Source organism: Acinetobacter higginsii (genome assembly GCF_000369845.1).
In the GTDB taxonomy this organism is placed as follows: domain Bacteria; phylum Pseudomonadota; class Gammaproteobacteria; order Pseudomonadales; family Moraxellaceae; genus Acinetobacter; species Acinetobacter higginsii.
Map to the genome: position 1 here is coordinate 540404 of NZ_KB850214.1, position 52507 is coordinate 592910.

Annotated in this window: 46 protein-coding genes and 1 pseudogene (1 of these 47 only partly in view); 21 read left to right on the forward strand and 26 right to left on the reverse strand. The window is 39.3% G+C overall.

Annotation, left to right across the window (positions count from 1 at the left end; translation table 11 throughout):
- The 3 genes in view from F885_RS09835 to F885_RS09825 are tightly spaced (at most 57 nt apart) and all read right to left on the reverse strand, a layout consistent with a single transcriptional unit that may run on beyond the window.
- Nucleotides 1–624 carry the 5' portion of a 3-oxoacid CoA-transferase subunit A gene (locus F885_RS09835; RefSeq protein ID WP_005316637.1) on the reverse strand. Its footprint begins 45 nt before the window's first position, so the window shows 624 of its 669 coding nt (coding positions 1–624); its start codon is at nucleotides 622–624; its stop codon lies off the left edge, out of view.
- A 47-nt stretch (nucleotides 625–671) separates the two neighbouring features.
- Nucleotides 672–1955, reverse strand: a complete 1284-nt coding sequence (locus F885_RS09830) for an MFS transporter (protein ID WP_195805479.1) — start codon at nucleotides 1953–1955, stop codon at nucleotides 672–674.
- Between the two features lie 57 nt (nucleotides 1956–2012).
- Nucleotides 2013–3167, reverse strand: coding sequence for an acyl-CoA dehydrogenase family protein (locus tag F885_RS09825; protein WP_005316641.1), 1155 nt, complete (start codon nucleotides 3165–3167; stop codon nucleotides 2013–2015).
- A gap of 312 nt (nucleotides 3168–3479) precedes the next feature.
- Here F885_RS09825 and F885_RS09820 point away from each other — a divergent pair, with 312 nt between their 5' ends.
- The 5 genes and pseudogenes from F885_RS09820 (at nucleotide 3480) to F885_RS09800 (ending at nucleotide 9408) form a co-directional block, all read left to right on the forward strand.
- Nucleotides 3480–4268: an enoyl-CoA hydratase gene (locus F885_RS09820; protein WP_005316645.1), complete on the forward strand. Its 789-nt coding sequence runs from the start codon at nucleotides 3480–3482 to the stop codon at nucleotides 4266–4268.
- Nucleotides 4269–4440: 172 nt separating this feature from the next.
- Complete coding sequence (locus F885_RS09815; protein WP_005316648.1) at nucleotides 4441–5964, forward strand: 3-hydroxyacyl-CoA dehydrogenase; 1524 nt, start codon at nucleotides 4441–4443, stop codon at nucleotides 5962–5964.
- 14 nt (nucleotides 5965–5978) lie between these two features.
- On the forward strand, nucleotides 5979–7184 hold the full coding sequence (locus F885_RS09810; protein ID WP_005316651.1) for a 3-oxoadipyl-CoA thiolase: 1206 nt from the start codon (nucleotides 5979–5981) through the stop codon (nucleotides 7182–7184).
- A gap of 107 nt (nucleotides 7185–7291) precedes the next feature.
- A complete protein-coding gene (locus F885_RS09805) occupies nucleotides 7292–8134 on the forward strand; it encodes an IclR family transcriptional regulator (RefSeq protein WP_005316660.1) in 843 nt (280 codons plus the stop codon).
- 67 nt (nucleotides 8135–8201) lie between these two features.
- A pseudogene (locus F885_RS09800) lies at nucleotides 8202–9408 on the forward strand (MFS transporter).
- Here F885_RS09800 and F885_RS09795 read toward each other — a convergent pair.
- Together F885_RS09795 and F885_RS09790 are read right to left on the reverse strand one after the other, a co-directional pair.
- Nucleotides 9405–10250, reverse strand: a complete 846-nt coding sequence (locus F885_RS09795) for an IclR family transcriptional regulator (protein ID WP_005316666.1) — start codon at nucleotides 10248–10250, stop codon at nucleotides 9405–9407. The pseudogene F885_RS09800 and the gene F885_RS09795 sit on opposite strands and share 4 nt — an antisense overlap.
- Nucleotides 10251–10414: 164 nt before the next feature.
- Nucleotides 10415–11635 carry a CaiB/BaiF CoA transferase family protein gene (locus F885_RS09790; protein WP_005316669.1) on the reverse strand — a complete coding sequence of 407 codons (1221 nt, stop codon included), beginning with the start codon at nucleotides 11633–11635 and terminating at the stop codon, nucleotides 10415–10417.
- A 462-nt stretch (nucleotides 11636–12097) separates the two neighbouring features.
- Between F885_RS09790 and F885_RS09785 the strand changes: the two genes are divergently transcribed.
- The 3 genes from F885_RS09785 (at nucleotide 12098) to F885_RS09775 (ending at nucleotide 16566) form a co-directional block, all read left to right on the forward strand.
- On the forward strand, nucleotides 12098–13348 hold the full coding sequence (locus F885_RS09785; RefSeq protein ID WP_005316672.1) for an MFS transporter: 1251 nt from the start codon (nucleotides 12098–12100) through the stop codon (nucleotides 13346–13348).
- 151 nt (nucleotides 13349–13499) lie between these two features.
- Nucleotides 13500–15212 carry an electron transfer flavoprotein-ubiquinone oxidoreductase gene (locus F885_RS09780; RefSeq protein ID WP_032859312.1) on the forward strand — a complete coding sequence of 571 codons (1713 nt, stop codon included), beginning with the start codon at nucleotides 13500–13502 and terminating at the stop codon, nucleotides 15210–15212.
- Between the two features lie 163 nt (nucleotides 15213–15375).
- Nucleotides 15376–16566: an acyl-CoA dehydrogenase gene (locus F885_RS09775; protein ID WP_005316679.1), complete on the forward strand. Its 1191-nt coding sequence runs from the start codon at nucleotides 15376–15378 to the stop codon at nucleotides 16564–16566.
- A gap of 53 nt (nucleotides 16567–16619) precedes the next feature.
- On the opposite strand, the gene F885_RS09770 is transcribed toward F885_RS09775, so the two are convergent.
- Both F885_RS09770 and F885_RS09765 read right to left on the reverse strand, forming a co-directional pair.
- Nucleotides 16620–17771 (reverse strand): winged helix-turn-helix domain-containing protein, encoded by a 1152-nt coding sequence (locus F885_RS09770; protein ID WP_032859315.1) that lies wholly within the window; start codon nucleotides 17769–17771, stop codon nucleotides 16620–16622.
- Between the two features lie 99 nt (nucleotides 17772–17870).
- Nucleotides 17871–18647: an AraC family transcriptional regulator gene (locus tag F885_RS09765; protein ID WP_005316685.1), complete on the reverse strand. Its 777-nt coding sequence runs from the start codon at nucleotides 18645–18647 to the stop codon at nucleotides 17871–17873.
- A gap of 150 nt (nucleotides 18648–18797) precedes the next feature.
- Here F885_RS09765 and F885_RS09760 point away from each other — a divergent pair, with 150 nt between their 5' ends.
- The 4 genes from F885_RS09760 to F885_RS09745 all read left to right on the forward strand — a co-directional run bounded on the left by F885_RS09760 (nucleotide 18798) and on the right by F885_RS09745 (nucleotide 22963).
- Entirely contained in the window at nucleotides 18798–20021 is a 1224-nt protein-coding gene (locus F885_RS09760) for an MFS transporter (RefSeq protein ID WP_005316687.1), read from the forward strand.
- A gap of 306 nt (nucleotides 20022–20327) precedes the next feature.
- On the forward strand, nucleotides 20328–21515 hold the full coding sequence (locus F885_RS09755; RefSeq protein ID WP_005316689.1) for a TCR/Tet family MFS transporter: 1188 nt from the start codon (nucleotides 20328–20330) through the stop codon (nucleotides 21513–21515).
- A gap of 118 nt (nucleotides 21516–21633) precedes the next feature.
- Complete coding sequence (locus tag F885_RS09750; RefSeq protein ID WP_005316691.1) at nucleotides 21634–22005, forward strand: copper resistance CopC family protein; 372 nt, start codon at nucleotides 21634–21636, stop codon at nucleotides 22003–22005.
- A gap of 79 nt (nucleotides 22006–22084) precedes the next feature.
- On the forward strand, nucleotides 22085–22963 hold the full coding sequence (locus F885_RS09745) for a copper resistance D family protein (protein WP_005316693.1): 879 nt from the start codon (nucleotides 22085–22087) through the stop codon (nucleotides 22961–22963).
- A 70-nt stretch (nucleotides 22964–23033) separates the two neighbouring features.
- Here the strand turns inward: F885_RS09745 and F885_RS09740 are convergent, their stop codons facing one another.
- On the reverse strand, nucleotides 23034–24257 hold the full coding sequence (locus tag F885_RS09740; RefSeq protein ID WP_005316695.1) for an MFS transporter: 1224 nt from the start codon (nucleotides 24255–24257) through the stop codon (nucleotides 23034–23036).
- 96 nt (nucleotides 24258–24353) lie between these two features.
- On the opposite strand from F885_RS09740, the gene F885_RS09735 reads away from it, so the two are divergent.
- Nucleotides 24354–24803 carry a winged helix-turn-helix transcriptional regulator gene (locus tag F885_RS09735; RefSeq protein ID WP_005316697.1) on the forward strand — a complete coding sequence of 150 codons (450 nt, stop codon included), beginning with the start codon at nucleotides 24354–24356 and terminating at the stop codon, nucleotides 24801–24803.
- Nucleotides 24804–24930: 127 nt separating this feature from the next.
- Nucleotides 24931–25710: a TorF family putative porin gene (locus tag F885_RS09730; protein ID WP_005316700.1), complete on the forward strand. Its 780-nt coding sequence runs from the start codon at nucleotides 24931–24933 to the stop codon at nucleotides 25708–25710.
- Nucleotides 25711–25791: 81 nt separating this feature from the next.
- On the opposite strand, the gene F885_RS09725 is transcribed toward F885_RS09730, so the two are convergent.
- The 13 genes from F885_RS09725 to F885_RS09665 all read right to left on the reverse strand — a co-directional run bounded on the left by F885_RS09725 (nucleotide 25792) and on the right by F885_RS09665 (nucleotide 34443).
- Nucleotides 25792–26238, reverse strand: coding sequence for a VOC family protein (locus tag F885_RS09725; RefSeq protein WP_005316702.1), 447 nt, complete (start codon nucleotides 26236–26238; stop codon nucleotides 25792–25794).
- A gap of 142 nt (nucleotides 26239–26380) precedes the next feature.
- Complete coding sequence (locus F885_RS09720; RefSeq protein WP_005316704.1) at nucleotides 26381–27247, reverse strand: cysteine ABC transporter substrate-binding protein; 867 nt, start codon at nucleotides 27245–27247, stop codon at nucleotides 26381–26383.
- A 35-nt stretch (nucleotides 27248–27282) separates the two neighbouring features.
- On the reverse strand, nucleotides 27283–28182 hold the full coding sequence (locus F885_RS09715; protein WP_005316706.1) for a transporter substrate-binding domain-containing protein: 900 nt from the start codon (nucleotides 28180–28182) through the stop codon (nucleotides 27283–27285).
- Between the two features lie 18 nt (nucleotides 28183–28200).
- Nucleotides 28201–28932 carry an amino acid ABC transporter ATP-binding protein gene (locus F885_RS09710; RefSeq protein ID WP_005316707.1) on the reverse strand — a complete coding sequence of 244 codons (732 nt, stop codon included), beginning with the start codon at nucleotides 28930–28932 and terminating at the stop codon, nucleotides 28201–28203.
- A complete protein-coding gene (locus F885_RS09705; RefSeq protein WP_005316710.1) occupies nucleotides 28929–29600 on the reverse strand; it encodes an amino acid ABC transporter permease in 672 nt (223 codons plus the stop codon). The genes F885_RS09710 and F885_RS09705 overlap by 4 nt, the downstream gene beginning before the upstream one ends.
- Nucleotides 29590–30249 (reverse strand): amino acid ABC transporter permease, encoded by a 660-nt coding sequence (locus F885_RS09700; RefSeq protein ID WP_032858091.1) that lies wholly within the window; start codon nucleotides 30247–30249, stop codon nucleotides 29590–29592. The genes F885_RS09705 and F885_RS09700 overlap by 11 nt, the downstream gene beginning before the upstream one ends.
- Nucleotides 30250–30803: 554 nt before the next feature.
- Nucleotides 30804–31262 (reverse strand): hypothetical protein, encoded by a 459-nt coding sequence (locus tag F885_RS09695; protein ID WP_005316712.1) that lies wholly within the window; start codon nucleotides 31260–31262, stop codon nucleotides 30804–30806.
- A gap of 188 nt (nucleotides 31263–31450) precedes the next feature.
- A complete protein-coding gene (locus F885_RS09690) occupies nucleotides 31451–31909 on the reverse strand; it encodes a hypothetical protein (protein WP_005316714.1) in 459 nt (152 codons plus the stop codon).
- A gap of 209 nt (nucleotides 31910–32118) precedes the next feature.
- Nucleotides 32119–32451, reverse strand: coding sequence for a hypothetical protein (locus F885_RS09685; protein ID WP_005316716.1), 333 nt, complete (start codon nucleotides 32449–32451; stop codon nucleotides 32119–32121).
- Nucleotides 32452–32527: 76 nt separating this feature from the next.
- Nucleotides 32528–32758, reverse strand: a complete 231-nt coding sequence (locus F885_RS09680) for a hypothetical protein (protein ID WP_005316719.1) — start codon at nucleotides 32756–32758, stop codon at nucleotides 32528–32530.
- 131 nt (nucleotides 32759–32889) lie between these two features.
- A complete protein-coding gene (locus F885_RS09675; protein ID WP_005316721.1) occupies nucleotides 32890–33138 on the reverse strand; it encodes a hypothetical protein in 249 nt (82 codons plus the stop codon).
- A 99-nt stretch (nucleotides 33139–33237) separates the two neighbouring features.
- Complete coding sequence (locus F885_RS09670; protein ID WP_225761812.1) at nucleotides 33238–33960, reverse strand: hypothetical protein; 723 nt, start codon at nucleotides 33958–33960, stop codon at nucleotides 33238–33240.
- Nucleotides 33961–34092: 132 nt separating this feature from the next.
- Nucleotides 34093–34443 (reverse strand): hypothetical protein, encoded by a 351-nt coding sequence (locus F885_RS09665; protein ID WP_005316726.1) that lies wholly within the window; start codon nucleotides 34441–34443, stop codon nucleotides 34093–34095.
- Nucleotides 34444–34554: 111 nt separating this feature from the next.
- On the opposite strand from F885_RS09665, the gene F885_RS09660 reads away from it, so the two are divergent.
- From F885_RS09660 to xseB, 3 genes are all read left to right on the forward strand, one after another.
- Complete coding sequence (locus F885_RS09660) at nucleotides 34555–35913, forward strand: amino acid permease (RefSeq protein WP_081401675.1); 1359 nt, start codon at nucleotides 34555–34557, stop codon at nucleotides 35911–35913.
- A 158-nt stretch (nucleotides 35914–36071) separates the two neighbouring features.
- Nucleotides 36072–37340 (forward strand): exodeoxyribonuclease VII large subunit, encoded by a 1269-nt coding sequence (gene xseA, locus F885_RS09655; RefSeq protein WP_005316730.1) that lies wholly within the window; start codon nucleotides 36072–36074, stop codon nucleotides 37338–37340.
- Nucleotides 37333–37530 (forward strand): exodeoxyribonuclease VII small subunit, encoded by a 198-nt coding sequence (xseB, locus tag F885_RS09650; RefSeq protein ID WP_004652856.1) that lies wholly within the window; start codon nucleotides 37333–37335, stop codon nucleotides 37528–37530. The genes xseA and xseB overlap by 8 nt, the downstream gene beginning before the upstream one ends.
- 212 nt (nucleotides 37531–37742) lie before the next feature.
- On the opposite strand, the gene F885_RS09645 is transcribed toward xseB, so the two are convergent.
- From F885_RS09645 to F885_RS09630, 4 genes are all read right to left on the reverse strand, one after another.
- Nucleotides 37743–38363, reverse strand: coding sequence for a thiol:disulfide interchange protein DsbA/DsbL (locus F885_RS09645; protein WP_005316732.1), 621 nt, complete (start codon nucleotides 38361–38363; stop codon nucleotides 37743–37745).
- A gap of 245 nt (nucleotides 38364–38608) precedes the next feature.
- The gene (locus tag F885_RS09640) at nucleotides 38609–40270 is read right to left on the reverse strand and encodes a phosphoethanolamine transferase (RefSeq protein ID WP_005316734.1); all 1662 of its coding nucleotides are present in this window, start codon (nucleotides 40268–40270) and stop codon (nucleotides 38609–38611) included.
- 548 nt (nucleotides 40271–40818) lie between these two features.
- Nucleotides 40819–42696: a potassium transporter Kup gene (locus tag F885_RS09635; protein WP_005316737.1), complete on the reverse strand. Its 1878-nt coding sequence runs from the start codon at nucleotides 42694–42696 to the stop codon at nucleotides 40819–40821.
- Between the two features lie 38 nt (nucleotides 42697–42734).
- Nucleotides 42735–42944 (reverse strand): hypothetical protein, encoded by a 210-nt coding sequence (locus F885_RS09630; protein ID WP_005316741.1) that lies wholly within the window; start codon nucleotides 42942–42944, stop codon nucleotides 42735–42737.
- Nucleotides 42945–43448: 504 nt separating this feature from the next.
- Here F885_RS09630 and F885_RS09625 point away from each other — a divergent pair.
- Together F885_RS09625 and F885_RS09620 are read left to right on the forward strand one after the other, a co-directional pair.
- Entirely contained in the window at nucleotides 43449–44717 is a 1269-nt protein-coding gene (locus tag F885_RS09625) for a tyrosine-type recombinase/integrase (protein WP_005316743.1), read from the forward strand.
- Nucleotides 44718–44765: 48 nt separating this feature from the next.
- Entirely contained in the window at nucleotides 44766–49442 is a 4677-nt protein-coding gene (locus F885_RS09620; protein WP_005316747.1) for an NACHT domain-containing protein, read from the forward strand.
- Nucleotides 49443–49559: 117 nt separating this feature from the next.
- Here the strand turns inward: F885_RS09620 and F885_RS09615 are convergent, their stop codons facing one another.
- Nucleotides 49560–49808 (reverse strand): hypothetical protein, encoded by a 249-nt coding sequence (locus F885_RS09615; protein WP_005316751.1) that lies wholly within the window; start codon nucleotides 49806–49808, stop codon nucleotides 49560–49562.
- Nucleotides 49809–50140: 332 nt separating this feature from the next.
- On the opposite strand from F885_RS09615, the gene F885_RS09610 reads away from it, so the two are divergent.
- On the forward strand, nucleotides 50141–51061 hold the full coding sequence (locus tag F885_RS09610; protein ID WP_005316753.1) for a chromate resistance protein ChrB domain-containing protein: 921 nt from the start codon (nucleotides 50141–50143) through the stop codon (nucleotides 51059–51061).
- A 2-nt stretch (nucleotides 51062–51063) separates the two neighbouring features.
- A complete protein-coding gene (gene chrA, locus F885_RS09605; RefSeq protein WP_005316756.1) occupies nucleotides 51064–52443 on the forward strand; it encodes a chromate efflux transporter in 1380 nt (459 codons plus the stop codon).
- Nucleotides 52444–52507 lie beyond the last annotated feature (64 nt).

Consider the following 52507-nt stretch of genomic DNA (forward strand, 5'->3'; position numbering starts at 1 on the left):
CGTAATAATGCATTCAGGATCAAGTGTTCCAATTTCAACAGTATCGTTGACCTGAACAATGGTTGTTTTTGCTGCTTTGGCCATAATCGGACCAAAGTTTCGTGCAGCCTTCCGATAGGTTAAATTTCCCCAGCGATCAGCTTTGTCGGCATAAATTAGGGCAAAATCAGCTTCGATTGGATATTCAAGTACATAATTTTTACCGTTAATGGTTCGCGTTTCTTTACCTTCAGCAATTTTAGTTCCGTAGCCTGTAGGCGTAAAAATAGCCCCTAAACCAGCGCCTGTGGCTTGAATGCGACAGGCTAGGTTGCCTTGCGGCACCAGTTCTAACTCAATTTTTCCTGCACGGTACAAGTCTTGAAATACAGTTGAGCCTGCCGACTTTGGAAATGAGCTAATCATTTTTTTCACACAACCTGCGATGATCAATTTTGTTAATCCCCGATCACCGGAAGCGGCATTGTTATTCACAATGGTCAGCTCTTTTTTCCCCAGATCAATTAAAGCTTCAATGAGCTCAGCAGGTTGGCCTGTGACCCCAAAGCCACTTGTCATGATAGTTGCACCATCTGGAATTGCTTTTAAAATCGGTTCAATATTCTGGGTGATTTTATTTATCATCTCACGTATCCCTTTTCATCATTCAATTGAAGTAACAGCTCAAGCCATCACTCTGCTTTTTGCGGGTTAAATAGTCGGTCTTTAATAAATAACAATGGAATTACACCGCAGATAAAATAAGCCGCAGCCATCACCAAAAGCCCTAAGCCAATAGAACCGTTCTGTGATAAATAACCAATTGTTAATGGAGAGAAAATAGAAAGCACTTTGCCAATGTTATAAGCGCCGCCCACTGCCGAACCTCGGATAGACGTCGGGAAGCTTTCTGTCATATAGGTGGCATTAATTGCGTATGGAATACCGTAAAGGAAACCGAAGAACAGCATCATCCATAAAATATTGGTTGGTGTATTTAAATAGACAATGACCGGAATAAATAAAGCTGTACCAATGGTTCCGAAAGCAAATACAGCGCGACGTCCTAATTTATCGGCAACAATCCCTGCAATCACTTTGGCAAACATCATAATCAGGAAAGTACCGACCATATACATGGCCATTTCTTTAAATTTGATGCCAAGATCAGACTCTAAATAAGCAGGTAACCAGTTACTTACGCCGTAATAGCCAAACTGCAATGCGCCCGTACTAATAATCCAAAGCACAAACATAGTGCCATGTTTCTTATCTTTTAAAATTTCAAGATATGGGTTTTGACGTTTTTTAGGTTGGCTACTTTGAGCGACTTCTAACGCTTTTAATTGACGAGATTTTTTCCATGATTCAGGTTCAGGTACGCAAAAGTGCATTAAAACTGACAACACCACAGGCGTAATTGCAATCCAATAAAGGAAACGCCAGCCATGTTCAGGAATAATATGCCCTGCCAATAAAGTCGCTAACAAAGAACCTAAGGTATAACCCGTCATGAGAGTAGCCAAAACAGTCGAGCGATGTTTGGTTGGCACCATTTCTGACATTAAAATATTACAAGCAATATAGAGCGCGCCTAAGCCCATCGCTCCAAAAGTTCTTAAAACTGCAAATTGCATATAAGAATCAGTAAAACCCAGTGCGCTGGTTAAAACTGAAGAATAAGCAATAAAGAACACAATAATGCGGACCCGCCCAAAACGGTCACATGCCCAACCACCAATCAGACCACCAATTGCTGAACCTAAAAGTGTTAAACTGCCTAACGTTCCAGCTTGTACACCGGTTAAATGAAATTCTGTTTTAAGACTGGTCAGGCTCAATGCCAAAAAACCTAAGTCTGCCCCATCACACAACAATGTTAAAAAAGCGAATATAAATGCGGTAATCCAAATTTTTTTTGGTGTCTGGATAGCTTCACTGCTAGCCGTATTTTGTGCAACTGTTTCTGTTGTCATGTCCATATCCTCTGAAGGAACATGAGGCATCCAATGCCTCATGGCATTTATTTTTTATTAGGTAGTCGCTTCCCTAATCATGTTCTTGGCAATAATAATTTGTTGAACTTGCGTGGTTCCTTCATATAAACGGAACAAACGTACATCACGATAAAAACGCTCAATGGCATATTCACTGATATAACCTGCACCACCGTGAATCTGTACACAGCGGTCAGCAACGCGTCCACACATTTCAGTTGCAAACATTTTCGCGCAAGATGCTTCTGTGCTAATGTTTTCGCCATTATCACGGCGACGGGCTGCATCTAGGACCATGCATTTAGCCGCATAAATCTCGGCTTTTGAGTCAGCAAGCATCGCTTGAATCAACTGGAAGTTCGCAATGGGCTGACCAAATTGTTTACGCTCAATTGCATAGTGCAATGCGTCATTTAACATACGCTCAGAAACACCCACACTATATGCACCAATGTGCAAGCGCCCTTTATCAAGCACTTTCATGGCCGTTTTAAAACCGACACCTTCTACCCCACCAATCAGTGCAGAAGCAGGCACACGGCAATTTTCAAAAATGACATCACAGGTGTGCGAACCCTTTTGCCCCATTTTTTGGTCAATTTTGCCCAACGTGATGCCTGGTGTATTGGCCTCAACTAAAAAAGCTGAAATGCCACCAGACCCTTTAATTTCAGGATTGGTTCGAGCCATTACAGTAAAAGTTGCAGCATGAGGTGCATTGGTAATAAAACGCTTAGTGCCGTTTAACACATAAAAATCGCCATCTTTTACGGCACTGGTTTTTAAAGAGGCAGCATCAGAACCAGATTCAGGCTCGGTTAAACAAAATGAACCAATAATTTCGCCACTTGCGTAACACGGTAAATATTTTTGCTTTTGCTCTTCTGTGCCATCAATCAAAATCGCACTAGAACCAATACCATTATTAGTGCCAATTAAAGAGCGAAAAGCTGGTGAAGTTTGTCCAAGTTCAAATGCAACTCTAACTTCTTCTTCCATGGTGATGCCTAGGCCACCATATTCTTCTGGAATTGTGAGGCCGAACAAACCAAGCTCACGCATTTGCTGCACAATGTCATCTGGAATTTTGTCTTTCTCTGCCACTTCGTTTTCACGAGGGATCAATTCATTTTTTACAAAATCTCGAATTGTTGAAAGTAACTGCTCCAACATCCCTTCATCACGGATCATCTGTGATCTCCCTTTTATGTGCTTACATCGTATTCCTCAGCCGCTTCCAGCTTTGTTCTGGATACGATGTTTTAAATCTTATGTACTGTGGATGTGTTTCATAGTACGAGAATAAAAACACAAATTTCAAGTTTTTTTGAAAATTAATTTCGTTAAACGAAATTTAAAGCATCATCAATACAAAATATCAATGACTTAAATCGTATTTAGCATTGTAAAATAACATTGCAGACAAAAATCTCTTGAAATAAATTTCAAAATAAGCATGATTAAAGAAATATAGTTTTGATCTGCGAAACAAGGAATTCAAAAATGAGTACACCAACAGGGAATAATTTCATTGAAGTTGACTATTCCATTCATAAAATTGCGATCGTTAAAATTAATCGTCCAGATGCTAAAAATGCGCTGAACACAGAAGTGCGTAAGCAGTTGGCTCAAATCTTTACGGAGCTGAGTTTTAATGAGGAAATTAATGCCATTGTGCTGACTGGCGGTGAGGAGGTCTTTGCTGCGGGTGCGGACTTAAAAGAAATGGCAACAGCCACATCGACTGAAATGCTACTCCGCCATACTGAGCGTTACTGGAATGCAATCGCTCAATGCCCAAAACCCGTTATTGCTGCAGTCAATGGTTTTGCGCTTGGTGGTGGCTGTGAACTGGCGATGCATAGCGATATTATCATTGCGGGCAAAAGTGCTATTTTTGGTCAACCTGAAATCAAAGTTGGTTTAATGCCAGGTGCTGGCGGTACGCAACGTCTGTTCCGAGCGGTGGGTAAATTCCATGCTATGCGAATGATCATGACGGGTGTCATGGTTCAGGCCGAAGAAGCCTACCGCATTGGACTGGTGTCCCAAGTGACAGAAGATGATCAAACGATTACGACTGCCATCCAGATGGCACAAGGTCTGGCAAAAATGCCACCAATTGCCCTACAACAAATCAAGGAGGTTGCTCTACTGAGTGAAGATGTTCCACTCAATGCGGGATTGACCTTAGAGCGTAAATCTTTCCAATTGTTGTTTTCAACTGAAGATAAAGACGAAGGTATTCAAGCTTTTATTGAAAAGCGCAAACCAAGCTATCAAGGCAAATAATGTCAACAGAACACCACTCCCAATCCTAACGGCAAAAAAACGTTTAAATCGCGGCCATTCTATGTCAGGTCACATTTTACCGTTCATCGGTGATAAGTAAGGTTGAAGCTAGAACAGTAATTTTTTCCGTTTTATTTATTTTAAATACAGATCAGCAATCAGGATGATGAATATGACCTTTGAGATTAAAAACATGGCTGTCATTGGTGTCGGTATTATGGGCAGTGGTATTGCCCAAATTGCTGCACAATCAGGCCATACCACTTATTTATATGACACTAAAGCGGGTGCGGCAGAACAGGCAAAACAGAAATTGGCCGCAACTTTTCAAAAGTTGGTCGACAAAAATAAAATCAGTGCCGAACAAGCAACCGTAGCCAACAAGCATTTAATTGTTGCTGATCAACTCGAAGAGTTGAAAGATTGTGACCTGATTGTTGAAGCAATTGTTGAGCGTCTAGACATTAAACAAAGCCTGATGCAACAACTTGAAGCCGTGGTTTCCGATACCGCTATTTTAGCCTCAAATACATCATCACTTTCGATTACCGCGATTGCCGCAAACTGTAAAAACCCGCAACGTGTGGTTGGATTCCATTTTTTTAATCCAGTTCCCCTCATGAAAGTTGTTGAGGTGATTCAAGGCTTAAAAACTGACCCGCTTATTATTGATACATTAAATGAACTGGCTCGTGCCTTTGGTCATCGACCTGTGGTGGCCAAAGATACACCCGGGTTCATTATCAACCATGCTGGTCGAGCTTATGGAACCGAAGCATTAAAAATTTTAAATGAAAATGTCTGTGACATCAGTGAAATTGACCGCATTTTACGCGATGGCGTCGGTTTTCGAATGGGGCCTTTCGAACTCATGGATTTAACGGGGCTGGATGTCTCTCACCCCGTTATGGAGTCCATTTATCATCAATATTATGAGGAAGCACGCTATAAGCCTAATCCCCTTACCAAACAGATGCTGGACGCCAAACAGTTAGGACGTAAGGTTAATCAAGGTTTTTATAATTATGCAACAGGTGAAAAAACAGGTGAACAACCTGCCAAGTTTGTAGAGCGTTTAGCGCAATATCCAAAAGTTTGGGTAGCTGCCGATTTCCATGAAGATAAAAAACTGCTCGAAGACTATTTAACTCAACAAAATATTGCTCTAGACATCAACCCTGAACCACAAACAAATAGTTTATGTTTACTCGCTTGTTATGGTGAAGATACAACCCAAGCGGCTACCCGCTTAGGGATTAACCCTGAATATGCTGTTGCTATAGACATGCTTTATGGCACTGCAAAGCATCGCACCTTGATGCCTTCACTCATTACTAAATCTGAATACCAACAAGCCGCTCACTCTATTTTCAATCTAGATGGAAATCTGGTGAGTATGATTAATGAAAGTATTGGCTTTGTTGCGCAGCGCGTTTTAGCAATGGTGATTAATTTAGGCTGTGATATTGCACAGCAAAATGTTGCTACTGTAGATGACATTAATGCCGCGGTACGTCTTGGCTTAGGCTATCCATTTGGCCCAATTGAATGGGGTGATCAAGTCGGCAGCCAAAAAATCTTACTCATTCTGAACCGTATAACAGCGCTTACGCATGACCCACGTTACCGCCCTAGCCCGTGGTTACAGCGTCGTGTCGCACTACATTTGCCTCTTACTTTTACTCACGAGTCTTGAAAAGGAATTTCTCAATGTTAAATGCATATATTTATGATGGTTTGCGTAGCCCATTTGGCCGTCATGCAGGTGAACTTACCTCAATTCGCCCTGATGATTTAGCCGCAACTGTCATTCAAAAGTTGCTTGAAAAAACTGGTGTGCCGGGCGCTGATATTGAAGATGTGATTTTAGGCGACACCAACCAAGCTGGTGAAGACAGTCGTAATGTGGCTCGCAACGCACTGTTACTTGCGGGATTACCAGTCACTGTGCCGGGCCAAACAGTAAACCGACTATGTGCTAGTGGTCTAGGTGCAGTAATTGACTCAGCACGTGCGATTACTTGTGGTGAAGGCGAACTGTATATTGCAGGTGGTGTAGAAAGTATGTCACGCGCACCCTTTGTAATGGGTAAAGCGGAAAGTGCTTATAGCCGTGATGCAAAAATTTATGACACCACAATTGGCTCTCGCTTTCCAAATAAAAAAATTATTTCTCAGTATGGCGGTCATTCAATGCCTGAAACGGGTGATAACGTTGCAGCCGATTTTGGTATTAGCCGTGAGCAAGCAGATTTATTTGCAGCTCAATCACAAGCCAAATACCAAAAAGCCAAAGAAGAAGGTTTCTTTGCTGGTGAAATCACCACGATTGAAGTATTTCAAGGCAAAAAACTACCTCCTAAAATCGTTTCCGAAGATGAACACCCTCGTCCAAGCTCAACTGTTGAAGCACTCACAAAGTTAAAACCACTCTTCGAAGGTGGCGTGGTCACTGCAGGTAATGCCTCAGGTATTAATGATGGTGCAGCAGCCCTCTTGATTGGTTCAGAAGCAGCAGGTCAAAAATATGGCTTAAAACCAATGGCAAAAATCTTGTCAGCAGCAGCAGCCGGTATTGAGCCACGCATTATGGGTGCAGGCCCTATTGAAGCCATTAAAAAAGCAGTTGCGCGTGCGGGACTTACTTTAGACGACATGGATATTATTGAAATTAATGAAGCCTTTGCTTCACAAGTTTTATCGTGTTTAAAAGGCTTAGATGTTGATTTTAATGATCCCCGTGTCAATCCGAACGGTGGCGCAATTGCAATCGGGCATCCCTTGGGTGCTTCAGGTGCCCGCTTGGCATTGACTGTAGCTCGCGAGTTAATTCGCCGTAACAAGAAATATGCAGTGGTGAGCCTATGTATCGGTGTCGGTCAAGGTCTTGCAATGGTGATTGAAAACGTTTCATAAGCCCTAGACTCGATATCCATTCATCACAACAACACAGTGATGAATGGATTTATTTTGCAGAGCGAAATATAATAACAAGCTATTGCTTTATTATATTTGAGGATCGAATGTCTCAGAATTCAGAAACTGAAAAACCAATAAATTTTGATGAGATACGCTTAGATCCTATTTCGCATATACATCGGGAAAATAACCCGCAATTTATTGCTTCTTTAGCACGGGGATTAGAGCTATTACGTTGTTTTTCTGCCAATAACCAAGTATTGGGCAATCAGGAACTGGCTAAAATGACAGGCTTACCCAAACCCACTATTGCCCGTATTACCAATACATTAGTGTCATTAGGCTATTTGAAACAATTGCCGAACTCAACCAAATACACACTGGATATTGGTGTTTTATCCCTAGGTTATGCAGCCTTGTCCAATATCTCAATCCGTAATATTGCGCATCAATATATGGAAGAAATGAGTCAGTATGTTCAAGCACCTGTAGCCATGGCAACACGTGACCGCTTGAATATGGTTTATATCGATGTCGTCCAAACAGAAACTGCATTGAATATGCGCCGCCCGATTGGCTCAACCTTACCGCTGCATAGTAGTTCTATGGGAAGAGCTTGTTTAGCGGCTACTCCTGAACGTGAGCGTAATTTTTTGCTTGATGCGCTTAAACAAAAGAATCCTGAAAACTGGCCGGCTATCAAACGTTCACTAGAGCGTGCTTTCCGTGATTACCAAGATTACGGCTATTGCTTGTCTTTAGGAGAATGGCATAAAGAAGTGAACTCAGTTGCAGTTCCTTTAGTCAGTTCTAAACATGGTCTTTATGTCTTTAACTGCGGCGCACCCAGTTTTCATTTAAACCCGGAAAAACTCGAAGGTGAAATTGGACCACGTTTAATCCATATGGTGCATAACATTCAAGATGCATTGAATGAAACACACTAACAACCCTTTTAAACCTGAGCAACAAAGGGTTGAGGACTAAAACTCCATTTTCATTGTGAAATGATACATGATGAAAAACGTACTCTATACCCCAACCATTATTTTAATGGCGATTGCAGCAGGCATCTGTACGGGGGGGAATTATTTTAGCCAACCCCTCATTCACTCCATTAGTGTGGATTTGAATTTAGCTGAAACCACTATTGCATGGGTGCCTACTTTAGCCCAAATCACCTATGCTTGTGGTTTACTGTTCTTAATGCCTTTAGGCGATATCCTTGAAAAGCGTAAATTATTATTTATCTTTATGTTACTCGCCTCATTCGGACTAATTATTAGTGGTTTTTCACATAATATTTATCTTTTGATCCTCGGAACAGTAATTACAGGTCTGTTTTCTAGTTCAGCCCAGTTACTTTTACCGCTGGCCGCAAGTTTAGTCCCGATCCAGCATAGTGGGCGTGTAGTAGGCTTTTTACTCAGTGGGTTAATGATGGGCGTTTTACTGGCACGCTCATTATCGGGATTAATGTCTACCTTATTTGCATGGAATGTTATTTATGTGATGAGTGGCTTTCTGTTATTGGTGATCGCCTTCATTTTATATCGTAATATCGGCCGCTTCCCACCTACACAATCTGAAAACTATATAACAACGATTGCATCACTTCCGCAGATTTTTTTGCAAAACTCACGTTTAAGAACACGAACCTATATTGGCGGATTCACATTTGCTTGCGTTAGTCTCACCTTTACCACCATGTCCTTACTCTTAGCACCTGCTCCCTATTTCATGAGCGATTTTACAATTGGCTTATTTGGATTTGTTGGCGTTCTGGGTACTTTTGTGGCAAATTTTTCTGGTAAATTTATTGATCAAGGCTATATTCATAAAATTTCGATTTATTGTGGTATCGGACTAATTGCCAGCTGGTTATTTTTTCTTCTGCTGCCCTATCATTTTATATTTTACATTATCGCCCTACTTCTTCTGTATGCTTCATTATCAGCTGTGCATGTCACCAATCAGAGTATTGTTTTCAAGCTAAATCAAAAATTACGGTCTCGCTTCAATGCCATCTATATGACCGGTTATTTTGCAGGAGGTGCTTTAGGTACAACGACAGGAAGCTATGCTTGGAAACATTTTGGATGGACAGGTGTTTGCATGCTCGGCATAATCTTTGCTGCACTGTGCTTGCTTTGTTGTATTGCTGATGCAAAAAAACCAGCATAATCAGGCTGCTGGTTTTTTTAAACTCAATAAAACTTAACTAATCTCGGTACGGATATTATTCACCATATGCAAAAGGCGAGGTGCAATATCCTCCTCTAGTTTTTCTCGGTTCATAATAAAGCTTGGCCCACCACAGTTAAACACCAGTAAACCATGCTGTTCATGAATTAATGGAACCGCGACTGAATTTACATCTTTATGCCATTCACCCACTGAAAAACAATAGCCAAAATCCTGATAATCTTTAAATGCTTTATCTAAATCGCGATTAATTTTAATCCAGTCTTCTTTATGCTTGCTGCGAATCGCATCCAGTAAAAACTCTCGCTCATCTTCTGGCATTGCAGCTAAACAGGCACGTCCCATCGAACTCAAATGAATGGGTAAATAGGTCCCGACCTGACGGCGCATGGTCATATTTCCTTTGCCCTGGACCACATCCAGATAAATCATATTCAGGCGATCACGTGTGGCCATCGCAACGGCTGCACCTGCATAATCTGCCAGATTTTTCATATAGGGATGCGCAATAGAACGAATAGAGACATTGGAAAGCATGGAGTAGCCGAAAGCGAGTACACCAACAGAAAGCTGGAATTTACTCGAATTAGGGACCTGCTTGATATACCCCAAACGAGATAAGGTATGGGTTAATCGGGTAATCGTCGGCTTAGGCAAACCTGTCATTTGCGCCAATTCCTGATTGCCCAAATGCTGATGTTTCGGTGTAAAACATCGCAAAAGCTCTAAACCACGTGCTAAGGCTGTAATAAATTGACGATCATTTTCATCTTGCATGTCTTCAATCGGATGCAATAACTCATGCCTTAAAGGCGCTAATAGTTTTTCTGTATGTTCTGCATCTACTGCATCATTCATGGTTATACCAATTTAAATATTAATTTCGCACTGCGAAAATTATAATCTATTTTTTCTATAATAAATAGTTAAAAGCACATCCGTTATTACATCAATAAAAACAAAGCTCTATTGAACTTAAATGCCAATGTCAAACTATAACTGTATTTTGACATTGGCTTATTTTATTCGCCAATTACCCCTTTCAGCTTTAATTCATTCAATCTTTCTTGAGAAATGATCCGGCTGAGAATCGTATCCGTATGCTCACCTAATACAGGGGGCGCAGTTTTATATTCAACAGGTGTTCTCGAAAGTTTAATCGGCGAACCAATCACCGTTAACTTTTCACGTTGAGGATGCCGCATGTCAACCAACATATTCCTCGCAATAACCTGTGGTTCTTGAAACGCTTGTTGCAAATTATTGATTACTCCTACAGGGACTTTGGCTGCATAAATTGCCGCAACCCATTCATCAGCTGTTTTCCCAAGAAAATGAGTTGATAAAATATCTATAATTTCATCACGGTGTTGAATACGATCTGCATTATGAATAAATCGAGGATCATTGGCTAAGTCAGACAAACCAATACTTCTACAGAGTTGAATAAACTGGGTATCATTACCACAGGCAATAATAAATTCCCGATCAGAGGCTTTAAACACCTGATATGGCACAATATTGGCGTGTGCATTACCATACCGTTCAGGCACTTTTCCAGAGGACAGATAGTTCATTCCTTGATTGGCCATTGTTGCAATTTGCACATCTAATAAAGCCATATCGATATATTGACCCAAACCCGTCAAATGGCGGTTGAGTAGCGCGGCTTGAATCGCAATCGTAGAATAAAGGCCTGTCGCCAGATCAGAAAATGCCACCCCAACTTTTTGTGGCCCGCCGCCTGGTAACTCATCCTTTTCACCTGTAATGGACATCAGTCCACCCATCCCTTGAATGATAAAATCATAACCGGGTTCTTCTGCACGCGGTCCACTCTGCCCAAAGCCAGTAATCGAACAGTAGACCAGTCCTGGGTTGATTGCTGATAAAGTTTCGTAATCTAAACCATATTTTTTCAAAGAACCTGCTTTGTAGTTTTCAATGACAACATCGCTATCTTGAATTAAAGCTTTAATCAGCTCTTGGCCTTCTTGGGTTGCGATATCAATCGCAACCGAAAGCTTGTTACGATTGGTTGATTGGTAATAGGCAGCCTCTCGAGTGTCTTGTCCTGAATTGTCTTTCATCCAAGGTGGTCCCCAAGAACGGGTATCATCCCCCACCTTTGGCCGTTCCACCTTAATCACTTCCGCACCCAGATCAGCAAGAATCTGTCCACACCACGGTCCAGCAAGTACTCGACTTAAATCAAGTACACGAATTCCATTCAAAGCACCCATGACTATCCTACTCGTTTCGTTCTTAATTTCCTATTGGAAAACTAATTCCAATTAAATTCCGCATAGCGATATATATTTTTAATATACACACAACATATGAAAAATCAAACTTTAATTTTTCATCAAAAATTATGATTTTTATTCAACAAATATAGATGAGATAAATCAAATAATTAACAAATAATAATCAAATACAATATACCGCATTGCGAAATTAATTTTCAAAATATATTGTTTTGCGATACGCCTTTGATTACTATCCCATCAATTGTGATGGTTTTATGAACATCAAATGGCGCTTCACGCCATCTGAATTTGGGATGTGTTGCGTTGGGATAAATCGACCACGCTCAGACTTAAGCCCTAATGAACATTTGAATATGATTCGCGCTGCGTCTTAAACATTTTTTCAGCACTTTCAAACGAATTGAAGTGCTATCAGTCAAATGTAGGTAATGGATTATGGCTACAAATTACAATACACCCTCCTCTGCAATAAAAGCTCATACTTGGAAAATTGCTTTTATTTTTGCATTTCTGGCTTTATTGGTAGATGGCGCAGACTTAATGCTACTGTCTTATAGCTTAAATAGTATTAAGGCAGATTTTGGCTTAAGCTCGGTTCAAGCTGGTATGCTCGGTAGTTTTACTTTGGCGGGTATGGCCATTGGTGGGATTTTTGGTGGTTGGGCATGTGATAAATTCGGGCGTGTCCGCATCGTTGTTATTTCTATTCTCACTTTTTCACTATTAACTTGCGGACTTGGTTTTACTCAAAGTTTTTTTCAATTCGGTATTTTAAGATTTTTTGCTTCACTAGGCTTAGGTTCACTTTATATAGCCTGCAACACCTTGATGGCTGAATATGTACCTACACGGTATCGTACCACAGTGCTCGGAACTTTACAGGCGGGCTGGACCGTCGGATATATTGTAGCAACATTGCTTGCAGGTTGGATTATCCCAGATCATGGTTGGCGTATGTTGTTTTATGTTGCCATTATTCCGGTCATTCTTGCGATCTTCATGCATATTCTAGTTCCTGAGCCACTGGCATGGCAAGAATCCCGTTTACAGCAGCCTAATCTAAGAGAGAACACTGAAAAACCATCGGCTTTGAAGCTTATTTTTCAGGATAAACGTAATCGTAATATGTTTATACTCTGGGCTTTAACTGCTGGTTTCTTGCAATTTGGTTATTATGGCGTGAATAACTGGATGCCTTCATATCTGGAAAGCGAACTCGGGATGAAGTTTAAGGAAATGACTGCCTATATGGTCGGCACCTATACAGCCATGATTCTCGGTAAGGTACTTGCAGGAATGATGGCAGATAAACTTGGACGCCGTTTTACCTATGCTTTTGGTGCAATTGGTACTGCAATTTTTCTACCGCTGATCGTTTTCTATAATACCCCCGAAAATATTTTATTTTTACTGGTTGTCTTCGGCTTTTTATACGGTATTCCATATGGTGTAAATGCCACCTATATGACTGAAAGCTTTCCAACAGCGATTCGTGGTACAGCGATTGGCGGCGCATACAATGTAGGTCGTTTAGGTGCTGCAATAGCACCTGCAACGATTGGTTTTTTAGCTTCTGGTGGATCTATTGGTTTAGGTTTTGTTGTCATGGGAGCAGCCTACCTGATTTGTGGTGTGATTCCGGCCCTATTTATTAAGGAAAAACTCTACGATCCACAAAATTCTTAACAGTAGATCTTCCAATAAAAAGGCCAACTTGATCAAGTTGGCCTTTTTATACCTCCTTTAAATCTCTCTGTTAGGCATTTTTTTGCTATTTTATTTGATATTTTCATTTTATTAACATAAAGTATCGCTAAGCGAAATAATATTCCTTAAAATGAAAAATCAAAATCGAGAGTCAATGGAGTTTGACGTAGTGATCGTTGGCGCAGGACCTTCAGGTTTATCTGCTGCGATTAAAATTCGTCAATTAGCGATTGAAAACAACCTGCCTGATCTTTCTGTTTGTGTTGTTGAAAAAGGCTCTGAAGTAGGTGCGCATATCCTTTCTGGTGCTGTACTTGAACCACGTGCCATGAATGAATTGTTTCCAAACTGGAAAGAAGAAGGTGCACCTCTCAATGTACCTGTAACAGGTGACGAAACCTATTTCCTCACCTCTGAAAGCAATTCACAAAAAATGCCATATTGGATGGTACCGAAATCAATGCACAACGAAGGAAACTATGTGGTTTCTTTAGGTAATGTGGTGCGTTGGTTAGGTCAAAAAGCGGAAGAACTTGAAGTTTCAATCTTCCCGGGCTTTGCTGCTGCTGAAGTACTTTACCATGAAGACGGTACCGTAAAAGGCATTCAAACAGGTGATATGGGCATTGGCAAAAATGGTGAGCCGACTCATAACTTCACGCCTGGCTATGAACTGCATGCCAAATATACCTTATTCGCTGAAGGCTGCCGTGGTCACCTCGGTAAGCGCCTGATTGCAAAATTTAATCTTGACAAAGATGCTGATCCACAACATTACGGGATCGGGATCAAAGAACTTTGGGAAATCGACCCTGCAAAACACAAGCCAGGCTTAGTGATGCATGGTGCCGGTTGGCCTTTGTCTGAAACAGGTTCTTCTGGCGGTTGGTGGTTATACCACGCTGAAAATAACCAAGTCACTTTGGGTATGATCGTCGATTTATCTTATGAAAATCCGCACATGTACCCATTCATGGAAATGCAACGTTGGAAAACACATCCAACCATCAAGCAATTCCTTGAAGGCGGCAAACGTATTTCTTACGGCGCACGTGCAGTCGTCAAAGGTGGTTTTAACGCTTTACCTAAATTGACCTTCCCAGGCGGTTGCTTGATTGGTGATGATGCTGGTTTCTTGAACTTCGCAAAAATCAAAGGCTCGCACACAGCAATGAAATCAGGCATGTTGTGTGGCGAAGCAGTCTTTGAAGCAATTGCGGCGGGTGTTGCCAAAGGTGGTGATCTTGCAATTGCACGTGTACTCGAAGGCGACGACCATTTCGACAAAGAGCTGACCGCTTATACTGACAAATATAACAATTCTTGGTTAAAAGAAGAGTTATATCGTTCACGCAACTTTGGCCCAGCGATGCACAAGTTTGGTCAATGGGTGGGTGGTGCATTTAACTTTATCGATCAAAACATCTTTAAAGTGCCATTCACTTTGCATGATCTTAAACAAGACTTTGCCGTGCTTAAAACAGTGGATGCGTCAACGTTTAAGCCAAACTATCCAAAACCAGATGGCAAGTTGACTTTTGACCGCTTATCTTCTGTATTCGTATCCAATACCGTACATGAAGAAAACCAGCCTGCTCATTTGAAGTTAACTGATCCTTCAATTCCAGTGAACGTGAACTTACCGAAATGGGATGAGCCAGCTCAACGCTACTGCCCTGCTGGTGTTTATGAAATCATGGAAAATGATGATGGTACTAAACGATTCCAAATCAACGCTGCCAACTGTGTGCACTGTAAGACTTGTGACATCAAAGACCCATCACAAAATATCACTTGGGTAACACCTGAAGGTGGAGGTGGTCCTAACTATCCAAACATGTAAATGATGGATAGTTTTGCAGAGATTTAATTGCTCTATATCCCAAATCAGTTGAGGTATTTCTACTCTCGATTGTCATTTTTTAGGTAAGCTTAGTTCCTGCGGGAGCTAAGCTTAAAAAACAAATTGATAGGAACTTTCTAGAACAATGATGAAGGAATAAAGAATGAGCCGCGTAGAATTTAACTGGAATGACCCTTTCTTAATTGAACAGCAACTGAACGAAGAAGAACGCATGATTCGTGATACAGCCCATGCCTTCTGCCAAGACCAGTTAATGCCACGGGTGCTTGATCAATTCCGCCATGAAACAACCGATCCACATATCTTTAGAGAAATGGGTGAATTAGGCCTGCTCGGACCTACCATCCCAGAACAATATGGTGGTGCAGGCTTAAATTATGTGAGTTATGGTCTGATTGCCCGTGAAATTGAACGCGTGGACTCTGGCTATCGCTCAATGGCCAGTGTGCAAAGCTCATTGGTGATGGTTCCCATTCATGAATTTGGGACTGAACAACAAAAGCAAAAATATTTACCCAAACTTGCAACAGGTGAATGGATTGGCTGTTTTGGTCTAACCGAACCCGATCACGGTTCAGATCCAGGCAGTATGGCCTGTCACGCCAAAAAAGTAGCAGGTGGCTACCGTTTAACTGGCGCCAAGATGTGGATTACCAACAGCCCGATTGCAGATGTATTTGTGGTGTGGGCCAAAGAGGTTTCGCCTGAAGGAAATGTCGGCCCGATTCGTGGCTTTATTTTAGAAAAAGGTTGGCAAGGGCTTTCTGCGCCAGCAATTCACGGCAAAGTCGGCTTAAGAGCATCTATTACAGGTGAAATTGTGATGGATCAAGTCTTTGTGCCTGAAGAAAATGCATTTCCAGAGGTTCGTGGCTTAAAAGGTCCTTTCACCTGTTTAAACAGTGCCCGTTATGGTATTGCTTGGGGCGCCATGGGAGCAGCTGAATTTTGTTGGCACACTGCACGCCAATACACACTGGATCGAAAGCAGTTTGGCAAGCCACTGGCTGCCAACCAACTGATTCAAAAAAAGTTGGCAGATATGCAAACCGAAATTGCGCTCGGTTTACAGCTCGCGCTCCGTTTTGGTCGAATGAAAGATGACGGCATTGCCTCCGTTGAAGCGACCTCTCTGATTAAACGCAATAACTGTGGTAAGGCTTTGGAGATTGCCCGTTTGGCGCGAGATATGTTGGGCGGAAACGGAATTAGTGATGAATTCGGTGTCGCCCGTCATCTGGTCAATCTTGAAGTTGTGAATACCTATGAAGGTACCCATGATGTGCATGCTTTGATCTTAGGCCGTGCCCAAACAGGACTCGCAGCGTTCTAAAGCGAAGTGACGACTGAGAAAAAACGGCGAGCATCAAAGATTGATGACTCGCCCTATCCCAACTTGATCTTATTTAGGTCAATACTCGTACATTGATTAAACTGGGCGAAACGCTGTAATTCTCGTTCTAGTGCAAGCAAAAATGAATCTTGATCCTGCAGTTTAGCCTCTTGTATATGCAAACTAATCACGTCTAATCGCTTTTCACGACGATGCACTTTACAATCAATTTGCCCCACAAAATCATCCGCATAAAGCAGCGGTAAGCAGAAATAACCATATTGTCTTTTGGCTGCAGGCACATAACATTCAATGCGATAATCAAATCCAAACAAGCTGCTTAAACGTTCACGATGAATCACCAGATTATCGAAAGGAGACAATATTTTGACCTCCGCTTGGATGTTCGGTTCATGCGCTAACACGGCGCTGGCCACATAAATCGTTTGTCCATTTTCAAGCTTAATCAGCTTGATCACACCTGCATCAATCTGTTCATCAAGTAATTTACGCATAATTTCACGTAAATCCTTATTGGTTTTCAAATGCAGTAATTGCTTCCATGTAAATACGCCATGAGCACGTATAGCTGTATCCAATAAATACTGTGCATATTCCTGTAAAGTCGGTGTGCTTAGATCAATGCCTTGTGGTATGCAACGTTCAGTCAGATCATAGACTTTTTCCATGCCATTGCGTTCGCAGATCATTAAATCGCCTTGCATGAATAACTGCTCAATCGCCTTGCGGCTCGGCCCTGCATTCCACCAACCTGCTGCACCTTCCCGTTTGCCTTTTTCCATATTTCTAAGTCGGATTCTGCCTTCAGCTTTTACCTGCGCCAGAATCTCCAGCATCAGTTGCTGATCGCCCCTTGAGAAATAACGACTTTCCCCATTACGTACCGCATTCATCAACGGCATGGCATAGCGATAATCTCGCATCGGTAAATAAGATGCTGCATGCGCCCAATGCTCAAAAACAAGCTGATCTTGTACCAGTTGATTTAAATGACCCAATTGATAATTCGGCACCCGACTCCACAACACATGATGATGAGCACGTTCCACCACGGAAATGGTATCTATTTGCACATACCCCAGATGTTCAATCGCTTGTTGTGTTCCAGATAATCCCTCACCAAATTTATTATTTTGTTCTAAACCTTGATGAGATAAAGCTAAGCGTTTTAATAATGAAATCATAATATTATCGTATAAATAGTGTTCGCCAACCACAATGAACGAAAGCGAAATAATGGCCGTTATTCAAACTAAATTAACACAATCCTGCCAATTCCTTGCTTATTTTCCTTGTAAATAAAAACGTGGTGCCGCGCCTAAAGAACGTTTAAAAGCTGCGGTAAAAGCACTGCTGCTGCTATAACCCAGCTCCATTGCCACACTGGTAATGGATTGGCCCAATTCCATTCGGGTCAACGCATTGAGTAAACAGGCTTGCTGCCGCCAGTTGCTAAAACTCATCCCGGTTTGCTGCCGAAAAATCCGCGTAAAGTTACGGCGACTCATTCCCACCTGCAGCGCAATTTGATCAAGATCATCCTCCAGACTCGGTGTCTTCAACAATTGCAGACACAAGGCAGCTAAACGCGGCTCTTGTGGTAAGGGCGCATTTAAAGGCAGTTCAGGCATCAGCGCAATTTCTTCAATGATCAAACGCATCAAATAATCATCTCGGCCACCCAACTGATATTCCGCAGGGAGATCAACTGCTGTAGACAATAGTTCATGTAATAACGGTGATACATTGATCACTGCACAATGGCTGGGCAAATCTGCCTGCATTGCAGCTTCTGGAAGAATATAAGCACTGCGTGTTTTGGTGATCCCCCCCATGTGTACTTCATGGTCAATCCCTGCTGGAATCCAAAGGGCACGTTTGGGTGGAACCACCCAGCTTCCAGTATGGGTGATCACCGTAAGTACGCCTGTAATGGCATATAGACATTGACCTCTGCGATGACGATGACTTGCCAGAAGATGACCATCTGGGTAGTCATTGCCTGTTGCCATCACATTCCGCGGCACATCCTGAAAATCATTGACCTGAATATTGCGCATTGCTCGCATCCCTGAAAATGGCCTGAACTCGATACTATCTGTCCCAAATATGATTGTGGGCCGCTTTCTGTTCAGTTTAGGATAAAAACACTGAAAAACAAACCTCTTTCAGCATCACCATTTAAGCTGATACAACGTGTTGGAGCAATCATGGCAAGCAATACAGGCACTCTTGAGAATGCATATCCACAAGCGCAATTTCCACCCAATGATCAACCCCAGAAGTTCGTAATACGCGTTGTCGGCGCAGTGGCGTTTGCCCATCTGCTAAATGATTCGATTCAAGCCGTGGTGACTGCAAGTTATCCGATGTTAAAAGCCGAATTCTCTTTAAGTTTTGCTGAAATTGGCTGGATTGCCTTGGTTTATCAAATCACCGCCTCTTTATTACAACCCTGGATTGGCCTATATACCGATAAGCATCCAAAACCCTATTTATTACCTTTAGGCATGGCAGCCACACTGCTTGGGATTGGTTTGATGGCAATTGCAGCAAGCTTTCAAGGCTTATTGTTTGCTGCTGCACTCATTGGGGTGGGCTCATCGACCTTCCACCCAGAAGCCTCTCGCATCGCCCGTACCGCATCGGGTGGGCGTTTTGGTACCGCCCAATCCATGTTTCAGGTTGGCGGCAATACTGGTTCTGCGATTGGGCCATTAATGGCTGCGGCTGTGATTATCCCGAATGGACAAGGGGCGATTGGTTTATTTGTTTTGGTTGCTGCCTTAGCGATATTTGTTTTATTACGTGTGACCAAATGGGTGGTCAAGCAGACACCTGTGCAGCGTGTTGCCAGTCAACCTGCCATTTCTACCTTGACCCGTAAACAGGTGATTCAGGCAATGGCCGTGATTTGTGTGTTGATGTTTGCCAAGTTTATCTATATCGCAGCCATTACCAATTATTTCACTTTCTACCTGATTGAACGCTTTAATGTTTCGATTCAGACCTCTCAGCTGTATCTATTTATATTTTTAGGCGCAGTAGCACTCGGTACTTTTGCTGGAGGTCCAGTTGGAGACCGTATTGGACGTAAAGCTGTGATTTGGGTGTCATTCTTAGGCATTGCTCCATTTGCGCTGATGTTGCCTTATGTCGGCTTAACTGGCACGGCAATTCTGGTCATTATTATTGGTTTAGTCATGTCCTCAGCCTTTTCAGCCTTAGTGGTCTATGCACAAGAAGCAGTACCCGGTCGTGTCGGTATGGTTGCTGGTTTGATGTTCGGTCTTATGTTTGGTATCGGAGGGATTGGTGCAGCAGGTCTTGGCCATTTGGCCGATACCCATGGCATTGTATGGGTGTATAAGCTCTGCTCTTTCCTACCACTGTTAGGTTTTATCACAGCGTTATTGCCGAATACCAAAAAATAATTATTTCCTCAGCAGATATGCGATGTGCAACTACCACAGCATATCTGCTCAATCCTCATACAGTCTTGTACCCCTGCTGTTTTTAGTGCTAAAATTTTTAGCAGACGAAGGACTTTCTTTCGTTTCAATTGTTACGATAAAAAACCGCGAAAAATTGATGTCTTTTTTGATTTGATAAAAGAATTCATCAACACATATCCCTATCTTTAAGATTCGGTCAGCGTTCATCAGGGCTTGAGTTGTTATCAGGCATCGTTAACAGGTTTTCACAGCATTGCTGTACCTGCTTTTTCGATAGGACGCTTTATGAATCGCTCTCTATTTATTATTTTTTCGACCATTGCTTTAGATGCAATCGGAATCGGGCTGATTTTTCCAATTTTACCCACCTTACTTCAAGATATTACCCATAATCACCAAACTGCGCTGTACATCGGTCTGCTCGGTAGTCTCTATGCCGCCATGCAATTTATCTTTTCCCCCATTCTCGGCACATTAAGTGACAAGTTCGGACGACGCCCAATTCTGCTGCTGTCACTGGCAGGTTCAGCGATCAACTATGTATTATTAACCTTTTCACAAAGCCTCGTACTGCTCATGATCGGCCGTACCATTGCAGGCATGAGCAGTGCCAATATGTCTGTCGCTTCTGCTTATCTGGTCGATATTTCAAAACCAGAGCAACGCGCAAAATACTTTGGTCTCATGAGCGCGATGTTTGGCGCAGGTTTTATCATTGGGCCAGTCCTCGGTGGTTTGCTCAGTGAATATTGGCTCAGACTTCCTTTTTTGATAGCAGCCATACTGACAGGTCTCAACTTTTTATTAGCCTGTTGGGCACTCCCTGAATCAAAAACAGCAGATCTTTCAAAAAAATCTGTAGCAACACTCAATCCATTTAAAGTCTTTGCTTCGCTTCGATCTATCCCTAATGTGTTGCCCTTGATTGCCACTTTTTTTATCTTTAGTGCTACAGGTGAAGCCTATGCAGTTTGCTGGGCTTTATGGGGACATGCAGCCTTTCAATGGAATGGTTTCTGGATCGGTCTTTCTTTGGGGATGTTTGGTTTATGCCAGATGTTGGTTCAGGCTTTTATTCCCCAGCATGCCTCAAAATACTTCGGTAATCGAAATACGATCTTGATTGGTATCAGCTGTAGTTGTATCGCATTAGGGGTTATGACCTTTGCTCAGCAAGGCTGGATGATTTTTGCCATCATGCCAATTTTCGCCCTCGGCAGTATTGGTACACCCTCTTTACAAGCCTTAGCTTCACAAAAAGTCTCGCCTGAACAGCAAGGTCAATTTCAAGGCATCATTGCATCGACCATTAGTTTGGCCTCAATGTTTGCCCCGTTGTTGTTCTCAAGCTTATATTTCCAATTTCAATCCGACTGGCCAGGTGCAATCTGGTTAAGCGTAGTCATGATTTACATCCTATCCCTACCTATCGTGCTTCGTAGCTTAAGGCCAAGTCTGTCGGCGCCAAAATGACAAAAAAGTAATTTTCACGTCGCATAGATGTACCGATATTGCTTTGATAATAAAAGATGAAATCAGATGGCGCGCTTTGTGCCATCCCCAACTCATCATGCTTCAAAGAGGATCAGAAATGAATTTTTCTCAAAAAAGTAAAACCTTATTACGCAATCTTTTTGTCGGTACAACAATGATCATTGCTACCTCAACTGCCTTTGCTCATGTCAGCTTAATTAGTTCCACCCCAGCCGCAAACACCACTGTTTCTGCTCAACCTAAAAATCTTAGTCTTAATTTTGCTGATGAGGTGATGTTAATGAAAATCCAAATTTTAGATGAACAAAGCCAAGCACTGCCGCTGAATTATAAAGTCAGCCATGACTTAAAAAAAACCTTTGATGTTGCGTTGCCAACACTGAAAAAAGGCAAATATAACGTACTTTGGAGCACCATGGGCAAAGACGGACATAACATGAATGGTGAATATAGCTTCACCTTGAAATAAGGCAAATACCATTAAAAATATATGAATAGCTTGGCTACAGCATGAGTCGCTGAGCTATTGATAAAAAGGAAGAAAAATAATGTCTGAATACTGGATGTTTGCAGCTTGGTTCAACAAAGTAAGCCTTTATCTCGGCATGATTATGGTCATTGGTGGTTCATTCTGTTATTTCCTACTAGGCCGTTATACTGCAATAAAAAGTACCATTGTCCAATATATGACATTGGGTGCAGTGTTAGGATTGATCTCTAGCGCTTTAGCTTTCTTGCTTTTGATTGGTAGCTTTGCAAACAGCGGCCTCTTCGGCATGTTTGATTTGACCTATATCAATATTGTACTGAATACCTCGACGGGGCATATTCATCTGATTCGTATTGTTAGCTTTACGCTAATTCTTGCACTGCTTTTCGTGAAACTTCATCAAAAAAGTACCAGCATCAGAAGCTTTGAGAAAATCATCTTCGCTATTCCCTTAGTGCTTATGGTATATAGTTTTTCTCAACTGGGTCATGTCACCAATTTATCCATTTTTGCTCAGTTTTTATTGACCATCCATGTACTGGTCATGTCTGTATGGATGGGATCACTGTACCCACTTTGGAAAACCAGCCACAGCATCAATGGACTGCCATTAAAAAAGGCGATGCATTTATTTGGGCGGATTGCAGCCTTTATTGTGGCGATATTAATTGCATGCGGCGTCAGCATTGCTCTGCTGTTGTTTAAGGATGTTGATACCCTCCTCACAACGCCTTATGGGCAAGGGTTTATCATTAAACTGTTATTTGTTTTTAGCATTTTATTATTAGCTGCATTTAATAAATGGTATTTTACCCCACGTTTGCAACAACCCCAATTTGCCAAACAATTGGGTTATGCAATCTTATTTGAAATGTTATTGGGTTTAATGATTTTAATGACCACTGCATATATCACGACTGTGGTCGGGATTGAGTGATTTACGATAATGTTGATGCTGATTTTAATATCTCTTAATTCACCTGATGTTTCTACACAGTGTCTGATGACTATTTAACATGCCGTGTTAAGCACCAAAATAATAAGGCCATTAGACTTCCGCAGGCACCCAGTAGACAAACGCCATACCATCCCGCTTTTGCATAGGTGATGGTTGTAGTGATTGCTCCTAATCCACTGCCTGCGGCATAGAACAACATATACAGTCCAATTAAGCGGCTTTGATTGTCCTGTCCAGTTTGTAAGATCATGCTTTGATTGGTGACATGTAAAGCTTGCCCGCCCAGATCCAGTAATAAAATACCGATGATTAATGCCAAAATTGAGTATTCCATTTGAGCGAATGCCAACCAAGACAATAAGATGACGAGCAAGGCAAATGCACTGGTTCTTTGTGCAAAGCCTTGATCTGCCCATTGTCCAGCTTTTGTGGCCATTAATGCCCCCAGTGCCCCAACCAAACCAAATGCACCGATAGCGGTATGGGAATACTGATAAGGAGGAGAACTCAACAATAATGCCAATGCACTCCAAAAAATATTAAATACTGCAAACATCAGCAATGCCAATATGCCTCGTATTTGTAATAGTTTATTGTGATAAAGCAAACTTAACATCGACAAAATCAAACAAGGATAAGCCAACGTATTCTGTGTATTGAAGCGTACTGGCAAGGATTTCCAAAGCGGGAATGCAATCATCAACATCAATGTTGCTGCACAAAAATATACGCTCCTCCATCCAGCTAAATCGCTCACACCTCCAGCAAAAACACGTGCTAATAACAATCCGATAAACACGCCACTTTGTGCTGTACCTACGACATATCCACGCTCATGGGATTCGGCAACACTTGCAGCATAGGCAATCAGTCCCTGCGTCATGGCAGTCCCTAACATGCCAACAGCAAACATACTTGCAAATAAGCCCACAGCCGTTTTAGTGATACTTACAGCAGTCAATGCAAGCACCAATCCGAATAGCTGTAATAGCATTAATCGTCTACGATCGACTCGATCTCCCAATGGAACTAACAACAATAAAGCGATCGCACAACCCAGTTGAGTCAAGAGAATGACACTGCCAACAGCGGCATAACTGATTGCCAAATCCGTTGCAATTGCATCAAGCAATGGTTGCGCATAATAAACATTGGCAACACTCAGACCACTTGCAATGGCAAATAGCCACACTAAATGGGTCGGCAATTTTTTGGACTGGATTAAACACTGCTTTTCATTTTGTGAGAAAGCAGACGTGCAAGGACTATTCATGGTCTCGCCAAACTAGTTTCAAATTAAAACTACTTGAACCATAAGCGATCTAGTTTTAAAATGCAACTAGTCTGATCTAACTGTTCCGAGAATGCGATGTCACTCGATAAAACTTCCGTAGATGAACCTTGCCCTGTTGCACGTTGTGTTGATGTGATTGGAGATCGTTGGTCATTGCTGATTATTCGAGATGTGATGGATGGGATACATCGCTTTGGTGATCTACAACGTAGTCTGAGTGTTGCGCGTAATATTTTGTCCAACAGACTACATAAATTAATTGATGCTGAAATTCTAGAAATGCAAGCCGCGTCTGATGGCACAGCCTATCAAGAATATATTTTGACGGATAAAGGAAAACAGCTGTTCCTGATCGTGGTTGCATTACGTCAATGGGGTGAACAATATCTATTTGGGAAAAATGAAGCGCATTCTGTCCTGATTGAAAAGTCCACCCAAAAACCTGTGCCTTTAATGATATTCGCCTCAAGTGAAGGACATATCTTAGACGCGGATACAACAGAAGTATTAAAAGTGAATCTATAGCGGCTATTAAATATGTGTTAAAAATTTATGCTTTCTTTACGTAGAATTTACGATCATTTTATTATTTATCAATCAATTAAAACCTAATATACATCACATCAAATTTAACTTATATGCTGAGGATGTTATGAAAGGTTTTCATTGTGTGCTGGTTTTAACAACTGTTTTAGCCTCAAACGATGCGTTAGCATCAGATCAGCCCACAACATCGAATTTAGTGCTGAGTGGGAATGTCGCATTGGCCAGTGAATATCGTTGGCGTGGACAAACTCAAACCCAGAATGATGCAGCCTTGCAAGGTAACTTTGTTTTAAATCATTCCTCTGGATTCTATGCCGCGGCTTTTGCATCAAATGTCGATTTTGGTGATGAAGCACACTTAGAACTCGATCCTTTTATTGGCTATACCACTCCAATCAACTTAGGGAAATTCCACCCCACTCTTGATCTCGGTATGCTGCGTTATCATTATGTCGGTAAAAGCGACTTAAATTATAATGAGTATTATCTCAAACTAATCATCAATAATGCTTTGAACGATAATGATAGCTTTACACCGAGTGTGAGCTATACCCCGCAATATGGAGGCAAAGCCACTCGCCAAAGCATAGGTGAAAATGTCAAAAATTGGTATTTTAACCTTTTATATAGCACTCCCATTGCCGAAACCAACTTTGGTGTCGTTGCCAGCTTAGGCTATTCCAAAGCAAGCCAAGAAATTTATGGTGGAGATCCTAAAGATCATTTCTTCGATTGGAAAATTGGCGCAAATTATAGCTATAAACCGATGAACTTAAGTACGGAACTGGCTGCGATTGGAACCGACCTAGCTCACACAGGTTATTCCGATAGCAATAAAAAAGGTGTTAAAACCGCAGCAGTGTTTAGCTTGACCAAGTCTTTTTAGAATAAAGATAAGCGAAGTACAGCAAGCATCAACCAATATGCAGGCTTGCTGTATGACATCGCATTTTTATCGACTGATTTGTTAACCAGATTTACGCTGAAAACCTTGTTGCTCCAATAATTGAGCCCGAGTTTCATAATCAACCACTTCAAGTATCTGATGTAATAACCAAATATAGCCCAACGGGTCTTTAAACATCGCGTTTTTGATACCCATTTTAGGCATATCCTGCACTGCCTGAATGACAGCTGCGCCCGCATCAACCGCTTGCTGCAATGTTTGCTCGATATCAGTGACGGTAATATTAAACCAAATCGGGATATAGCTTTCTTGGGTAGGTGCTAGCAATTGGAAATCTGGGTTTTCATCCAGCATATGAAAATGAACCCCATGAATACTCATAATCACACTATTTTGTCCAACGACAAAATTACCGACTTCAATTCTTTCAACTTCAAAAACCCGCTCATAAAATGCCAATGCAGTTATGCTATCTTTCACAATAAAATCTATTTCTGTTCTTTGCATTTGATAAATTCCCTGTGTTTTATTCATTCTAATCGGCAGTTTTTTGATCAATGTCTATACTTTGTAATGCCTCTCGATTTATAGTCATAAAAAAGCCAAGCTGGATTCAACCTCGCTTGGCTTTCAAATCAATTAAAAATGATTATTCAATAATTAAATCTTTGGCAGGAATACCATCGCCATAAACAGGCTTTAAGGTTTTTTCATAGGCTTGATGGATAACTCCTTGTTTGGCGAGTTTTTCCAAATCTTGATTTAACCAATCCAACAATTCTTTATTGCCCTTCTGTACCGCTGGTGCAATCAAATCCTGTTCACCTAGATTAGTAATCCCCACGGTATAATTTGGATTTTCTTTTGCCCAAGCTAAGACTAAAAGATTGTCATGCGCCAACGCGACACCACGACCATCTTTTAAGGCATCAAAAGTTTCAGTATTTTGCTCATACTTTTGCAACTTAATTTCTGGATGTTGTTTACTAAAGAATGAATCCGCTGTCGTGCCCTTATTTACCAATAAGGTCTGATCCTTTAATTGGGCAATATCGGTAATCGGTTTATTTTTCGGAGACACCACACCCAAGGCGACTTTTAAATAGGGTTTCGCAAAATCCACCACTTGTTCACGTTCAGGCGTCACGGTGAAATTAGCAAAAATAATATCGACTTTATTGGCTTTTAGATATTCCACTCGATTGGCCGCTTCTGTCAGTACGAACTGGACTTTATTTTCATCACCCAATAAATCTTTGGCCACATGTTTGGCAATTTCAACATCAAAGCCCTGATTTTTACCTTGTGCATCCAGATAACCAAACGGTGGCTTATCGCTAAACACACCAATACGCACCACCCCATTTTTTTTGATCTGCTCAATGCTGGAGACTTGCGTTGAGGACTCAGCCGATTTCTCTGCTGACTGTGGATTTTTATTACACGCCGTCAGTCCTAAACTAAATATAGAAGCCAACAGTAATTTTTGAATATTTGACAATGTTATTGTTTGCATACGTTCACCTTTTTTAGTGTTTTAAAAATCTGTTATTACTTGGTGCTATCAACATCTAAAAAGATATTGGGATTTACTTTTTCACCATAAATCGGCTTCAAGGTTTGGTCATAAATCTTTTGAACTTCACCTGTCGTCCTGAGCTGTTTGATTTCATCATTGAGCCAATTCAGTAATTGGGTATTGCCCTTCTTCACACCTGCTGCAATAAAATCTTCGTTACCAATTTGTGGAATACCCGCCACATAATTCGGATTCTTGGCTGCCCATGCCAGTGCATAAGTACTGTCTTGGGAAATGGCATCACCCCGACCATCAATCAGTGCATTAAACGCATCGGTATTTTGTCCAAATTTCAATAAATTAATTTTGGGATAGTTTTTACTGAAATAAATCTCCGAGCTTGAGCCCTTATTTACAATTAAAGTTTTGCCTTCAAGACTTTTAACATCAGTAATGACTTTGGCTTTGGGTGAAACAATCCCTAAGGAGGCTTTTAAATAAGGCTCGGAAAAATCAACCACCTGTTGCCGCTCTGGGGTCACCGAAAAGCTGGCAAAAACCACATCAACTTTTCCTGACTTTAAAAACTCAACCCGATTGGCAGCTTCTGCCACCACAAACTGAATTTTATTTTCATCACCCAATAAATCTTGAGTGACACGCTTTGCCAAGGCCACATCAAAGCCCTGATTTTTACCCGCGCTATCGACATAACCAAAAGGTGGATTGTCCGCAAATACGCCAACTCGCAATACGCCATTTTTCCGAATCTGTTCCAGTGAAGTATCTTGTGCCGTAGTTTTGGCTTCAGAGGAAGCGGGTTGATTACAGCCCGTCAACACGCCAGCTATCAATACACAAGTGATGCCCAGACCAAACATTTTTGCTTTTGAAAAAGAGTGCTGTTGCCCAATTGCTAAATTCAATCTCATAAAATCCTCTTATTGCTTTTAATAATTCAAAATATTTAAAAAGGTTCTCGCACGTTCAGTCTGCGGATGCTGAAAAAATGCTTCTGGCGAGCTTTGTTCAATGATCTTGCCCTTATCCATAAAAATAATGCGATCTGCCACTTTGCGGGCAAAGCCCATTTCATGGGTGACGATCAGCATGGTCATGCCTTCCTGTGCCAGTTTCAGCACCACGTCTAGGACTTCCCGCACCATTTCAGGGTCTAAGGCTGCAGTAATTTCATCCAGTAAGATCACTTTCGGTTGCATCACCAAAGCACGGACGATGGCAATCCGCTGCTTCTGACCACCCGATAAATTGGAGGGATAATCATATTTACGATCCAGTAACCCCACACGCTGCAACAATTGATCTGCCAGTTGTTCCACTTCTGCGCGTTGGCGTTTTTGTGCTTTTAGAGGACCCAGCAGAATGTTATCAATCACATTCATATGCTTGAATAATTCATAGTTCTGAAACACCATCCCGATCTGCTGGCGCACGTTATCCCATGACAAGTCCTGCCCCAATACCCCCACATCTTTCAGGTGAATTTCGCCTTCTTGAATGGGTTCTAATCCGTTGATACAGCGCAGCAAGGTACTTTTTCCACAACCTGATGGTCCCAAAATCACCACCACTTCACCTTGTTGCACGTCTAAATCAATGCCATGCAAAATATGACTTTGTTTATAAAACTTGTGTAAATGCTGTATCGATAACAAAGTCATGCGTTCTCCCACACTTTTTCTAAATGCGCTGCTAAAAGCGATAATGGATAACAAATCAGTAAATAAAGAATAAAAATGAACCCGTAAATCCACAGCGATGCGCTGGGTACCGTCAATAATGAATTTTCAATAATCTGCTGCCCTACTTTTAAGACCTCCACCATCCCGATCAGTACCGCTAAAGAACTGGTTTTAATCATGCGGGTAAACAGATTTAATGCGCCAGGGGTCACTCGTTTTAAGCTTTGCGGGAAAATCACATAAGTCAATGCTTGTAGATAATTGAGTCCTACTGCATAAGCAGAATCCCGTTGATGCTGATCAATTGAGGTGATCGAAGCACGTACCAGATCACCCATTTCCGTAGTTCCCCACAAGGTAAATACAAAAATACAGACCCAAAATGATGACAGTTGCCAGTTAAACCACGTTGCGAAACCAAAATAAAAGACAAATAAAAGCACGAGGATGGGCACAATCCGTATGGTTTCCAGATAGAAACGGCACAGGATTTTGACCAACACATTTTTTGAGGTCATGATCACCCCAAAAATTGTCCCGAAAATGGCAGATAAAAATACGGACAGAAATGCAATTTCGATGGTTTGCAATAAGCCATACAGTAAACGTTCGATATGGCTCGGTTGAAATAAATACTCAAGTCCCATGGCTCACCTTCCGACTGCGATATTCCAAATAACTTGTTAAAGCTGATACAGGTAACAAGATAATCAGATAGGCCATGATTAATAGGAATAGCGCTTCTGTGGTTTTGTAATCCATACCAATCAGGTCTTTGGTCACAAACAGGAGTTCCACCACGGCAATAGCACTCAAGATGGAGCTTTCTTTAATCAGAAATAAGCAGTTCGCACCAATCGCAGGAATAGACAGCGACAATGCCTGTGGAAACACCACATATTGAAAGACTTGAACGGCGTTTAAACCCACACTTCGAGCAGAATCAATTTGTCCTTGTGCAACTGACTGCAGACCAGCACGAAAGGCTTCCGCCATATAGCTACCACCTAGAAAAGTCAGACCAATCACACCGCAGGTGAATCCATCGAGTTTGATGCCGATCTTGGGCAAACCGTAGTAGAGGAAAAAGAGCTGAATGAGCAAAGGCGTATTGCGGGAAACCTCGATATAGACTTTGACAATTTTATTTAAAACTCGAACCTGATAGGTGCTAATCACACTACAGATCAGCCCTAATAAAATAGATAACACGATACCAATAGAGGAGATTTTTAAGGTCATGAGAGTGGCCGCATAGAACTGCGGCAGCACACTCTGTATATACTGCCAATCCAAAGAAAACATCCGAATGAAAAATTGATTCTTTTGATAAATACGTTGTTGTTATTTATCTTTGGATAAGTCTATGCTGATTGAAATTTCACATGAAATATTATTATTTGCTAAGCTTTGCAGAAATTATAATCATTCGATTTATTTCTAATTCAAATGCTTAGCTTCTTTACTGCAGCAAATCACATGTCTGGGTATCCACAAACTAAAAAATTCTTCATTGTTATTAAAACGATATAAGATAAAAATGATTAAAAATTTAAAATAGTACTGGAAAACTGTACTACGCCATAAAGATTTTAAAAATAAACTTTAATTGAATCAACACACATCTAAGCACATGACTAAAATAAGTTAAAAACACTAATTGAATGATTCCTTTATTTCTTATCAATTAAAATCGGTTTACCTAATACTGGTTTAATTTTTTCTGGGTCATAACGACTAGCAAATATAAAGAATTTACGAGTACCGTCGCGTCTTAACTCAAAATAAAAAAGTGACGATACTTTAGATTAAATACTGTCACTTTCCTCAAAGCAGATTAATGAATCAAATCATAAAAAATGCAGATTCAACCTTTTAGCCTCAGCTTCATCGCCATACCACCATACTGCTTTGTCTTTAACTTTAGCGGACATTTCTTCATTTACCCCATTTTCCTCTTTATCTAACAAAGGGTCATCACCATTTTGATACCTAGGGACAACCAGATTATTAATAAACAAATCATAAGCCTGCTGATGGCAATGCGGACAGGCAGGTAATGATTTTAAAAAGCGTCTATTATGATCATGATAAGATTCTTGGTTGTTCGGTTTTTCTTTAAATAAAATAGGATCACTACGCCCTGTTATCCATACAATGGTATGACAATTACTACATTGTGCGCTTAAAGCTTCCGACCGCTCATATTCACTCGGCGGAGTAAATAAAATACCCTTCATTTCATACCCTTTTTGATACCAGACCCCAACGCCTAATTGACTGGCTGCAATCTGATGTAATGTTCTCATGATCTAGCTCCTTATTTCTTTTCAATTAAAATCGGTTTATCTAATACTGGTTTAATTTTTTCTGGGTCATAACGACTAGCAAATATAAAGAATTTACGAGTACCGTCGCGTCTTAACTCAAAATAAAGAAGTGACGATATTTCAAACTAAATACCGTCACTTTCCTCAAAGTAAATTAATGAATCAAATCATAAGAAATGCAGATTCAACCTTTTAGCCTCAGCTTCGTCACCATACCACCATACTGCTTTTTCTTTAACTTTGGCTGTCATTTCCTCATCAACATCATAATCTTCCTCAGGATATTTGGGATACGGACTGCCATCTTCAAATCTAGTTGATGTCATATTATTTATAAATAAATCATAAGCCTGCTGATGGCAATGAGGGCAGGCAGGTAAAGATTTTAAAAAGCGTCTATTATGATCATGATAAGATTCTTGATTATTAGGAGCCTCCTTAAATAAAATAGGATCACTACGCCCCGTTATCCATACAATCGTATGGCAATTTCCACATTGTGCCCCTAAAGGCTCAGCCCTTTCATATTGATTAATTCCATACAACGCCCCATGTTGTTGACAACTTTCCAAATAATAAGGAATCACCGCTATCTCGCTTGCTGCAACTTGATGTAATGTTCTCATGATCTAGCTCCTTATTTCTTTTCAATTAAAATCGGTTTATCTAATACTGGTTTAATTTTAGCAGGGTCATAACGACCAGCAAATATAAAGAATTTATGTGTACCGTCGAGTCTTAGCCCAAAATAAAAAATGACGATATTTTAGATTTAATACCGTCACTTTCCTTAAAGCAGATTAATTAATCTAACATCCTCAACAAACAACCACACCTATACTATAGGACTCTCCTGAAGATATTGGCTAATCTCATTCAACTCGATACCTTTACACCCACTATCCATCCACCTATTAAATTCATATTGAAAAGATATATAAGACCTACCATTATCCACGAAGACCTCACTAGTATTTTTCACCCAAAATTTAACAACAAACCTTAAATGATTTTCCGCCAAAACAAACAGCTCCTTATCTTCTTTGGTTTTTGGTATATTATCTATATTATCAGAAGAATAAGGGGAGTCTTGCTCCATTATTTCTAATAAGTCTTCAATCCTATCAATTTGATACAACAACTTTACTAAATCTTTAATAATTTTCATTCTCTTAAAAATTTGCCCCAAGGAAAAATAGAATTAGCATCTTGAGCAGTTAAAGTTTAAATCAGAAAATAAAAAATTATTTATCTTTAAATTCAAAAAATTTTTCAACAACAACACCCTCACAACAAACAACTATATTAATATAGTTGTTTCCAAAAGAACCACTATATTCCAAAATATTATCCACCACACTCCCAAATTCAATTTCACTTTTATCTTTAGAAAAAATTTCAAATTTCAGGTAGCTATATTCCAAAAAAACCAATTTAAATAAAGTTTCTTCATTAATACTACTATCAATTTCCAAAAAACTCTTAGGAAGTAGAATATTTGAAACAACAAATTCAACTCTTTCACTATTTATATAATAACTCCTAAATAAGCCTTCATGGACTGAAAAATCATTTAGATCATTCTTACTTATTTAAAAAAACTCATTTATTTCACCTTAATAAATACAATTGTTTTCATTTTTTCATTTGGGATTACAATACCATTAGTTTGCTTAAAAACCAGAATTTGGAACTCACTTAATAACTCACCTTGATACTCAACTTTTAACCCTAGCTTTTGAAGAGTATTTGAATCAGGCACAGATCTATAAAATGGGTTAGTTTGTGTCCCATTAACAATTACCTTCCCACCTTTTTGAGTAACCCTTGCTGCTTCAGGTAAAAAATCTATCATTAGCCTAGTTCCACCAGCGCTATCAGGAATAAAAGAATTATTTGCAATAACCTTTATTTAAATTTTAATGGTGATCATTTCCCCAACATTTTCGTAATTTTAAAAGGTAAGGTAAAACAGAAACATAAATAGACCACCTAATACCATTGCTATCCAAGATAAAATCTTAGAGATAATTCTCTCTTGTTTTAAAAAAAATGGAGCGACCCATTTATCAACATCTATTTTTTGTAACCATGATAGATACCAAGGGAAAGTTAGAGTAAATATAAGTGAGCTAATCATCACACTAACAAAAGTTGATCTTTTATAGAAATCAGAAAAATTTACCTTAAAAAATAAAATCCAAAATATAATTTCCGCTATGCAAAGTACAATACATAAATACACATTGAATTTAACTTTTGAATTAGAAAAAAATAATGGTGTTAGTATCCACAAAGGATATATAAAACCCAGCATAAACCTAAAACCATATAAGTCGTGCGTACCATCCAAAAAATAATATCGAGGAAATATTAAAAAATAATAAGAAGCTAATAAAAAGTAAATTAAAATTCGAACTTTATCAAAACAAATATTATCTTTATTACGTATATACACTTGCTTCAATACACAAAAACCAAACAAGTATGCGACATAAAAATATGTTATATACCAGACAGCTAGAGCAATATTATCTATATTAAGCCCAGTATAGCTATATAGTTCAACAGAAAGTCCTAAATAAAAACCAGAAAAAATAAAGATTAGCCCAAAAGTTGAAAAACCTTTTAAAATAATAGCGAAAGGAGAATCTTTTTCATTTAAATCTGAATTCATAATCGTTTTCATTCACCTCTTATTTTAGCCCATCTAAATAACTTTATTCTCTAAACTCAGTACAGGCTTGGCACAACCATTTCTATTTTCAATTTTTAGAATCAAAACCAAAGCTGTGTATAAGAGTCTATTTTATCTTAAAATAAAGATGATATCTTTCATCCAGCATAACAAGCGGTTCAATTGCCGTATCCCAATTTTTGCGCCTTGCCTTTGCATTTCTGATAATTCATTTGAGCTTATTGCTGTTCTAATAGCAAATACAATATCCATAAATTGCTGTGAAGATAGCCCATCAAATCTGATTTGCTCAACAAATAGCTCTTCTGTAATTTTTTCATAAAGCTTTGGATGCGTATCCTGAATTGCTCTTTTGATTAAACTACGAAGATAGAAATCAGCAGTAGAATTACAATCAAATTCTTTCCATTGATAGCCAAAAGGTTGTTTTTCATTAAATCCAACTATATAAAGCATCCCCATATCAGCATCTCATGATTATATTTTGCCTCTTGATCATAATCCAATTTTCAAACTAGTCGATCTCCTCGCGATCCATTACAATCACTTCTTTTTTGTTCAGCGCAGCGTATTTTGAGTAATTCCTCTCCCCAATTAAAACGTGGGCTAAAAAACCGTCATATCCAATTGATTGCGATGGGTGGTGCTGTGGGTACAGGTCTGTTTTTAGGCTCAGCTCAGGCAATCCAGTCCGCAGGCCCTTCGATTATCCTAGGCTATGCCATTGTCGGTTTGATCGCATTTCTAATCATGCGACAAATGGGTGAAATGATTGTAGAAGAACCTGTTGCTGGTTCGTTCAGCTATTTCTCGCAAAAATATTGGGGAAACTTTGCTGGCTTCTTGTCGGGTTGGAATTACTGGGTGGTTTATATTTTAGTGGCAATGACTGAGCTGACAGCGATTGCCAAATATATCCACTATTGGTGGCCACATATTCCTGCGTGGATCTCGACTTTTTTCTTCTTCATTGTCGTCACCTGCTTAAATATGGGCAATGTGAAATTTTATGGCGAATCCGAATTCTGGTTAGCCATTATCAAAGTTGTTGCCGTCATTTCAATGATCCTGTTTGGTTTGTACCTATTACTGACCGCTGGAGCTGATTCAACCGCAAGTTTCACCAATTTATGGCAACACGGCGGATTTTTTCCGCATGGCTTCTCAGGCTTGTTTTACATGTTGGCCTTTTTAATGTTTGCCTTTGGCGGCATTGAATTGATCGGTATGACTGCAGCTGAAGCTGAAAATCCAGAAAAAAGTATTCCTCAAGCCATTAATCAGGTAATTTTCCGAATCTTGATTTTTTATGTAGCGTCGCTGGCCATCATCATGTCTTTGATTCCTTGGAATCAACTTGATCTGGGTGGTTTGGACAAAAGCCCTTTCGTGATGATTTTCAGTCAATTGGGCATTGATTGGGCGGCGCATTTACTCAATTTTATTATTTTGACCGCAGCACTCTCGGTTTATAACAGCGGCATGTATGCCAATAGTCGTATGCTGTTCGGGCTTGCAGTACAAGGTAATGCCCCTAAGATTTTTGCCAAAGTCAGCAAGCAAGGCGTACCAATACCAGCGGTAATCTTTTCTTCTATCTTGATTTTTGGTTGTGTCTTACTGAACTATTTTGTGCCAGAACAAGCGCTAAGCCACCTGATGTATATGGCTGTCGCTGCCTTGGTTCTAAACTGGGCGATTATTAGCTTTACCCATTTAAAATTTAAACAGGCTATTCGATTAGAAGGCAAAACTGTAAAATTTCCAGCCTTGTTCTCGCCACTTAGCAACTATCTGGTTCTCGCCTTTATTGTCATGATTCTGTACATCATGTGGACCCAAGGCTTTAAAGAATCTGTGATTCTAATTCCGGTCTGGATCATGTTTATGTTCGGATTATTTAAAGTCTTGAAGTGGAATAAATCACTTTAAAACATGGCCACTCATTCGCATCTACAGGATTCAACACGAATAAGCTGTAGATGCGTTATCGGCCGATCTGAAGCATAAGCTTCAACATATTAGGTCTGATTTGTTATCAGCTTAATCTATTTGCTACTATAGTGCTGTCCCCTTTATCACTCAATCCAATGTCCGAACCTCAATTCTCTCTTAGCGATTATCTCTCAGCGGTACAGGAAGTCATTCGCCTGTCTTTTGATGAGCCTGTCTGGGTCAAAGCCGAGATTCGGAATTTAAATATTAAAGGTGGGCATTATTACCTTGAACTGGCTGAAAAAGAACAAGATACCGATAAAGTCATCGCAAGCTGTAAAGCCACGATTTGGAAATTCACTGCGGCTAAAATGGTGCTCAAGTTTGAGCGCGAAAGTGGGATTGGACTATCAAAAGATTTAAATGTCCTGATTAAAATCAAGGCTCGTTTTGATCCTCAATATGGCTTTTCGGTCAATATTGAAGATATCGACTCAAGCTTTACCTTGGGCGATATTGCAAAGCGTTATCAACAGATTCTTGCTCGATTAAGCAGTGAAGGGTTAGTTCATCTTAATAAGGAACTACCCGCCCCATTTGATATTGAAAATGTACTGGTGATTGCTCCGGAAAATGCAGCAGGTTTAGGTGACTTCAAGAAAGATGCCGATGCATTACATCAAGCCGGTGTCTGTCATTTTGTTTATCACACAGCGACTTTTCAAGGGAATACCGCCGCACACAGTATTATGGAGTCTTTAGGCTCAGGGCTACGCCAGTGGGCAAAAGACTATACCCTGCCACCAGATCTGATCGTGATCATTCGTGGTGGTGGTGCAGTCAACGATTTAGCTTATTTAAATGACTATGATCTGGCTGCCCTGCTGTGTAAACGCAAAGTCCCGATCTGGGTGGGTATTGGACATGAAAAAGACCGAACTATTTTAGATGAGATCGCACATCGTTCCTTTGATACACCCAGTAAAGTCATTGCAGGAATTCGGAATCTGATCGCAGAACGCTCACAAGATGTCATCAATCATCTACAAACCATCAAACTATTGTCTCAACATCAGATTACCGCCTATCAAAGCCAAAATGATCGTTTGATGAGTGTCATCAAATCACAGGCTGAGAATCAAATCAGCGCCAGTAATTTACACCTTCAAGTTGCTAAATCAACCCTGCAATATTTTGCGAAACAGCAACTTAAAACAGCCTCGACCCAAATCGAAGCCTTGATGCGGGAAACATTACTGCAAAATCCCAAACATGTTTTAGCCAAAGGCTATGCCATTGTGCGTAGTGAAAATAAAGCAATTCGCTCTGTGCAACAAGTCGGCTCAAACATTGCGGTTGAAATGCATGATGGTTATATCCATGCCAATGTAAGTCATATCAAAGAGGTCATTGATCATGAGTAAAAAAGAATTAAGCTTTAAAGACGGTTATAGCCTGCTCAAAAAAAATGCGGCGCTGCTCGAAGCTCAGGAAGAGCCTGATATTGATAACTTAATGAAGATTGTTGAGGAGTCAATGAATGCATACAAAGCCTGTAAATCACGTGTAGATGCAGTGCAACAAGCATTGAATGAAACCTTTAAAGAGAGTTAATTTTTAGTATAAAAAAGTCAGTTTGATCATGAATCGTATAAAACCATGACAAGGCCGCAAAACGATGAGGCGCTGGCTCAGCCACTTTATTTTAAATCGTGAACAATTTTATAAACGAAGAAGTGTTGTAGCAACCGTACTGACAACATCTTCATACGTGCTTGATTTACGACACAGACTTTAAAGGTCTGCTATCGGTTCAAACAGCAAAATTACTGAGCCTTACGCTCTTTATTCACTAGATATTCAACAACTTGAACAACTTTATTATCCCCGCCTTGGACGATATATTTACCATTGACTACAACAGCTGGAACGCCCGTAAGTTGATATTTTTGCGCCAATTGGTTTGATTCTGCAATTTTTGCTGTAATCGGGAAAGAATCATAGCTGCTATTAAATTTAGCCTCAGGAATGCCATATTGAGTAAAAAACTTAGCAAAAGCCTCTTTTTGTAAAACCTTTTCCTTACCTGAAAAATTGATATGGAATAAAGGTAGATGGGTACGTTTACGTACACCTAAAGCCTCACTCACATAATATGCACGCGCACCTTGTTCCCACATCGGGTTCATTGCCGCTGGTGTACGCAGAAAGTAAACATCTTTCGGAATGGTCTTTAACCAAGATTGCATATGTGGTTCTAATTTAAAGCAATAAGAACATCCATACCAGAAAAACTCTCTCACTTCGATTGTATTGGCTGGTGCTGATGTTTTTACTGGATTTTGAACCACGGTATAATCTTTACCAGCAACAAAATCTGCGGCCATGCTCTGTGTTGAACATACGGCAACAATTGCAGCCGCGCTGGTTAAAATAAAATTTTTCATTAAATTTATAGCTCTTACAGTCACTTCTAATCCAGTTAATATACGCATCAAAATAAATATTTTAATCAGACATTAACCCCGACTTAATGATTACTCATTTAAAAAATCCCAAACACTTCGCAAAGTGAATGGGATAACGATATAAATATTTCACTGGAGGAATGTATATCGTGAAGCTGCTATTTTTATCACACCTTCGCCATTAAAATAAATATTACATCACAAAAATAAACAAATTCATCTGTTTAATTAACTTTACGCGCTATGGATGAACAAGTCGCCAGCATATCCGTTTCAGCATCAATAACTTTCGTTTTTATATCCAATAAACTTAACATGGTTGGAAATAAATTATCCTGACTCAATACTTCATTTTTTTGATTCGACAAGCATTTTATCTGCTCAGGATTGGAGTGTTTCCAAAGTGCAGAAAACCACATAATCATCGGAATATGTGTTTGTTGTTGAGGTGCAATCATATAAGGGGCTCCGTGTAAATACATCCCACTTTCACCTGTGGATTCCCCATGATCCGACAAATACCATAAGCCTGTTTCATATTGTGTATTCTGTTTTAAAGTTTCAACCAGTTGGCTCAAGATATAATCGGTATATAACAAAGTATTGTCATAGGTATTTTGCAAAGCTTCACGGCTACACCCCTGAATGGCATTGGTATCACATGTGGGCCTAAAAACTTTAAATTGGGGTGGGACGCGCTTGTAATACGCTGGGCCATGACTGCCTAATTGGTGTAGTACAAGCAAACGAGGTTGTGTATCCCCTTGAGGAATAGATTTTAGATAGGATTGCAAACTATCAATTAAAATCTCATCAAAACATTCTCCGCCCTTACACCATTTTTTCTGAATCGGTTCTGCAATCTTATACATCTCAACCCGGTCACAAACGCCCTTGCAACCAGAATTATTTTCAATCCAAGTGACCTGATAACCAGCACGTTGTGCAATATCAAGTAAGCCCTCTCTACGAATGGCTAAGCGCTCATCATAGGATTTACGTGGCATCCCTGAAAACATACAGGGAACAGAAACAGCCGTTGCCGTGCCACACGAACTCACTTTAGAAAAATTCAAGATGTCTTGTTGAGCCATTTCAGGATTGGTGAGTTTGCTGTACCCATTTAAAGAGAAATTTTCAGCTCTGGCTGTTTCACCCACCACAAGCACCATCAGTTTGGGTAATGCATTTTCACGTTGTAAAAGCTTGGCATCTTCACCATAACTGATGAAGGGTTGATTCTTCTTTGGTGCCTTCTTTTTGTAATATGAAACAAAAGAGCTAATCATATTTTGTGGCGAAATCATTCCTTTTAAACTACGATTTTCACGGAAAATAGCTGCAAAATCGACATAAAAAATAAACAGCATAACGATGACAATCGATAAAGAGACAACAGCAGTTAGAATTTTTTGAGTAAATTGAAACATAAAGGGTTTAGCTTCATGTCTAATTTTAACCACGACTACAACAAAAATAGGCAGAATGATCAGCCCAAATATCCAGACCAAAAGATACCAAGACCAAAGATCCCGTGCTTCTGTAAAATTGGTTTGCATCAGATTCTGGATTTGATCAGAAGTAATCCATACACCAAGTGACGTCACAGTGTAGGATGCAAATCCACCAATTAAGATCAGACCAATCGCAATGGGTTTTGCTGTCCAGCGCCAGTTAAAAATCTGAAATATAAAATTATATGTAAAGATCACGACCAATATAGAAGCAATCAAAAATAGAAAACTTTGGATACCTGAATAAGGGGTTAGATCTTGAATTTTCACAAAGAATGAAAAGTTCAAAAATAGACCCAGCCAGATTGCCAATATAAAATTAAACCATAATAATGAAATATCTCTTCCAAATATATTTTTAAGCCAAAGCATTTTAAAATCCCGAAAACCAGACACCCCAGCTTTTTTAGAAATAAATAAAAATTAAAAACAAACCCCGAAAAAGTAAACAACTTTACTTTAAAAAGTATATCTCAAATTTAATCTATTTTTTTAATATGACAAAAATGTAATTTACGTGTCATCCTAAATTAAATTCACCATTAAGTTTAAGAGTAAAGAAAATATTTTATATTACTATCAATTTAACCATAATTATTTAATGTACTACGAGCTGTATAAACAAAGTCAAAACAGAAAAAACTGGCATAAAAAAACCACATCTGAGGATGTGGCAAAAGGTGTAACAATGCTTGTTCGGCTTTATTAGGGTTTTAGAATAGAACGGTTTGCTTAAATGAAGCTGAAATGAAAGCATCATGCTTGAACATTCTCATATTGAATATCATGCTGTTCCCTCAGGTCTGTGTTAACGCTCATGATGATCGGAAAGTACAAGCAACAAAAAGCCCTTGTTATCACAAAGGCTTTTTGAGTTTGGTTAAAGCAATCACAGCTAAATTAGATGCTTAGCACACATTTTAAATTTCGATCTGGCTACCCAGTTCCACTACGCGGTTGGTCGGGATTTGATAAAAATCACTGACTGGACTTGTATTACGTTGCATTGAAATAAATAAATGCTCCCGCCAAGGTGCCATGCCATCCCCGACACTATGCATAATACGTTCACGTGAGATAAAGAAGCTAATCTGCATCAAATCATATTCAAACTCTAGCTGCTCATAGGCTTGAGCCAATGCACGTGGTACATTCGGCTCGTCTTTAAATCCATAGAAAATTTTAATCCGATAGAAATGATTATCTAAAGTTTCAACATGAATGCGTTCTTCTTGCTGAACATAAGGGACATCTTCAATTACGACAGTCGCCAGAATATTGCGTTCATGTAACACTTTATTATGCTTAATATTATGCAACATGGCATGTGGAACCACATTCGGCGTACCGGTCAGGAATACCGCATCTCCTGGCACACGATGTACATTATCGCCAATACTTCTTATGAATAAATCGAGTGACAATGTGTCATGTTCAAGCTTGGCAAAAGTGAGCTCTCGACCTCGCTTCCAAGTCATGAGGATGATCATTGCTACAGCACCAATTAATAATGGCACCCAACCACCTGAGAATATTTTTAAAGATGCAGCGGCAACCAAAACTGACTCTAGAATGAAAAATGGAATAATAAGTAGAAATACCTTCGGTAAGCTCCATTTCCAAGCATAGTAAATAAAGACAGCGACCAAAATCGTATCGCAGAGCATGGTTAATGTAACCGCTAAACCATAAGCACTGGCAAGGTTTGAACTGGTCTGGAAGATTAAAATTAGAATTAAAATTGCAATCAGTAATAGCCAGTTTAGAAAAGGCACATAAATCTGCCCTTCTTCTGAATCAGAGGTATGTTTAATCCCTAATCTTGGTAAATAACCCAATTGAATTGCTTGGCGTGCCAAGGAAAACACCCCAGAAATAACCGCTTGTGAAGCAATCACCGCGGCCATAGTCGCCAAGATAATCATCGGGTATAACGCCCAACTTGGCACCAATAAATAGAATGGGTTTTCAATCGCTGCGGGATGTCGCAGTAATAGTGCACCTTGGCCTGCATAGTTTAAAACCAAGCAAGGTAACACGACACTGAACCATCCAAACCGAATCGGACGTGGGCCAAAGTGTCCCATATCTGCATACAGTGCTTCTCCTCCAGTGACGGTTAACACTACAGCACCCATAATAAAGAAAGACTGAACTGGATGAGTGAAAATAAACTGTATTGCCCAATGTGGACTCACCATCCCCAGTACAACTGGTGTCTGTATCACACTGGCAATACCTAAAATACCAAGTGACAAAAACCAGACTAAGGTGATTGGTCCAAAAAACTTACCGACAAAGGCTGTGCCATGTTTCTGCATCAAAAACAGCGTGGTCACAATCACAATCGCAATGGGCACAATGAAAGGGTCAAGCACATTGGTGGCAATGGATAAGCCTTCAACTGCGGAAAGAACGGATATGGCTGGGGTGATAATCCCATCTCCAAAGAATAAAGATGCTCCAATAAAACCAATTGCGATGAGATAGATTTTTTTTGTTTCTGATAACTTCGCTTTACGCAGGTTCAAGGCCAATAAAGCCATGATCCCACCTTCACCATTATTGTCTGCACGCATGACAATCGCGATGTATTTAATACTGATGATCAGCATTAAGCACCAGAAGATAATCGACAAAATACCTAATACATTTTCAGGTTGAATCCCCAAACCATGAGCCGCATGGAAGGATTCCTTTAATGCATAGAGAGGACTTGTTCCGATATCTCCAAAGACCACCCCGAGCGCTGCCAACGCTGTGGCAGGTAATGCTGCTTTTTTTGTAGTATTTTGCATAATGAGCTTTCTTTAACTGTTATAGGGCACGACTTTGGTCATTTATTTTCTTTAAGCATATGCTCTATTTCTCGTGAAGAATACCCTCTCTCTTTAAGAATCTGAACAATAATCTGCTGTATTTCTTTCGATGCACCGATATATTTTTCGACCAGCACATCTACGCGATACCCCATCAGTATCTCTTTTTTATTAAGAAGCAAGTTATGAACATGATTGTCTTGATCAGATGTATTAAAGAAACCCATTAATCTATCCATAAGAATGATTGCAAAGTGTATTTTAATAAACTTAAAAAAATGGCCGCGTAAAATTTGCGTAAATTTTTAGGTGACGTCATCTAAGCACAACATGTCCAAGCTCTCCTAAAACCACATTCGAAGATCTAACTTTAAGAAATAAATTTAAGTTTGGGTTACTTTGGCCAGATAGTACTGAAGCCAGCATTCTAGGTGCTTGCTTTTTAATAGTTGAACTTGTTCGATATCACACAGAGTAAAGGGGGATGGCCTTGGTTCATATTCCCAATTTAAATGGGATTAGCACAGATAAGAAAAAAGCCCTTGCAATAACAAGGGCTTTTTGAATTTGGCGGAAGCGGTGTCCGTCTAACAACTGTCTCACACCGTCCCAAACAATACTATAAAAATATATTTTTCAATATCTTAAAACAATATTAGTCTAACAACGTCTTGTCTAATCCTACTAATTCCAGTATTTTATGAGGGGTAGGTTGTGGGGTAAATTAGGACATGCCAAAAAAATCTAAAGAGCTATCTGCACTCAGTGTAGCAAAAATTAAAGCGACTGGACGACATTCTGTAGGGGGTGTTGACGGCCTTTGTTTAAATGTCGAAGGCAATTCACGCGTCTGGATTTTGCGTGCTGTAGTAGGCAAACGCCTAGATAAAGATGGAAAGTTAAAACCTCATCGCCGTGATATCGGCCTTGGCCCCTACCCTGAAGTTTCTTTAGCTGAAGCCCGTGCTAAAGCAACAGAATTAAGATTACAGATACGTAATGGTATAGATCCAATTGCTCATAAGCAGGAACAACTTGAAAAGCATCTTGTCCAACAACTACGAAACAAAACATTCATTGAATGTGCGAAAGTCGTTATTGCCAATAAAACTCGTGAACTCAAAAATGAAAAGCATATTGGACAATGGTCATCAACACTAGAAACCTATATCTATCCAACGTTAGGTGATATTAACATTGGCACAATTACCAAAGTCGATATTGCCGAAGTTCTTAAGCCTATCTGGATTGAAAAAAATGAAACAGCCAAACGTATTCGTGGGCGTATAGAAACTATTTTTGATTATGCCAAGGCTATGGGGTATTTTGAAGGGGACAACCCTGCCGCATGGAAAGGCAATCTTGAGCCTATCTTAGGTAACCTAAAGCAAGAATCACGCCCTCATCCTTCCCTGCCTTATGAACAAGTTACTGAATTTGTCCAACATCTGAGACAAAAAAAAGGAATTTCACCAAAAGCTTTGGAATTTACAATTTTGACTGCATGTCGTTCTGGCGAGGTTTTCGGGGCCAAATGGCAGGAAATTGATTTTAAGAATAAGGTTTGGATTATTCCTAAAGAACGTATGAAAGCAGAAAAGGAACATCGTGTACCTTTGTCTAAAGAAGCAATAAATTTACTTGAGTCCATTCGAGAATATACTCAACTACAAGATTTTATCTTCCCTGCACCTCGTAGTGGTGAAATGCTTTCTGACATGTCCTTGACTACATTGATCAAGCGTATGCATGAGCAGAAGTTTAAAGAAAATGACTTAGGCTATATTGACCCTAAACAGAATCGCGTGATTACAACACATGGTTTCCGCTCTACATTCCGCGACTGGTCAGCCGATAAAACTGATTACCCACGTGAAGTATGCGAACATGTACTTGCTCATAAACTCCCTGATGAAGTAGAAGCAGCCTACTTACGTGGGGCATATCTTGAAAAGCGTAAAAGCTTAATGAGAGATTGGGCAAAGTATTGCCATCAATAATAATTGTTATATATTACTGAATAGTAAAGTAAAAATAAGGTTCTATACGTGGCGTTAGAAGCAGGCGGTTTTGCTGAGAAATTGGGCAACTATTTTGAGACAAATTGGATTGCCAATCAATTCATTAGACTTCTTCAAGAAAAAATTGCTTATGTCACTATAGAGCCCATAGGTACTGATGAAGTAGGCGTAGACGTTATTATTGGGCGACTAGATGGCAAAACAGAACACCATCAATGCAAAGCTGGAAATGGAAGCAATGAATTTTGGACTCTTTCAGCCTTAAATAGTACAAGCATATTAAAAAATGCCAAGTTCCAGATTGAGCAAGGCACTGAAATATTTAATCTTATTTCTCCTTTAACTTGTAAACTCATGTCAGACTTCCGTTTAATTGCATTGAATTACAATGGGGTACCTCAAGATTTTTTAACTTACCAAATTAACTCTAGCGCAGAAAGACAAAAGGATTTTTTACAGCTATGCACATATCTTGGTTTGGATATCCAACAAGATATACATTTGGAACGTGCAATTAATTTCCTACAAAAATTTGTAGTGACCAGTTACTCTGAAGATGCCTATCAACGGAATGAGCTACTAGATAAGGCTTCTATACTCTTTTTTGACCAACCGATTAATGTGATTAATTTTCTAAAAACTTATCCTGTTGGCTTTAATAGGCTTAGGCAAAAAATTACAGCTTCTCAACTATTAAACGATCTTGAGGCCCACGGTTTCAGTCTAAAAATCACTCCTAATGATGAAAGAATCACGACTGTTATTAGACAACTATCAGAAGAGTTCGTTAATTCTATTGAACCTCATCTTATTACTCAAAATGTTATCCCACGTCCTGAACTCAAAGACATTGTTCAATCAGTAAATGAAACAGCCGTCACTCTTATTAAAGCAGAAGCTGGTATGGGTAAAAGTGTTGTCTTATTGGACTTACATCGCCAGTTACAAGAACAAAATATTATTAGTATCCCCATAAGGCTTGATCGAAAGCACCCTGAAAATAACATAGATCAATTCGGGCAAGATTTAGGCTTTCCCTCCTCCCCTATTAGCTGTTTAAAAAATTTTGCGAAACACCAAAAAGTAGTGATTCTTTTAGATCAACTAGATGCTATACGTTGGACAGGATCACATTCAAGTAATGCCTTAGAAATATGTCGTCAATTAGTAAGACAGATTCTTAGTTTACGCCAAGAAAAGATTCAAATTAGTATTATTCTTGCTTCTAGAGATTTTGATGCACAGGAAGATGCAGCCCTTTCAAGTTGGATTGGCAGCCTTAGCAGCCATCTTAATGAAATTAGTATTTCCACATTAGATCAATCAATAGTTAATGATCTCATCAAAGATTATGAGGCTTATAATTCACTGACTGAAGAAAAAAAGAAAACTTTACAGATCCCTTTATGGCTTAATATTTATTTAACGATCGCAGAAAGAATTCAATCTGCTCCCCAGTTTACAAATAAGTTAGAATTGGTACGACTCTTTAGAGAGAATCGCTTAGACCTCTTAGAAATTAGTCACCACATTTCTAAACAAGATGCGATAAATCTTATCGATATTATTGTTGAACAAATGTCTCGTAACTCACGCCTGAATGTGAATGAAAATACTCTCCCTTCAGGTAGCCAAAATACATTACATGCTTTAATTTCTGTAGGACTATTATCTAAGCAAAGCACTAGAATAAGTTTCAGACATCAAGCTCTTTATGATTATCAAATCGGTCTTAAGTTCTTTAATGAGGCTATCATATCTACTGACCATCTAATTCAAATGCTTGGAAACCGTAGCGAACAAACCTTAACCAAGCGTGAGCATTTAAAGTATGCTCTCAACCTTTTACTTGAAACAGATCAAACCTCTTTCTGTAATAGTATTAGAGCAATAATTTTTAATGAAAATATAAGATTTCACTTAAAGTATTTAGCCCTCAATTCACTAAAAAATTTAAAAGATTTAAAAAAACCAGCTAAGCTCTTGATTGATGAAATTATTGCAGAACCTAACCTATTTATTAAATTCCTAAACAACAGTTGTTATGAGAATGTCTCAATTTTATCCTACCTTTCAGAAAAAAATTATTTGAATAGTTGGCTAAATGACCATAATCCTGAATTGCTAGATATTACTTTAAGATTACTTAGATCGATTGCAGACTATTCACCATCTCTTGTTCTCTCTGAAATGAAACCATTTATAGGGAAGTCTGAACAATGGGATAAATATGTCTATAACACCTTATGCTGGGATATCGCTAATGACTCAGTAGAAATGTTTAACGTACGCAAACAGCTTATAGCATCAGGCTGTTATGTCAATTTTATCAACTGGAAAGATCTTTCTAGAAAGAATCCCCTACGAGCCTTAGACCTGATTGAGTTAATGTTGGATCATTATAAAGATATTATAGAAATTGATTATTATTCTGAACAACGTTCTAGCAAACCTAAATTTTCAAATAGAGATAACTGGTCAAGTATCGAACTGGATGAAATTATCACACTCGCTGATGCAATTCCCCAAGAAACTATTCGTAGATTACTTGCTCACTTATCCACTCTCTTAAGCAGTACAAATAATGAGGAACTACCGTATCACTGGTTATCTAAAAATACTAGATATAATAATGACCCTGTAGCTAATTTAATTCATGGAATAATTGAATTACTCGAAAAATCAGCGGAGAACTTGCATGACCAATCTAATCTTTTGTTTGACTTAGTTCATAGCTACAGCGACAGCCAAAATTTTGTACTCAATCATATATTAGCTAGAGTTAGCATACATCTATCACTAGAGTATTCAGATTTTATCATAGAATGGCTTTTATCCAATCCAGAAATACGCTTTGAATGTGGAAATACTTACAGAGAACCAGCATGGATATTATCAGGAAAAATAATTGAAAAATTTTCTCCTTCTTGTTCAGAAACCTTATTTAATAAATTAGAAAATCGAATTTTAATTTTTTCTTCCTTTGATTATGACGAGATAAAAAGACAGCTTAAATATAGAAGAACAGGGTATTTCTCTCATTATTGGGGAGAAACTCAGTACTTTTTACTGCCAAAACTTGATAAAAAAAGGCGGTCTATCCAAGCAGAAGAAATGATCCAGATACTTAACCGTAAGTTTGGTCAATCTAAGTCATCAGATTTTTGTAAAACTTACGAAATAAATAGTGGTTGGGTCACCTCTCCTATACGCAGCGCTAATCATCTTTCTGATAAAGCATGGACTAATTTAATTCTCACGCCTGCTACAGAATTTAACTCATTCAGATTAAAACGTATTAATGGAGATACCCTAGCAGAAGCAAGTATCCATCAATTTTCTAATGCATTAATTACTGCTACAAAGAATCAGCCTGTTCGCTTTTGTCGATTAGCTTTATCATTACCTAAAGATATTGATCGTCAATATATTGAAGCTTTATTTCGAGGCTTACGTGATTCCAGCTTATCGAATGTTACTGAACCATATCGTGATAGTTGGCAATCCCCTCCTATCGAATTAATTGAGCAAGTATTAGCCCACTTTTCACTAATAGATGATGGTCACGCTTTAATTGATTTATTAGACACTCGCATAAAAATATTGTCTCCACAATATCTTGAACAAATTGAATATTTAGCGATAAATTCAAAGGATCCAATACAGGGTAAGCTTAATATCTACAACCCTCAAAAGGGAAATAACCCAGAAGTTATTTCAGCTGAAGAGCTTAGGGGTAATACAATTAACTGTGTAAGAGGTAAAGCTTATTTGGCTATTGCCGAGCTCTTTTGGAATGATAAAGAATATGCTTTGTCTCATAAGCATTTTGTAGATTTAGCTATAAATGACCCTCATCCAGCAGTAAAAATGGCTGCACTGGAACTCTTAGCTCCTTTGTTAAATTATGATGAAGATTTTGCCTTCACCCAATTTCTTGCTTTATGCAACAAAGACCTAAGAATGGCTTGTGGTTATGAGTCACATTATTTTTTCAATAATGGTTTTAAAGGTAAACATCAAGAAGATTTAATTTCACTTGTTTTGAAAATGTTAAGCTCAGGATATCAAGACGTTCGTAAAGAGGCTGCACGCCAAATTTATGCTCGTTGGTATTTTTATGACCTCTTTCAGGAGGAACTCAAAATCATTTTTAATGACACTGGTATTCTAAAAGAAGGCTGTACATCTGTAGTTAGCCAGCTTTTATGTGATGGGCATGGAGATGAAAATTTAGAAAAATTGCAATCATCTTTTGAGATATTAGTTAATGATAACGATGAAGGTACCCTACGTTCAATTAGCAATATCGTTGGGCATGATGAGTTTTGGAACAAAACAAATTCAGCAGAACTATTTGAAATATTTGCCAACTCTAAAGCTGCTCATTTTAACCTATATGGCTTATTTCATTATTTTGAAAACAAAGGTGATAGTTACACTGAATATAGCTCATCACTTTTAAAATTAGTTATTAATATAACGACTAACTCAACCATCAACAGTGAATTTAAAAATGAAAGGTTTCAAGACTCAGAAATTATAAAAGTTGTACAACGTCTTTATGATGAAGCAACAGATGATGAAGATAGCGAAACTCTTAATATTTGTTTAGATATATGGGACTACCTATTTCAGTCAGATGCTTTTTCCTCACTTGTTCTGAGGACAACCAACCATATAGAAAATGGTCTTCTAAGCTAATTGATAAACGCACTACATGAGAGGCATGTAATTCAATAGATCTATCTAATAAAACCATTCACCTCACACAAGACAGAGGATACATTTTCAATATGTCTCTGTCCAAGGTGAAATGCATTATCTTTCTTTATTTGATTGAGAAAGTACTGAAGCTGCTAATGTCTTTGTTGTCTCACTATATTTTTCACTCTGCAATACTTTGGAAGCTTTTGACTCCATTTGTCCCCCAGTTTGTTTATTAGAATGCGTTTGAGCTAATGCCGATCCAGCAAGTTCCTTTTGAATTGCTGAAGATGAAGGGTTGCGTAGCACCTCTGAAGCTAGGCTGCCCACCACGTTAGATGTTTGTTTTGAGTTTTTTGACATGATAGATAATCTCAATTAGTAGAATTTTTAGAATATCTTTTTTCAAAATTTGTTCAATATGTAAGCGACACAATCTGTCGCAACAAAACTCTTATCACTTAAAATGTTATCTATTTTTTTATAAAAATTCAAACTAAAATGTTATATATCAATAAAATAAGTCATTTAAAATCATAGGAAAAATAGATATCTTTTTTTGAATTTTGAAAATTAAACTCCCAGATACAGTTTACTCAACTTAATATTTATTCTGATATAAGAAATCGTTTATTCATATTTGTACCACAATAAAAATTATGTAATATATTAAACAAATAAGTTGAGTATATTACATGAAAATATCCTTACTCATATCCTCATTGCCTACGCAGAACACAACCACTCGTATGAGAGTCTGGCGATCCCTCAAAGCCAGTGGCGCAGCAATTCTAAGAGATGGGGTCTACTTGCTCCCTATTTCCCATAGGGAAAAGTTTGACCCTATTGCTAATGATGTTATCTCAGAACAAGGGGCTGCTTATATATTTCATGCAGAGCAACCTATAAACCTTGAATTAGCCCCTTTATTCAGTCGGAAAGAAGAATACGATACCCTCTATAAACAACTCTCTGAGTTGAGAGATCGCCAGTCTAAAGATGAAAAAAAAGAGTTGCTCAAGCAAATCCGTAAATTAAGAAAAAGTATTGATGTACTCGTAGAAATTGACTATTACCCCGATGAGACTCAAGCACAGGTTTTAAATGAGCTATCTTCATTAGAACTTTCAATTGCACGTCTTGGTGAAGTGAATGAGCCTCAAGCAATACAAGCTCACATTCAACTTCTAGATAAAGCTAGTTATCAGAATAGAATTTGGGCAACACGTAAGAGACCTTGGATTGATCGTCTAGCCTCTGCATGGCTAATAAAGACATTTATTGATACCTCACCAACATTCATTTGGTTAGAAACACCAAGTGACTGCCCAAAAGAAGCATTTGGATTCGATTTTGATGGTGCAACTTTTAGTCATATCAATCATTGGGTGACCTTCGAAGTTCTTTTACATAGTTTTGATCTAGAAACACCCGCATTAAAGAAAATCGCTGAAATTGTTCATTACCTTGATGTAGGTGGGATTGAACCTCCCGAAGCAATTGGTATTGAAAAAGTTATTCAAGGAATTCGAAGTCAGATAAGTGACGATGACCAATTATTTGCATTATCGAATCACATTTTCGATGGCTTATATGCCAACCTATCAAGAGAATAATCATGGAACAAGAACAAGCCGCTGCACCCGATGAGCCAGCACAGCCAGTTCATTTTTGGCAAGCCTTCTTATTTTGGCTTAAATTGGGATTTATTAGTTTTGGTGGACCAGCGGGGCAAATTGCTGTCATGCACCAAGAACTTGTTGAACAAAAACGTTGGATTTCTGAAAAACGTTTCTTACATGCTCTCAACTACTGCATGTTATTACCCGGACCTGAAGCTCAACAATTAGCAACCTACATAGGTTGGTTAATGCATAGGACTATAGGTGGTATTGTTGCAGGTGTCTTATTCGTTTTACCTTCGTTATTTATCCTGATCGCCCTTTCATGGGTCTATGTAAAGTTTGGTGATGTTCCTATCATTGCTGGCCTCTTTTATGGAATTAAACCAGCTGTTGTTGCTATCGTCTTTCATGCAACTTACCGGATTGGCAGCCGATCTTTAAAGAATAAATTTTTATGGGCAATTGCTGCACTTGCTTTCGTTGCTATCTTTTTCTTTAACCTACCATTCCCCTTAATTGTTCTAACCGCTGCAATCATTGGATACTTGGCAAGTAAAAAACATCCAAGTTTTTTTACGGGTGGAGGTTCACATCAGCAAGGCAAAAAAGATTATGGCCCTGCATTAATTGATGATGATACACCAACCCCAAAACATGCCATATTTAGTTGGAAGCACTTAGGAAAAATATTGTTCATTGGTGCGATCTTATGGTTTACACCAATTATAGCTTTAACCCTAAGCCTAGGGTGGGATCATGCCTATACACAAATGGCTTGGTTCTTCACAAAGGCTGCGCTGTTAACGTTTGGTGGGGCTTATGCCGTATTACCTTACGTATATCAAGGTGCTGTAAATTTTTATGGCTGGTTGAGTCCAACCCAAATGATTGATGGCCTAGCACTTGGCGAAAGCACCCCAGGTCCTCTGATTATGGTTGTTGCATTTGTAGGGTTCTTAGGTGGATTTAATCATGCACTATTAGGAAGTGATCATGTATTTTTAGCAGGTGCTTTAGGTGCTGTCATTGTTACTTGGTTTACTTTTCTATTTTCTTTCATTTTTATTCTAGCTGGTGCCCCGATTATCGAATCGACTCATAATGAATTAAAATTTACCGCCCCTTTAACAGCAATCACTGCCGCTGTTGTTGGCGTAATTTTAAATCTTGCACTTTTCTTTAGTTACCACGTTTTATGGCCGAATGGTTTTGATCATCCATTCAACTATGAAGCTCTGTTTATTGCAGTTGCAGCATTCATCGCCTTGTTCTATTTTGAAGTCAAAGTCATGTATGTGATTTTTGCTTCCGCATTCTGTGGCTTGATTTTATATATTGGTGCAAGAGGTGGTCCCACATGTTTGAACAACTAAAAGCTTATTTATAAGTGATACTCTGCTCTAGTTAAGCTACCTTATTTTGTTGTGGTAGCTGGTC

What these genes read in the sequence shown, in the direction of transcription:
- F885_RS09715 (WP_005316706.1), bottom strand. Translation starts at nt 28,182, where the DNA reads ATGAGATTGAATTTAGCAATTGGGCAACAGCACTCTTTTTCAAAAGCA.
- F885_RS09750 (WP_005316691.1), top strand. Translation starts at nt 21,634, where the DNA reads ATGAATTTTTCTCAAAAAAGTAAAACCTTATTACGCAATCTTTTTGTC.
- F885_RS09815 (WP_005316648.1), top strand. Translation starts at nt 4,441, where the DNA reads ATGACCTTTGAGATTAAAAACATGGCTGTCATTGGTGTCGGTATTATG.
- F885_RS09710 (WP_005316707.1), bottom strand. Translation starts at nt 28,932, where the DNA reads ATGACTTTGTTATCGATACAGCATTTACACAAGTTTTATAAACAAAGT.
- F885_RS09630 (WP_005316741.1), bottom strand. Translation starts at nt 42,944, where the DNA reads ATGGGTTTCTTTAATACATCTGATCAAGACAATCATGTTCATAACTTG.
- F885_RS09615 (WP_005316751.1), bottom strand. Translation starts at nt 49,808, where the DNA reads ATGTCAAAAAACTCAAAACAAACATCTAACGTGGTGGGCAGCCTAGCT.
- F885_RS09610 (WP_005316753.1), top strand. Translation starts at nt 50,141, where the DNA reads ATGAAAATATCCTTACTCATATCCTCATTGCCTACGCAGAACACAACC.
- xseB (WP_004652856.1), top strand. Translation starts at nt 37,333, where the DNA reads ATGAGTAAAAAAGAATTAAGCTTTAAAGACGGTTATAGCCTGCTCAAA.
- F885_RS09745 (WP_005316693.1), top strand. Translation starts at nt 22,085, where the DNA reads ATGTCTGAATACTGGATGTTTGCAGCTTGGTTCAACAAAGTAAGCCTT.
- F885_RS09730 (WP_005316700.1), top strand. Translation starts at nt 24,931, where the DNA reads ATGAAAGGTTTTCATTGTGTGCTGGTTTTAACAACTGTTTTAGCCTCA.
- F885_RS09640 (WP_005316734.1), bottom strand. Translation starts at nt 40,270, where the DNA reads ATGCTTTGGCTTAAAAATATATTTGGAAGAGATATTTCATTATTATGG.
- F885_RS09645 (WP_005316732.1), bottom strand. Translation starts at nt 38,363, where the DNA reads ATGAAAAATTTTATTTTAACCAGCGCGGCTGCAATTGTTGCCGTATGT.
- F885_RS09705 (WP_005316710.1), bottom strand. Translation starts at nt 29,600, where the DNA reads ATGGGACTTGAGTATTTATTTCAACCGAGCCATATCGAACGTTTACTG.
- F885_RS09735 (WP_005316697.1), top strand. Translation starts at nt 24,354, where the DNA reads ATGTCACTCGATAAAACTTCCGTAGATGAACCTTGCCCTGTTGCACGT.
- F885_RS09740 (WP_005316695.1), bottom strand. Translation starts at nt 24,257, where the DNA reads ATGAATAGTCCTTGCACGTCTGCTTTCTCACAAAATGAAAAGCAGTGT.
- F885_RS09725 (WP_005316702.1), bottom strand. Translation starts at nt 26,238, where the DNA reads ATGCAAAGAACAGAAATAGATTTTATTGTGAAAGATAGCATAACTGCA.
- F885_RS09685 (WP_005316716.1), bottom strand. Translation starts at nt 32,451, where the DNA reads ATGAAAATTATTAAAGATTTAGTAAAGTTGTTGTATCAAATTGATAGG.
- F885_RS09720 (WP_005316704.1), bottom strand. Translation starts at nt 27,247, where the DNA reads ATGCAAACAATAACATTGTCAAATATTCAAAAATTACTGTTGGCTTCT.
- F885_RS09825 (WP_005316641.1), bottom strand. Translation starts at nt 3,167, where the DNA reads ATGATCCGTGATGAAGGGATGTTGGAGCAGTTACTTTCAACAATTCGA.
- F885_RS09695 (WP_005316712.1), bottom strand. Translation starts at nt 31,262, where the DNA reads ATGAGAACATTACATCAGATTGCAGCCAGTCAATTAGGCGTTGGGGTC.
- F885_RS09780 (WP_032859312.1), top strand. Translation starts at nt 13,500, where the DNA reads ATGAAAAATCAAAATCGAGAGTCAATGGAGTTTGACGTAGTGATCGTT.
- F885_RS09770 (WP_032859315.1), bottom strand. Translation starts at nt 17,771, where the DNA reads ATGATTTCATTATTAAAACGCTTAGCTTTATCTCATCAAGGTTTAGAA.
- F885_RS09775 (WP_005316679.1), top strand. Translation starts at nt 15,376, where the DNA reads ATGAGCCGCGTAGAATTTAACTGGAATGACCCTTTCTTAATTGAACAG.
- xseA (WP_005316730.1), top strand. Translation starts at nt 36,072, where the DNA reads ATGTCCGAACCTCAATTCTCTCTTAGCGATTATCTCTCAGCGGTACAG.
- F885_RS09690 (WP_005316714.1), bottom strand. Translation starts at nt 31,909, where the DNA reads ATGAGAACATTACATCAAGTTGCAGCAAGCGAGATAGCGGTGATTCCT.
- F885_RS09670 (WP_225761812.1), bottom strand. Translation starts at nt 33,960, where the DNA reads ATGAATTCAGATTTAAATGAAAAAGATTCTCCTTTCGCTATTATTTTA.
- F885_RS09625 (WP_005316743.1), top strand. Translation starts at nt 43,449, where the DNA reads ATGCCAAAAAAATCTAAAGAGCTATCTGCACTCAGTGTAGCAAAAATT.
- chrA (WP_005316756.1), top strand. Translation starts at nt 51,064, where the DNA reads ATGGAACAAGAACAAGCCGCTGCACCCGATGAGCCAGCACAGCCAGTT.
- F885_RS09665 (WP_005316726.1), bottom strand. Translation starts at nt 34,443, where the DNA reads ATGGGGATGCTTTATATAGTTGGATTTAATGAAAAACAACCTTTTGGC.
- F885_RS09755 (WP_005316689.1), top strand. Translation starts at nt 20,328, where the DNA reads ATGAATCGCTCTCTATTTATTATTTTTTCGACCATTGCTTTAGATGCA.
- F885_RS09790 (WP_005316669.1), bottom strand. Translation starts at nt 11,635, where the DNA reads ATGGGTGCTTTGAATGGAATTCGTGTACTTGATTTAAGTCGAGTACTT.
- F885_RS09760 (WP_005316687.1), top strand. Translation starts at nt 18,798, where the DNA reads ATGGCAAGCAATACAGGCACTCTTGAGAATGCATATCCACAAGCGCAA.
- F885_RS09805 (WP_005316660.1), top strand. Translation starts at nt 7,292, where the DNA reads ATGTCTCAGAATTCAGAAACTGAAAAACCAATAAATTTTGATGAGATA.
- F885_RS09820 (WP_005316645.1), top strand. Translation starts at nt 3,480, where the DNA reads ATGAGTACACCAACAGGGAATAATTTCATTGAAGTTGACTATTCCATT.
- F885_RS09795 (WP_005316666.1), bottom strand. Translation starts at nt 10,250, where the DNA reads ATGAATGATGCAGTAGATGCAGAACATACAGAAAAACTATTAGCGCCT.
- F885_RS09675 (WP_005316721.1), bottom strand. Translation starts at nt 33,138, where the DNA reads ATGATAGATTTTTTACCTGAAGCAGCAAGGGTTACTCAAAAAGGTGGG.
- F885_RS09810 (WP_005316651.1), top strand. Translation starts at nt 5,979, where the DNA reads ATGTTAAATGCATATATTTATGATGGTTTGCGTAGCCCATTTGGCCGT.
- F885_RS09635 (WP_005316737.1), bottom strand. Translation starts at nt 42,696, where the DNA reads ATGCAAAATACTACAAAAAAAGCAGCATTACCTGCCACAGCGTTGGCA.
- F885_RS09830 (WP_195805479.1), bottom strand. Translation starts at nt 1,955, where the DNA reads ATGACAACAGAAACAGTTGCACAAAATACGGCTAGCAGTGAAGCTATC.
- F885_RS09785 (WP_005316672.1), top strand. Translation starts at nt 12,098, where the DNA reads ATGGCTACAAATTACAATACACCCTCCTCTGCAATAAAAGCTCATACT.
- F885_RS09765 (WP_005316685.1), bottom strand. Translation starts at nt 18,647, where the DNA reads ATGCGCAATATTCAGGTCAATGATTTTCAGGATGTGCCGCGGAATGTG.